The 55,711-nt window shown below is 72.9% G+C and carries 52 protein-coding genes and 1 pseudogene (2 of these 53 only partly in view); 30 read left to right on the top strand and 23 right to left on the bottom strand.

Going from position 1 to position 55,711, the window contains the following annotated elements:
* Together OG245_RS06895 and OG245_RS06890 are read left to right on the top strand one after the other, a co-directional pair.
* Positions 1-1,316 carry the 3' portion of an MFS transporter gene (locus tag OG245_RS06895; RefSeq protein WP_371627824.1) on the top strand. The gene continues 232 nt to the left of window position 1, outside the view, so 1,316 of the gene's 1,548 nt are visible here — the last part of the coding sequence; its start codon lies off the left edge, out of view; it ends in the stop codon at positions 1,314-1,316.
* Between the two features lie 258 nt (positions 1,317-1,574).
* Positions 1,575-2,468 carry an esterase/lipase family protein gene (locus OG245_RS06890; RefSeq protein ID WP_371622653.1) on the top strand — a complete coding sequence of 298 codons (894 nt, stop codon included), beginning with the start codon at positions 1,575-1,577 and terminating at the stop codon, positions 2,466-2,468.
* A gap of 131 nt (positions 2,469-2,599) precedes the next feature.
* On the opposite strand, the gene OG245_RS06885 is transcribed toward OG245_RS06890, so the two are convergent.
* Together OG245_RS06885 and OG245_RS06880 are read right to left on the bottom strand one after the other, a co-directional pair.
* Positions 2,600-3,637, bottom strand: a complete 1,038-nt coding sequence (locus OG245_RS06885; RefSeq protein WP_371622652.1) for a lytic polysaccharide monooxygenase — start codon at positions 3,635-3,637, stop codon at positions 2,600-2,602.
* Positions 3,638-3,800: 163 nt separating this feature from the next.
* Positions 3,801-4,487 carry a response regulator gene (locus OG245_RS06880; protein WP_371622651.1) on the bottom strand — a complete coding sequence of 229 codons (687 nt, stop codon included), beginning with the start codon at positions 4,485-4,487 and terminating at the stop codon, positions 3,801-3,803.
* Positions 4,488-4,603: 116 nt separating this feature from the next.
* Between OG245_RS06880 and OG245_RS06875 the strand changes: the two genes are divergently transcribed.
* Genes OG245_RS06875 through OG245_RS06860 form a run of 4 tightly spaced genes read left to right on the top strand, consistent with a single transcriptional unit; the run spans position 4,604 to position 9,193 of the window.
* Complete coding sequence (locus tag OG245_RS06875; protein ID WP_371622650.1) at positions 4,604-5,587, top strand: Bug family tripartite tricarboxylate transporter substrate binding protein; 984 nt, start codon at positions 4,604-4,606, stop codon at positions 5,585-5,587.
* On the top strand, positions 5,584-6,153 hold the full coding sequence (locus OG245_RS06870; RefSeq protein WP_371622649.1) for a tripartite tricarboxylate transporter TctB family protein: 570 nt from the start codon (positions 5,584-5,586) through the stop codon (positions 6,151-6,153). Before OG245_RS06875 ends, OG245_RS06870 begins: the two co-directional genes overlap by 4 nt.
* Positions 6,154-6,156: 3 nt before the next feature.
* On the top strand, positions 6,157-7,686 hold the full coding sequence (locus tag OG245_RS06865) for a tripartite tricarboxylate transporter permease (protein ID WP_371622648.1): 1,530 nt from the start codon (positions 6,157-6,159) through the stop codon (positions 7,684-7,686).
* A 13-nt stretch (positions 7,687-7,699) separates the two neighbouring features.
* The gene (locus OG245_RS06860; protein WP_371622647.1) at positions 7,700-9,193 is read left to right on the top strand and encodes a trifunctional class I SAM-dependent methyltransferase/NUDIX hydrolase/VOC family protein; all 1,494 of its coding nucleotides are present in this window, start codon (positions 7,700-7,702) and stop codon (positions 9,191-9,193) included.
* Positions 9,194-9,242: 49 nt separating this feature from the next.
* Here OG245_RS06860 and OG245_RS06855 read toward each other — a convergent pair whose 3' ends face one another.
* The gene (locus OG245_RS06855) at positions 9,243-9,752 is read right to left on the bottom strand and encodes a DUF402 domain-containing protein (RefSeq protein ID WP_371622646.1); all 510 of its coding nucleotides are present in this window, start codon (positions 9,750-9,752) and stop codon (positions 9,243-9,245) included.
* A complete protein-coding gene (locus OG245_RS06850; protein WP_371622645.1) occupies positions 9,736-10,653 on the bottom strand; it encodes an N-acetyltransferase family protein in 918 nt (305 codons plus the stop codon). The genes OG245_RS06855 and OG245_RS06850 overlap by 17 nt, the downstream gene beginning before the upstream one ends.
* Positions 10,654-10,723: 70 nt before the next feature.
* On the opposite strand from OG245_RS06850, the gene OG245_RS06845 reads away from it, so the two are divergent.
* Positions 10,724-11,098 (top strand): GntR family transcriptional regulator, encoded by a 375-nt coding sequence (locus OG245_RS06845; protein WP_371622644.1) that lies wholly within the window; start codon positions 10,724-10,726, stop codon positions 11,096-11,098.
* Between the two features lie 87 nt (positions 11,099-11,185).
* Here OG245_RS06845 and OG245_RS06840 read toward each other — a convergent pair whose 3' ends face one another.
* Complete coding sequence (locus OG245_RS06840) at positions 11,186-12,280, bottom strand: DUF5925 domain-containing protein (RefSeq protein ID WP_371622643.1); 1,095 nt, start codon at positions 12,278-12,280, stop codon at positions 11,186-11,188.
* 236 nt (positions 12,281-12,516) lie between these two features.
* On the opposite strand from OG245_RS06840, the gene OG245_RS06835 reads away from it, so the two are divergent.
* Both OG245_RS06835 and OG245_RS06830 read left to right on the top strand, forming a co-directional pair.
* Positions 12,517-13,320: an SGNH/GDSL hydrolase family protein gene (locus OG245_RS06835; RefSeq protein WP_371622642.1), complete on the top strand. Its 804-nt coding sequence runs from the start codon at positions 12,517-12,519 to the stop codon at positions 13,318-13,320.
* A gap of 279 nt (positions 13,321-13,599) precedes the next feature.
* Positions 13,600-13,863 (top strand): hypothetical protein, encoded by a 264-nt coding sequence (locus OG245_RS06830; protein ID WP_003970092.1) that lies wholly within the window; start codon positions 13,600-13,602, stop codon positions 13,861-13,863.
* A gap of 44 nt (positions 13,864-13,907) precedes the next feature.
* Here the strand turns inward: OG245_RS06830 and OG245_RS06825 are convergent, their stop codons facing one another.
* From OG245_RS06825 to hmgA, 4 genes are all read right to left on the bottom strand, one after another.
* Complete coding sequence (locus OG245_RS06825) at positions 13,908-15,104, bottom strand: CaiB/BaiF CoA transferase family protein (protein WP_371622641.1); 1,197 nt, start codon at positions 15,102-15,104, stop codon at positions 13,908-13,910.
* A gap of 179 nt (positions 15,105-15,283) precedes the next feature.
* Positions 15,284-16,684, bottom strand: coding sequence for a type ISP restriction/modification enzyme (locus OG245_RS06820; RefSeq protein WP_371622640.1), 1,401 nt, complete (start codon positions 16,682-16,684; stop codon positions 15,284-15,286).
* A 71-nt stretch (positions 16,685-16,755) separates the two neighbouring features.
* Entirely contained in the window at positions 16,756-17,679 is a 924-nt protein-coding gene (locus tag OG245_RS06815) for a GntR family transcriptional regulator (protein ID WP_371622639.1), read from the bottom strand.
* 61 nt (positions 17,680-17,740) lie between these two features.
* Positions 17,741-19,060 (bottom strand): homogentisate 1,2-dioxygenase, encoded by a 1,320-nt coding sequence (hmgA, locus tag OG245_RS06810; RefSeq protein WP_371622638.1) that lies wholly within the window; start codon positions 19,058-19,060, stop codon positions 17,741-17,743.
* Between the two features lie 232 nt (positions 19,061-19,292).
* Here hmgA and OG245_RS06805 point away from each other — a divergent pair, with 232 nt between their 5' ends.
* The 4 genes from OG245_RS06805 (at position 19,293) to OG245_RS06790 (ending at position 25,371) form a co-directional block, all read left to right on the top strand.
* Positions 19,293-19,913 (top strand): TetR family transcriptional regulator, encoded by a 621-nt coding sequence (locus tag OG245_RS06805; RefSeq protein ID WP_371622637.1) that lies wholly within the window; start codon positions 19,293-19,295, stop codon positions 19,911-19,913.
* Between the two features lie 323 nt (positions 19,914-20,236).
* Positions 20,237-22,441 carry a molybdopterin-dependent oxidoreductase gene (locus OG245_RS06800; protein WP_371622636.1) on the top strand — a complete coding sequence of 735 codons (2,205 nt, stop codon included), beginning with the start codon at positions 20,237-20,239 and terminating at the stop codon, positions 22,439-22,441.
* A gap of 135 nt (positions 22,442-22,576) precedes the next feature.
* Positions 22,577-24,037 carry a CitMHS family transporter gene (locus OG245_RS06795; protein ID WP_371622635.1) on the top strand — a complete coding sequence of 487 codons (1,461 nt, stop codon included), beginning with the start codon at positions 22,577-22,579 and terminating at the stop codon, positions 24,035-24,037.
* Complete coding sequence (locus tag OG245_RS06790) at positions 24,037-25,371, top strand: MFS transporter (RefSeq protein ID WP_371622634.1); 1,335 nt, start codon at positions 24,037-24,039, stop codon at positions 25,369-25,371. Before OG245_RS06795 ends, OG245_RS06790 begins: the two co-directional genes overlap by 1 nt.
* 75 nt (positions 25,372-25,446) lie before the next feature.
* On the opposite strand, the gene OG245_RS06785 is transcribed toward OG245_RS06790, so the two are convergent.
* Both OG245_RS06785 and OG245_RS06780 read right to left on the bottom strand, forming a co-directional pair.
* On the bottom strand, positions 25,447-26,127 hold the full coding sequence (locus tag OG245_RS06785; RefSeq protein WP_371622633.1) for a hypothetical protein: 681 nt from the start codon (positions 26,125-26,127) through the stop codon (positions 25,447-25,449).
* A 26-nt stretch (positions 26,128-26,153) separates the two neighbouring features.
* Positions 26,154-28,976 carry a TIR domain-containing protein gene (locus OG245_RS06780; RefSeq protein WP_371622632.1) on the bottom strand — a complete coding sequence of 941 codons (2,823 nt, stop codon included), beginning with the start codon at positions 28,974-28,976 and terminating at the stop codon, positions 26,154-26,156.
* 378 nt (positions 28,977-29,354) lie between these two features.
* Here OG245_RS06780 and OG245_RS06775 point away from each other — a divergent pair, with 378 nt between their 5' ends.
* Both OG245_RS06775 and OG245_RS06770 read left to right on the top strand, forming a co-directional pair.
* Positions 29,355-30,749, top strand: coding sequence for an aldehyde dehydrogenase family protein (locus OG245_RS06775; RefSeq protein ID WP_371622631.1), 1,395 nt, complete (start codon positions 29,355-29,357; stop codon positions 30,747-30,749).
* A 34-nt stretch (positions 30,750-30,783) separates the two neighbouring features.
* The gene (locus OG245_RS06770) at positions 30,784-31,863 is read left to right on the top strand and encodes a zinc-binding dehydrogenase (RefSeq protein WP_371622630.1); all 1,080 of its coding nucleotides are present in this window, start codon (positions 30,784-30,786) and stop codon (positions 31,861-31,863) included.
* On the opposite strand, the pseudogene OG245_RS06765 reads toward OG245_RS06770, so the two are convergent.
* From OG245_RS06765 to OG245_RS06755, 3 genes and pseudogenes are all read right to left on the bottom strand, one after another.
* Positions 31,860-32,093, bottom strand: a pseudogene (locus OG245_RS06765) (hypothetical protein); the annotation flags it as partial. The gene OG245_RS06770 and the pseudogene OG245_RS06765 sit on opposite strands and share 4 nt — an antisense overlap.
* Positions 32,094-33,074, bottom strand: coding sequence for a DMT family transporter (locus tag OG245_RS06760; RefSeq protein ID WP_371622629.1), 981 nt, complete (start codon positions 33,072-33,074; stop codon positions 32,094-32,096). It lies immediately after the preceding pseudogene.
* A gap of 98 nt (positions 33,075-33,172) precedes the next feature.
* Entirely contained in the window at positions 33,173-33,850 is a 678-nt protein-coding gene (locus OG245_RS06755) for a TetR/AcrR family transcriptional regulator (protein WP_371622628.1), read from the bottom strand.
* 91 nt (positions 33,851-33,941) lie between these two features.
* Here OG245_RS06755 and OG245_RS06750 point away from each other — a divergent pair, with 91 nt between their 5' ends.
* The 3 genes from OG245_RS06750 (at position 33,942) to OG245_RS06740 (ending at position 36,210) form a co-directional block, all read left to right on the top strand.
* Positions 33,942-35,093: an acyl-CoA dehydrogenase family protein gene (locus OG245_RS06750; RefSeq protein WP_371627823.1), complete on the top strand. Its 1,152-nt coding sequence runs from the start codon at positions 33,942-33,944 to the stop codon at positions 35,091-35,093.
* Between the two features lie 106 nt (positions 35,094-35,199).
* Entirely contained in the window at positions 35,200-35,490 is a 291-nt protein-coding gene (locus OG245_RS06745; RefSeq protein WP_069754201.1) for a YiaA/YiaB family inner membrane protein, read from the top strand.
* A gap of 87 nt (positions 35,491-35,577) precedes the next feature.
* The gene (locus tag OG245_RS06740) at positions 35,578-36,210 is read left to right on the top strand and encodes a TetR/AcrR family transcriptional regulator (RefSeq protein ID WP_371622627.1); all 633 of its coding nucleotides are present in this window, start codon (positions 35,578-35,580) and stop codon (positions 36,208-36,210) included.
* 74 nt (positions 36,211-36,284) lie between these two features.
* Here OG245_RS06740 and OG245_RS06735 read toward each other — a convergent pair whose 3' ends face one another.
* On the bottom strand, positions 36,285-36,746 hold the full coding sequence (locus OG245_RS06735) for a MaoC family dehydratase (RefSeq protein ID WP_371622626.1): 462 nt from the start codon (positions 36,744-36,746) through the stop codon (positions 36,285-36,287).
* Between the two features lie 113 nt (positions 36,747-36,859).
* Between OG245_RS06735 and soxR the strand changes: the two genes are divergently transcribed.
* On the top strand, positions 36,860-37,336 hold the full coding sequence (gene soxR, locus OG245_RS06730; protein ID WP_361868925.1) for a redox-sensitive transcriptional activator SoxR: 477 nt from the start codon (positions 36,860-36,862) through the stop codon (positions 37,334-37,336).
* 24 nt (positions 37,337-37,360) lie between these two features.
* Here the strand turns inward: soxR and OG245_RS06725 are convergent, their stop codons facing one another.
* Entirely contained in the window at positions 37,361-37,975 is a 615-nt protein-coding gene (locus OG245_RS06725) for a hypothetical protein (RefSeq protein WP_371622625.1), read from the bottom strand.
* Between the two features lie 437 nt (positions 37,976-38,412).
* On the opposite strand from OG245_RS06725, the gene OG245_RS06720 reads away from it, so the two are divergent.
* The 3 genes from OG245_RS06720 to OG245_RS06710 all read left to right on the top strand — a co-directional run bounded on the left by OG245_RS06720 (position 38,413) and on the right by OG245_RS06710 (position 40,121).
* On the top strand, positions 38,413-39,006 hold the full coding sequence (locus OG245_RS06720) for a hypothetical protein (protein WP_371622624.1): 594 nt from the start codon (positions 38,413-38,415) through the stop codon (positions 39,004-39,006).
* On the top strand, positions 39,003-39,443 hold the full coding sequence (locus tag OG245_RS06715; protein ID WP_371622623.1) for a hypothetical protein: 441 nt from the start codon (positions 39,003-39,005) through the stop codon (positions 39,441-39,443). The genes OG245_RS06720 and OG245_RS06715 overlap by 4 nt, the downstream gene beginning before the upstream one ends.
* A 195-nt stretch (positions 39,444-39,638) precedes the next feature.
* Entirely contained in the window at positions 39,639-40,121 is a 483-nt protein-coding gene (locus OG245_RS06710) for a GNAT family N-acetyltransferase (protein WP_371622622.1), read from the top strand.
* 13 nt (positions 40,122-40,134) lie between these two features.
* Here OG245_RS06710 and OG245_RS06705 read toward each other — a convergent pair whose 3' ends face one another.
* A complete protein-coding gene (locus OG245_RS06705) occupies positions 40,135-41,403 on the bottom strand; it encodes an exo-beta-N-acetylmuramidase NamZ domain-containing protein (protein ID WP_371622621.1) in 1,269 nt (422 codons plus the stop codon).
* A 200-nt stretch (positions 41,404-41,603) separates the two neighbouring features.
* On the opposite strand from OG245_RS06705, the gene OG245_RS06700 reads away from it, so the two are divergent.
* The 4 genes from OG245_RS06700 (at position 41,604) to OG245_RS06685 (ending at position 46,384) form a co-directional block, all read left to right on the top strand.
* A complete protein-coding gene (locus OG245_RS06700; protein ID WP_371622620.1) occupies positions 41,604-42,374 on the top strand; it encodes an SDR family oxidoreductase in 771 nt (256 codons plus the stop codon).
* Positions 42,371-44,068, top strand: coding sequence for a class I adenylate-forming enzyme family protein (locus OG245_RS06695; protein WP_371622619.1), 1,698 nt, complete (start codon positions 42,371-42,373; stop codon positions 44,066-44,068). The genes OG245_RS06700 and OG245_RS06695 overlap by 4 nt, the downstream gene beginning before the upstream one ends.
* Before the next feature lie 49 nt (positions 44,069-44,117).
* Positions 44,118-44,711 (top strand): TetR/AcrR family transcriptional regulator, encoded by a 594-nt coding sequence (locus tag OG245_RS06690; RefSeq protein WP_371622618.1) that lies wholly within the window; start codon positions 44,118-44,120, stop codon positions 44,709-44,711.
* A gap of 341 nt (positions 44,712-45,052) precedes the next feature.
* On the top strand, positions 45,053-46,384 hold the full coding sequence (locus tag OG245_RS06685) for a M28 family metallopeptidase (RefSeq protein ID WP_371622617.1): 1,332 nt from the start codon (positions 45,053-45,055) through the stop codon (positions 46,382-46,384).
* A gap of 71 nt (positions 46,385-46,455) precedes the next feature.
* Here OG245_RS06685 and OG245_RS06680 read toward each other — a convergent pair whose 3' ends face one another.
* Positions 46,456-47,670 carry an acyl-CoA dehydrogenase family protein gene (locus tag OG245_RS06680; protein ID WP_371622616.1) on the bottom strand — a complete coding sequence of 405 codons (1,215 nt, stop codon included), beginning with the start codon at positions 47,668-47,670 and terminating at the stop codon, positions 46,456-46,458.
* A 5-nt stretch (positions 47,671-47,675) separates the two neighbouring features.
* On the bottom strand, positions 47,676-48,698 hold the full coding sequence (locus OG245_RS06675) for a phosphotransferase family protein (RefSeq protein WP_371622615.1): 1,023 nt from the start codon (positions 48,696-48,698) through the stop codon (positions 47,676-47,678).
* Between the two features lie 155 nt (positions 48,699-48,853).
* Between OG245_RS06675 and OG245_RS06670 the strand changes: the two genes are divergently transcribed.
* Together OG245_RS06670 and OG245_RS06665 are read left to right on the top strand one after the other, a co-directional pair.
* The gene (locus OG245_RS06670; RefSeq protein ID WP_371622614.1) at positions 48,854-50,143 is read left to right on the top strand and encodes an enolase C-terminal domain-like protein; all 1,290 of its coding nucleotides are present in this window, start codon (positions 48,854-48,856) and stop codon (positions 50,141-50,143) included.
* A 64-nt stretch (positions 50,144-50,207) separates the two neighbouring features.
* The gene (locus tag OG245_RS06665) at positions 50,208-51,143 is read left to right on the top strand and encodes an NADP-dependent oxidoreductase (protein WP_371622613.1); all 936 of its coding nucleotides are present in this window, start codon (positions 50,208-50,210) and stop codon (positions 51,141-51,143) included.
* A 43-nt stretch (positions 51,144-51,186) separates the two neighbouring features.
* Here the strand turns inward: OG245_RS06665 and OG245_RS06660 are convergent, their stop codons facing one another.
* The 3 genes from OG245_RS06660 to OG245_RS06650 form a co-directional block, all read right to left on the bottom strand.
* On the bottom strand, positions 51,187-51,501 hold the full coding sequence (locus OG245_RS06660) for a DUF202 domain-containing protein (protein ID WP_371622612.1): 315 nt from the start codon (positions 51,499-51,501) through the stop codon (positions 51,187-51,189).
* The gene (locus tag OG245_RS06655) at positions 51,498-51,893 is read right to left on the bottom strand and encodes a YidH family protein (protein WP_371622611.1); all 396 of its coding nucleotides are present in this window, start codon (positions 51,891-51,893) and stop codon (positions 51,498-51,500) included. Before OG245_RS06655 ends, OG245_RS06660 begins: the two co-directional genes overlap by 4 nt.
* A gap of 117 nt (positions 51,894-52,010) precedes the next feature.
* A complete protein-coding gene (locus OG245_RS06650) occupies positions 52,011-52,526 on the bottom strand; it encodes an NUDIX domain-containing protein (RefSeq protein WP_371622610.1) in 516 nt (171 codons plus the stop codon).
* Between the two features lie 148 nt (positions 52,527-52,674).
* Here OG245_RS06650 and OG245_RS06645 point away from each other — a divergent pair, with 148 nt between their 5' ends.
* Positions 52,675-54,330 carry an FAD-binding dehydrogenase gene (locus OG245_RS06645; protein ID WP_371622609.1) on the top strand — a complete coding sequence of 552 codons (1,656 nt, stop codon included), beginning with the start codon at positions 52,675-52,677 and terminating at the stop codon, positions 54,328-54,330.
* Between the two features lie 63 nt (positions 54,331-54,393).
* Here the strand turns inward: OG245_RS06645 and OG245_RS06640 are convergent, their stop codons facing one another.
* Positions 54,394-54,819 carry an ASCH domain-containing protein gene (locus tag OG245_RS06640; protein ID WP_371622608.1) on the bottom strand — a complete coding sequence of 142 codons (426 nt, stop codon included), beginning with the start codon at positions 54,817-54,819 and terminating at the stop codon, positions 54,394-54,396.
* Positions 54,820-55,022: 203 nt separating this feature from the next.
* Between OG245_RS06640 and OG245_RS06635 the strand changes: the two genes are divergently transcribed.
* On the top strand, positions 55,023-55,711 hold the 5' portion of the coding sequence (locus OG245_RS06635) for a hypothetical protein (protein WP_371622607.1). Its footprint extends 283 nt past the window's final position; the window shows 689 of its 972 coding nt (coding positions 1-689); it begins with the start codon at positions 55,023-55,025; its stop codon lies off the right edge, out of view.

Below are 55,711 nucleotides of genomic sequence, written 5' to 3'. Positions count from 1 at the left end.
CCGCGGAGACGCTGATCGCGGCCCGCGCCCTCCTCGGCCTCGCCGGCGCGGTGCTGGGCCCGTCGACGCTGTCGCTGATCAGCGCCATGTTCCAGGACGCCGGGCAGCGCGGCTTCGCCATCACGGTGTGGATGACGAGCTTCATGCTGGGCGGTGCGGTCGGGCCGCTGGTCGGCGGCGTGCTGCTGGAGGTCTTCTGGTGGGGTTCGGTCTTCCTCGTGGCCGTGCCGGTCATGGTGTTCCTGTTGGTGGCGGGCCCACTGGTGCTTCCGGAGGTCCGTGACCCGGATGCGGGCCGACTGGACCTGACCAGCGCCGCGATGTCGACGGCCGCCGTTCTGCTGGTCGTCTTCGGTGTGAAGGGACTCGCCGAGGAGGGTGTCGCCCGGCCGCCGCTGCTGTCCCTGGTGGCGGGCCTCGTGATCGGCGGCCTCTTCGTCGTACGGCAGCGTCGGCTCACCGCCCCGCTGCTCGACCTGAAGCTCTTCGCGAACCGCGGCTTCAGTGTCTCCCTCGGAACGCTGACCCTGACCGTGGTGTTCATGCTGGGCAGTCAGTTCCTCGTCTCCCAGTACATCCAGATGGTGCTGGGCATGGAGCCGCTGGAGTCGGCGGTGTGGAGCCTGCCGATGGTGGTCGGTGGGACACTCGCGATGTTCATCGCCCAGGGTGTCGCGGACCGGGTGGGCAAGGGGTACGTCTTCGGCGCCGGCCTCACGGTCGCCGCCATCGGCTTCACCGTGCTCGCGCAGGTGGGCGGCGACTCCGGGATCGGGACCGTCGTCACGGCCGCGTCCCTGCTGTTCGCCGGCCTGATGCCGGTCTCGTCCCTCGGGATCGGGATGATCGTCGACGCCGCGCCGCCCGAGCAGGCGGGCTCGGCGGCCGCGGTGGGGGAGACGACCCAGGAACTGGGCGGCGCCCTCGGCATCGCGGTCCTCGGCAGCGTGCTGAACGTCGCGTACCACAGCGGGATGACGGGCTCGGTGCCGGACGGCCTACCGGCCTCCGCTCGCGAAACGGCCACCGACAACCTGCCCGCGGCCCTCGACGCCGCAGGCCGGCTGCCCGCGGATACGGGGGCCCAACTCGTCGCCGCGGCACGGGAATCCTTCGCCCAAGGGCTCGCGTGGATCGCGATGGGAGCCATCCCGGTCATGCTCGCGCTGGCCGTCACGGCCACGTTGCTGCTCCGGAAGGTGGGGCGCGTCGGTGGGGGCGTGGATCGCGAAGGGGGCGCGGACGAAACGGGAGGAGACACCGAAGCGGGAAACATGGACAAGTCGATGCTCACGGCTGAGGTGACGACGTCCTGACCTGGCCCCGCCCCGGCCTCGCCCGACCTGACCGCTCACCGTGCGGCCGGCCGTGGGTCGCCCCGCCGGGGGAGACGGTGGCCGGTCGCGTCGGTGGCCGGGGGCGCGCGAGCGTGGCCGCCCGCCAGTTTTTACCGACGCGTAACTTCCCTCGCCACCTTACTCGTGCGTAATTTGGCATGAGCACATAAAGCTTGTGGTCCGGGCCACAGGGCGCACCGCCATCGCACCTCCCTTGAGCCGCAAGGAGACCACACGATGCTGCCCTGGATCCGTGCTGCGCGCGTTCCCCGCACGCGCAGTCTGCTCGCCGCCCTGCTCCTCGCCCTCACCGTTCTCGTCGCCCCCACGGCGACCGCGACCGCCGCCGCCCCGGCCGCCGCCGAGGCCACTTCGCGCGGCTGGAACGACTACTCCTGCAAGCCCTCCGCAGCCCATCCCCGTCCCGTCGTCCTGGTCCACGGAACCTTCGGGAACTCGATCGACAACTGGCTGGTCCTCGCCCCCTACCTGGTCAACCGGGGCTACTGCGTCTTCTCCCTCGACTACGGCCGGCTCCCCGGCGTGCCGCTCTTCCACGGCCTCGGCCCCATCGACAAGTCCGCGGAACAGCTCGACGTGTTCGTCGACAAGGTCCTCGACGCCACCGGAGCCCCGAAGGCCGACCTCGTCGGCCACTCCCAGGGCGGCATGATGCCGAACTACTACCTGAAGTTCCTCGGCGGCGCCGACAAGGTCAACGCCCTCGTCGGCATCGCCCCGGACAACCACGGCACCACGCTGCTCGGCCTCACCAAGCTGCTGCCGTTCTTCCCCGGCGTCGAGAGGTTCATCAGCGACAAGACCCCCGGACTCGCCGACCAGATCGCCGGATCACCCTTCATCACCAAGCTCACGGCGGGCGGCGACACCGTCCCCGGCGTCCGCTACACCGTCATCGCGACCAAGTACGACCAGGTCGTGACCCCGTACCGCACGCAGTACCTGGACGGGCCGAACGTACGCAACGTGCTGCTCCAGGACCTCTGCCCGCTCGACCTGTCCGAGCACGTGGCGATCGGGACCGTCGACCGCATCGCCTTCCACGAAGTGGCCAACGCCCTCGACCCGGCACGCGCCACCCCGACCACCTGCGGCTCGGTCACCGGCTGACCCGGCACGCGAAGACGGGCCGGGGCCCCGGCGTCCGATGGGGCGGACGGCGGAACCCCGGCCCGTCACTTCCTGCCGCGCCCGACGTCCCGGAGGGGCGCGGCAGGGGTATGGGAGGGCTGCTGCGAAGGTCAGCGGCTGTGGCGGCCCGCCGCGGCGGCGGCCCGTCGGCGCTGCGTGGCGAACAGTACGGCCGCACCGGCTGCGAGCACCCCGGCGCCCCCGATCGCCAGGTAGGTGCTGCCGCCGGAGCCGCCCGTCTCGGCCAGCACCTCCTCGGCGCCCGCCGCGTTGGCCTCCGGGGCGTTGCCCTCAGACTTTGCCTCCGGGGCGGCCGGGGCGGCGGCGGTGACCTTCGCCCCGGTGCTCGCGTCGTCGTCCCCGTGGCCGCCGTGCTCGACCGACGACTTCTCGGAACCCTCGGCGATGGCGTCCTCGGACGGCGCGGAGGGGGCCGCGGCCGGAGCCTCGGCGCCGGAGTCACCACCGGAACCCTGCTGCCCTTCCTCCTTCTCCGCCCCGCCGTCCTGCGCCCCGCCGCCGAACGTCACGTCGGAGCAGGCGTAGAACGCCTCGGGGGAGTCGGAGCGCTGCCAGACCGTGTAGACCAGCTGCCGGCCCGAACGCTCGGGGATCGTCCCGTCGAAGACGTACGAACCGTTCTCCAGCTTCGGGTCGGTGGCCTCGGCGAAGGGCTTCGCCTCCAGGTCCGACCAGGCCAGCGGCTTCGTGGGGTCGTAGCCGGGCTTGGTGAGGTACAGCTCGAACGACCCCCGGTGCGGGGCCGTCGCACGGAACCGGAAGGTGTGCTCGCCCGCCGACATCGCGGTGGCCGGCCAGTCGGCGCGCGGGAGGTCCAGGCCCTTGAACTTGTCGTTGGCCGCGCTGCACAGCTTGCCGTCCGGGATCAACTCACGGTGCTTGCCCGCCGCGTCGGCGATGTTCACCCCGTTCCAGTCGTACAGCGCCTGCGTCCCGCCCGCCGCGACCGCCGCCCGGCACGCCGCCGACGTCGGGCTCTCCGGCCCCTCCGCGAAGCACGCGGACACCCGGCTCACCGGGTCGGTGAGCGAACCGTGCGCGACGGCCGGGGCGGAGGCCAGCCCGGCCAGTGCGAGCGGGGCCAGACCGAGGGCGAGGACACGTGCGGCCTTGCGGCGAGCGGTCATGGATGGATCTCCTTCGAAACGGCACGGCTGTGAGGGTGGCGATCAGCAAGCTAGCCGCTGAGAAGTTCCAAAACGCCTGATGGGAGGGGGTGGTGACGATCCTTATGGTCGCTTTAAGGCGCCGCTAAGTGGGCGCTCAGGTGGAGGGCCGGGACGTGCCACCTCACCCCGTCCACCGGTACCGCCGCTCCGGCCGCCCCGTGCCCCCGTAGCGCAGGGTCACCTCCGCCCGGCCCGTCGCGGTGAAGTGCTCCAGGTAGCGGCGCGCGCTCACCCGGGACAGTGCTCCCACCTCGGCGCACTCCGACGCGGACAGGCCCGCCGGGTGGTCGCGCAGGGTGCGTTCCACCAGGTCCGCCGTGGGGGCGGCCAGGCCCTTCGGCAGCTCGCGCGAGCCGGGCGGGCGGGTGCCGAAGATCTGGTCGACGTCCTCCTGGCGGGCCTCTCCCAGCCTGTCCAGGCGGGTGCGCAGCGAGGCGACGTGGCGCAGCTGCTCCTGGAGCGCCGAGTGGCTGAACGGCTTGATCAGATAGTGCAGGGCCCCCGCCCGCAGCGCCGCCCGGATGACCCCCGCGTCCCGGGCCGCTGTGATGAACAGGGCGTCCGCGCTGGGGCGCGAGGCGTCCTGCTCCTCCGCAGCACGCAGGGCACGCAGCACCCCGATCCCGTCCATATCGGGCAGATAGATGTCCAGTAGCACCAGATCGGGGCGCAGCCGCTCGGCCGCCCGCAAGGCGTCGGCACCGTTGTGCGCCACCCCGACGACCGCGAAGCCGTCCATAGCGGACACATAGCGGCTGTGCAGTTTCGCGACCATGAAGTCGTCGTCCACCACCAGCACAGTTGTCACGCCGCCACGCTAGGCGGCGACCGCAATGACCACAACGTCCGTTGATACCGGAAGAGAGACAGCTTCTTAACGCGCAGGCAACATGTGGGCCACTTCACAGTTGAAAGGCGGAACCCGTGCGACTGCGCACTCTCCTCGCCCTTTTGGGGGCCACGTTGCTGGTGGTGGTAGGACCACCCCTGCTGTCCACCGGTGACGGTTCCGACACCGGCACCCAGATTCCCGGGCTCCGCTTCATGGTCCCCAACACTCCCGGCGGCGGCTACGACATCACCGCGCGCACCCTGGCCAAGAACGCCGAGGACGCCGAGCTCACCCACAACATCGAGGTGTTCAACCTGCCGGGCGCCGGCGGAACGGTCGGCCTGAGCCGGCTCGTCGGCGAGCACGGCAACGGCAAGCTGGCGCTCTCCATGGGGCTCGGCGTCGTCGGAGCCGTACACACCAACAAGTCCCCGAGCACGCTCGCCGACACCACCCCGATCGCCCGGCTCACCGAGGAGCCGGACATCGTCGTCGTCTCCAAGGACTCCCCGTACCGGACCATCGCCGACCTGCTCGCCGCCTGGAAGAAGGACCCGGCCCGCGTCCCGGTCGGCGGCGGGTCCTCGCCCGGCGGCCCGGACCACCTCGCCCCGATGCTCATGGCGCAGGCGGCCGGCATCGCCCCGAGGACGGTCAACTACGTCCCGTTCGACGGCGGCGGCGAACTCCTCGCCTCGATCCTCGGCGACAAGGTCGGCTTCGGGGTCTCCGGCCTCGGCGAGTACCGCGACCAGATCGAGGCGGGCGAGCTGCGCCTCCTCGCCGTGACCGGCCCGAAGCGGGTGCCGGGCCTCGACGCCCCCACCCTGCGCGAAGCCGGACTCGACACCGAGTTCACCAACTGGCGCGGCATCGTCGCCCCGCCCGGCCTCTCGCCGGCCGAACGCGACAAGCTCACCGGCCTGATCCGCGAACTCCACGGCACGAAGCAGTGGAAGGAGTCGATGAAGAAGAACGGCTGGGACGACGCCCTCCTCATCGGTGAACCCTTCGGCGACTTCCTCGACGAGCAGAACCAGCGGGTCGCCACCGTTCTCAAGGAGCTGGGGCTGTGACCACCGAACCCACCGAACCCACCGGTTCCGCGGCGCAGCCGGGCGGCGAAGCCGCGCACGAGCCGAACACCACCCTCGCCTGGCTGCGCGAGCACTCCGAACTCGGCGTCTGCGTCCTGCTGTTCGCGCTCGGCGTGCTCGTTCTCACCGACGCGTTCACCATGAGCGTCGACATCGCCCAGCGCGGTCCCGTCGGCCCCCGGACGGTCCCCTTCGTCATCGGCGGGCTGTTCCTCCTCATCTCCGTCCTGCTCGCCGGCGACGTCCTGCGCGGCGGACGCGGCGAGGCGGAGGGCGGCGAGGACGTCGACCTCGACGAACCGGCCGACTGGCGCACCGTCCTCCTGCTCACCGGGGTCTTCCTCGGCGCCGCCGTCCTGATCGGCCCGCTGGGCTTCCCGATCGCCGGGGCGCTGCTCTTCTGGGGCTCCGCCTACGCACTCGGCAGCCGGCACCACGGCCGGGACCCGCTCATCGCGGCCGGCATCTCCCTCGCCACCTATTTCGTCTTCGACAACCTGCTCGGTGTCCCCCTTCCGGGCGGCCCGCTGATGGGGGTGCTCTGACCGATGGATTCCCTCAACTCCCTCATCGACGGCTTCGGTACCGCGCTCACCCCGATGAACCTGCTCTGGGCCGCGATCGGCGTGCTGCTCGGCACCGCGATCGGCGTGCTCCCCGGCATCGGCCCGGCGATGGCCGTGGCGCTGCTGCTCCCGGTGACGTACGGACTCGATCCGACCGGCGCGTTCATCATGTTCGCCGGGATCTACTACGGCGCGATGTTCGGCGGCTCCACCACCTCGATCCTCCTCAACACCCCCGGGGAGAGCGCGGCCGTGGTCGCCGCGATCGAGGGCAACCCGATGGCGAAGGGCGGACGCGGCGCCCAGGCGCTCGCCGCCGCCGCGATCGGTCACTTCGCGGGCGGCATGATCGGCACGATCCTGCTGGTCGTCCTCGCCCCGACCGTCGCCTCCCTCGCCATCGGCATCGGAGCCCCCGACTACTTCGCCATCATGGTGCTGGCCTTCATCGCCGTCACCTCCGTCCTCGGCGCCTCCCGCATCCGCGGCATCGCCTCGCTCCTCATCGGCCTCACCATCGGGCTGGTCGGCCTCGACCAGATGACCGGCCAGCAGCGCCTCACCTTCGGCTCGCTCCAACTGGCCGACGGCGTCGACGTGGTCATCGTCGCGGTCGGACTCTTCGCGATCGGCGAAGCGCTCTGGGTCGCCGCCCATCTGCGCCGCTCCACCGGAAAGCCGATACCCGTCGGCAGACCGTGGCTCGGCCGCGCCGACCTGAAGCGCACCTGGAAGCCCTGGCTGCGCGGTCCCGTCATCGGCTTCCCCTTCGGGGCGATCCCGGCGGGCGGTGCGGAGATCCCCACCTTCCTCAGCTACGTCACCGAGAAGCGGCTCTCCAAGCACCGCGACCAGTTCGGCAAGGGAGCCATCGAAGGCGTCGCCGGACCCGAGGCCGCCGCCTCCGCCTCCGCCGCCGGAACGCTCGTCTCGATGCTCACGCTCGGACTGCCCACCACCGCCGTCGCCGCCGTGATGCTGGCCGCCTTCCAGCAGTACGGGATCCAGCCGGGGCCCCTGCTGTTCGAACGCGAACCGGAGCTGGTCTGGGGCCTCATCGCCTCGCTCTTCGTCGGCATGGTGCTGCTGCTCGCCCTCAACCTGCCGCTCGCCCCGGTCTGGGCGAAGCTCCTGCGGATCCCGCGCCCCTATCTGTACGCGGGCATCCTCTTCTTCGCCGCGGTCGGCGCGTACGCGGTCGGCGGCGAGTCCCTCGACCTGGTGATCCTCCTGATCATCGGGCTGATCGGATTCGGCATGCGGCGCTACGGGCTGCCGGTGCTGCCCGCCGTCATCGGGGTGATCCTCGGCCCGGCCGCCGAACAGCAGTTGCGCCGAGCGCTCCAGATCAGCGACGGGAGTGTGTCCGGACTGGTCAACACCCCGTTCTCCGTCACCGTCTACGCGATCGTGGTGCTGATCGTGGCGTGGCCGCTGATCGGCCGCCTGGTCCTGCGGCGGCGCGGTGGCCGGAAAACGGCAGAGGAGTCCCGCACGGTCGGTGGCGGCTGAGAGCATCGGCTCCATGACCACGATCGACTGGGACGCGGCTGCCGGATCCTTCGACGAGGAGCCCGACCACGGGCTCCTCGACCCCGCGGTGCGCGACGCCTGGGCCGGGCGGCTGGAGAGCTGGCTGCCCGGCACCCGCGCCGAGGTGCTGGACCTGGGGTGCGGCACCGGCAGCCTCTCCCTGCTCGCCGTGGGCCAGGGCCACCGCGTCACCGCCGTCGACCGCGCGCCCCGCATGGCCGACCTGGCCCGCGCCAAGCTCGCCGGGACCGGTGCGGAGGTCCTCGTCGGGGACGCCGCCCGGCCCCCGGTCGGGGAGCGGCTGTTCGACGTCGTCGTGGCCCGGCACGTCGTCTGGCTGCTGCCCGACCCGGCGGCGGCCCTGAAGCACTGGTTCGGCCTGCTGAAGCCGGGCGGGCGGCTCGTGCTCGTCGAGGGGGTGTGGGGCGGCGCCGGCCTGTCCGCCACCACGCTCACCGCCCTGCTCTCCGCGCACACCGAGCGCATCCACCACGAGGACCTGGTCCCCGACTCCCGGCTGTGGGGCAGGCAGGTCCACGACGAGCGCTACGCACTGGTCGCCCGCGCGATGCCGACGCACCGGCACACCGAGGTCGTCGACGTCCATCTGATCCTGCGGCGCGGCCCGGACGTCCTGCTGGCCCGCCGCTCCGGAACGGGGTACGCGGACGGACTGCTCCACATGCCCTCCGGCCACGCGGAGGACGGCGAGGACGTCCGCGAGGCGATGGTCCGGGAGGCTGCCGAGGAGATCGGCCTCGATCTGGAGCCCGAGGAGCTGAAGGTGGCCCTCGTGATGCAGCACCGGGGACCCGGCGGCGGCGCGCGCATGGGCTGGTTCTTCGTCGCGGAGCACGACCCGGCCCGCCCGCCGCGCAACGCCGAGCCGGAGAAGTGCTCCGAGCTGGACTGGTTCCCGCTGGCCGCCCTGCCGGACGACATGGTCGCGTACTGCCGCGCGGGCCTGGACGGATACCGGGCGGGCGAGCACTTCATGATCCACTGGCACCGGGACGGGGAGCCGATCGCGTATGTGCCGGGAGGCCCCCGCACGGCCGTCCCGCTGCCCGCAGCCGAGGAGACCACCGGGAGGGTGCACCACATCGAGCTGTGGGTGGCTGACCTGGCGGAGGCGGAGCGCGGCTGGGGCTGGCTGCTGGGCCGGCTCGGCCATGTCCCGTACCAGCGCTGGGCCCACGGCCGCAGTTGGCGGCGCGGTGACACGTACGTCGTGGTGGAGCGGTCGCCCGACCTGGCCGCCGGCGGCCACGACCGCCGCCGCCCCGGCCTCAACCACCTGGCGTTCCACGTCGCGGACCGGGCCGCCCTCGACGCCCTGGTCGCCGGGGCCCCGGCGTACGGATGGCGGCTGCTGTTCCCCGACCGCCATCCGTACGCGGGCGGCGAGGGGCATCACGCCGCCTATCTGGAGGACCCGGCGGGGTACGAGGTGGAGCTCGTCGCCGACTCCCGGCCCCGCCCCTGAGCCGCCCGGCGGTGCGTGCGGGCCCCGGCCCCCGCGCCCGACGGGGCGTTCAGTCGAGGAGCGCGGTCAGCCCGTCCGTCCGGGCCAGGTCCTCCAGCTCGTCCAGGGCCCGGGCCGCCGCTCCGGCCGCCGCCGGATCGCGTCCGGCCAGGCCGCTCGCCGCGAACTCGTCCTCGTCCAGCCGCAGGACCGTCGCGCCGTCGGCCGACACCCACAGGTCCAGGTCCAGGTCCTCGACCCTCAGCACCCCGTCCGCGAGCACGGCGGGCCGCGTGATGTCGCAGTACCAGCCCTTGAGCCTGCCGTCCCCGGTGCGGACCTCCTTCACCGCGAACCACCGGTCCCGCCAGTAGTGCTCGGTCAGGACGTCGCCCGGCTCGAACCGGACGAAGCCGAAGTCCCGCGCCCCCGGAGCGGCCCACGGCGCCCGGACCGTGACGCGGACTCCGTCGTCCCGGACCAGCTCCGCCGGATACCTGATCTTGGTGCGGCCCGCCTTGGACAGGTCGACGACCAGGCCCTTCGTGCGGCCGGCGCGGGGCTCAGAGGGTGCGGACATGGCGGACCTCCGTCGCGCAGACCTGGTACCCGAACCACTGGTTGACGGCCAGCATCGGGCCGTTGCCGGTGTCGTTGGAGGTGTACGCGTCCGTGTATCCGGCCGCCCGCGCCCGGTGCAGCGAGTCGTTCTTCGCCAGCTTCGCCAGACCCCGCCCCCGGAAGTCCCGCAAGGTGCCGGTCATGGCGCTCAGATACGTCCGCGCGCCGTCGGTGGTGGCCGCGCTGAACGCCGCCACCTCGCCGTCGACCAGCGCCACCGAGGTGAGCCCCTGGTCGAAGGCAGGGTGCCGCCAGATGTTCGTCAGCCAGTCCTCGTAGTCGTCCAGCTCGGAGGTGATGTCGCCCGGCTCGTCGGCCGTCACCTCGACGTCAGCCTCGAACAGCGGCCGGGGATCGTCGGCGAAGTCCGAGCCGGCCCGCAGCTCGACGCCCGCCGGCGGTTCCTGACGCGGCGGCAGGGCCCCGCCCGCGAGGTCGAGGTGCTGGAAGTGCGCGGAGCGCCTGGCCCGGTAGCCCCGCTTGCGGGCGAACTCCAGGCTCTCCGGGTTGTCCAGGACCCACGCGTACAGGACCGTGGCCCCGGCCTGGGCCAGGTGCTCCTCCGCCGTGCGCAGCAGCAGCGAGCCCGCGCCGCGGTTCGTCCGGCCGGGAAGCGTCTGCGGTGTGAAGTACCCCTGCCCCGGCTCGGGACTGTCGTAGGCGATGCCCGCCTGCGCCGTGGCGATGATCTCGCCGTCCTCCTCGGCGACCAGCAGCCGGTAGTGACGGTCCGGATGGGCGTGGGCCAGATCGTGGACGACCTGTTCGGGGGTGGCCACCATCCAGGGGACCGAGGCCCTGCGGGCACGGGTCCACGCCTCCGCGTCGGACGGCCGGAAATCGCGCACGATCACAGTCATGCGGTGGACCGTATGCGCAGTCGCGTCCCGAACGCCTCTCATTTTTCCGCCGGTGGGGGAGAATCGGCCCGTGACTGACAAGATCGTCCTCGACCCGGACTCCGGCATCGCGCCGTACGAGCAACTGCGCACCCAGCTCTCCGGACTGGCCCGTTCCGGCGCGCTCCCCGTCGGCCACCGGCTCCCGACCGTACGCGGCTTCGCCGAGGAGCTGGGCCTCGCCGCCAACACCGTCGCCAAGGCCTACCGGGCCCTGGAGGCGGACGGGGTGATCGAGACCCGGGGCCGCAACGGAACCTTCGTCGCGGCCGCCGGGGGAGCGGCCGAACAGCGGGCCGCGACCGCCGCGCAGGTGTACGCGGAGACCGCCGAGCGGCTCGGCCTCACCCGGCAGCAGGCCCTGTCGCTGGCCGAGGACGCGGTGCGCGCGGCGTACGGGGACTGACGCACTGCCCGTGACACACGGGGTCGACTGGCGTACTGCCCGTGACACGCACGAGGTCAACTGGCTTGCTGCCCGTGACACACGGGGTCAGAGGTAGAGCCCGGCGTCCGGCCCCGCGTCCTGCTTCGGCACCGACGCGGGGCCGATGCCCCGGCGCAGCGCGTACAGCTCGGCGAGGGAGTTGCCCTCCCGGCTCACCCCTTCGTCCGTACCCAGCCAGGCCACCGACTCCTGACGGGTCAGCGGGCCGACCTCGATCCTGGCCAGGCAGCGGCCGGGGCGCACGACCGCCGGGTGCAGCCGCTCCAGGTCCTCATTGGTGGTGACCCCGACCAGCACGTTGCGGCCCTGCCCCAGCAGACCGTCCGTCAGGTTCAGCAGCCGGGACAGGGCCTGGCCCGCCGTGTGCTTGGCCTCGCCGCGGATCAGCTCGTCGCAGTCCTCCAGGAGCAGCAGCCGCCACCGCCCCTTCGCCGTGCCGTCGTCCTCACCGATCGCGATGTCCATCAGATAGCCGACGTCGTTGAAGAGCCGCTCGGGGTCCAGCACGCAGTCGACCTGGCACCAGTCGCGCCAGGACCGGGCCAGGGTGCGCAGCGCCGATGTCTTGCCGGTGCCGGGCGGGCCGTGCAGCAGGAGCAGCCGGCCCGCGATGTCGTCCGGCGTCACCTTCATCAGCCGGCCCATCGCCTCGGCCACCGGGGCGGTGTAGTTGGGGCGGACCTCGTCCCAGCTTCCGGCGGTGATAAGGCGGGTGGTGCGGTACGGGCCGCGGCGCGGGGAGACGTACCAGAAGCCCATGGTCACGTTGTCGGGCTGGGGCTCCGGCTCGTCCTGCGCGCCCTCGGTGGCCAGGCCGAGGACCCTCCTGGCCAGTTCCTCGCTGGTCGCGGTGACGGTGACGTCCGCGCCCCGGTTCCACCGGGAGGCCAGCAGGGTCCAGCCCTCGCCCTCCGCGAGCGTGGCGCTGCGGTCGTCGTCGCGGGCGGCCCGCAGCACCGTTGCGTCCGGCGGCAGCAGCGTCGCCCCGGCCTTGACCCGGTCGAGGGAGGAGCTGTGCGCGTACGGCTGCTCGCCCGTCGCGAAGCGGCCGAGGAAGAGAGCGTCGACGACATCGGACGGTGAATCGCTGTCGTCGACGGTGAGCCGGATCGGCAGAGCGGATTCGGGGGAGTCGGGCATGGCGCCCATGATCCGGCACCGTGTGGCCCCGTGCACCCGGGTTTCGCGGGCTCGCGGACCGGGCCGGCGGCGCTCCCGGCAGCCGACGGAGCGACAACACGGCGTCAAGGAGCGCCCGTTGAACGACCGGGGGCGGACGGAAGCACACCACGCCTATTTTTGGCATGAACACTTCCAGTGCGGTGCGAGTGCTGCTACTACGGAGTAGGCAGAAACCCCCTGCTCAAGGAGGTCCCATGAAAATGTCCAGACTCGTGGCGTTCTCGTCCTCGCTCCTGCTCGGCGCCGCCCTCGCCCTCACCGGTGCGGGGATCGCGAACGCCGACTCGTCCGCCGCGGCGGTCGACTACGTCGCCCTCGGCGACTCGTACTCCTCCGGTGTCGGAGCGGGCAGCTACGACGGCTCCAGCTGCAAGCGCAGCAGCCGCGCCTATCCCGCCCTCTGGGCGGCCGCCAACTCCCCCTCCTCGTTCGACTTCGCCGCCTGTTCCGGCGCCCGGACCGGAGACGTCACGGGCAGTCAGCTCGGCCGGCTGAACGCCTCGACCGACCTCGTCTCGATCTCCATCGGCGGCAACGACGCGGGCTTCGCCGACGTCATGACGACCTGTGTCCTGCAGTCCGAGGCCACCTGCCTCAACCGCGTCGCCACCGCCCGCTCCTACGTCGACTCCACCCTGCCCGGCAGGCTCGACTCCGTGTACTCGGCCATACGCTCCAAGGCCCCCTCCGCGCAGGTCGTCGTCCTCGGCTACCCGCGCTTCTACCAGCTCGGCGGCGGCTGCCTCGCGGGTCTGAGCGAGAAGGAGCGCTCCGCCATCAACGGGGCGTCCGACCACCTCAACACGGCCACCGCCAAGCGGGCCGCGGACCACGGCTTCACGTTCGGCGACGTCAGGCAGGCCTTCACCGGGCACGAGATCTGCTCGGGCAGCGCCTGGCTGCACAGCGTGAACTGGCTCAACATCGGCGAGTCCTACCACCCCACCGCCGCCGGACAGTCGGGCGGCTACCTCTCCGTTCTCAAGTCCGCCCTCTGACCCGGAGGGGTGGCGCTCCCGACCGGGGCGTCCACCCTTCCCGCGGTCCCTCCGCGCGGCACGCGCAGGGGGGCGGACGGGGCGGGGCCGCCGAACCGTGCGAACCGCCTGAACCGTGCGAACTGCCCGAAGTCGCCCCGAAATCGCGCGGATTCGGTAACGAGGCGTCAACCTCCGTATGTGTGTGCGTAATCCTGTGGCCGGGATACACGGGTGTCACCGCGGGACGATAGGGTTAACCTGCCCGGACCGGGTGCCCTCGTACGGGTGGGGAGTGACATGGAACAGATAACGGTGCGAAGCAGGCCGCGCGTGCCTGCCATCACATGCGGGAGCGGTGCGACCAGTACGCGCCTCGACCGCCATCTCGCGGTGCTCGGCGGCCCTGTCGTCCCGCAGCGCGAGTCGGCGGAAGCGACGCTGCTCATGCGTGAGCTGACCTCGCGTGATGCCGCGCACACCCGCAGGAGCAGGAGCGCACGTGTGTCGCTCTTCGCGCCCCTGCGGCGACTGCGGCGCTCGCTCTTCGGCAGCCGCCGCTGACCCACGGCACCGCCCGTCGGGACCGGCCCGCCGCTCGGGGCGGTTCAGGCGATCACTCCGTCCCGGCGCAGCACCGATGCCTGCTCGTCCGTCATCCCCAGGGCTCGCAGCAGCGCATCGGTGTGCTCACCCAGCGCCGGTACGGCACCCATCCGTGCTTCCTCGCTCCCCGGCAGCGTGATCGGCGGCAGCAGCGCCCGCAACGGCCCCACCGGTGTCCCCACCTCCCGCCACCGGTCCCGTGCCGCGAGCTGCGGATGCGCCGCCACATCGGCCACCGTGTTCAGCCGGGCACAGGCGATGCCCGCCGCCTCAAGACCCGCCAGCGCCTTCCGCCCCGTCAGGCCCGCCAGCGCCCGGCCCACCGCCTCGTCGGTCCGCTCCCGGTTCGCGGTCCGTGCCGCGTTCGTCGCGAAGTCCGGGTCGTCGGCCAACTCGGGCCGCCCGAGGACCTGTTCCGCCAGCCGCCGCCACTCCCTGTCGTTCTGCACCGAGAGCAGCACCTGCTCGCCGTCGGCCGTCGCGTACGCGTCGTACGGAACGATCACCGAGTGCGCGAGACCGGTACGCGCCGGGGGAGCGGAGCCGTGCGTCCCCTGGTGCAGCGGGTGGCCCATCCACTCGGCCAGCGCGTCCAGCATGGAGACCTCCACCGGGCCGCCCCGTCCGGTGGTCGCCCGCCGCAGCAGCGCCGCGAGCACCCCGGAGAACGCGTACATCGCCGCCGCGATGTCCGCCGCCGGCACGCCCGCCTTCACCGGCTGCTCGGCCGTCCCCGTCACCGAGACCAGGCCGGCCTCGCACTGCACGAGCATGTCGTAGGCCCGCTTGTGCGCGTACGGTCCCACCGCGCCGTAGCCGGAGATGTCGACCGCCACCAGGCGCGGGTGCTCCGCGCAGAGCGAGGCGGCGTCGAGGCCGAGCCGGGCCGCCGCACCCTGGGCCAGGTTCTGGACGAACACGTCTGCCCCTGCGACGAGTTCACGGACCACCGCGAGGCCGCGCGGATCCTTCAGGTCGACGGCGAGGGACTCCTTGCCGCGGTTGCACCACACGAAGTGCGAGGCGAGACCGCGCGCCGCCGTGTCGTAGCCGCGCGCGAAGTCGCCGCCGTCCGGGCGCTCCACCTTGATCACCCTCGCTCCGAGGTCGGCGAGCTGCCGGGTGGCGAAGGGGGCGGCGACCGCTTGCTCGACGGCCACCACGGTAATGCCGTCGAGGGGGAGTGGCGAGGTGTTCATGCCCCCGTGCTTACCCGCTGAGCGCCGCGCGTGCCACCTCCGGCCGCTCTGCGGACCACCTCTGGCCGCTCTGCGGACCACCTCTGGCCGCTCTGCGTGCCACTTCCGGCCGCCCTGTGGACCACCTCTGGCCGCTCTGCGGACCACCTCCGGCCGCTCTGTGGTTTGCCCGGCCGCCGCTACAGCAGCGCGAACTGCCCCTCCGGGCCCTCCTCCTGGTGCCCGAGCACCGATGCGGGACGCCGTGCCGAGGGCGGCGCCGGCAGCACCCCGGCCGCCCGCAGTTCGGCGGGCCCGATCAGCTCTCCCGCCTCCAGCGCCGCCCGCAGCTCCTTCCGGGGTCCCGCCGTGCCGTCCAGCAGGGCGAGCACGGTGATGAGTTCGAGCAGCTCCGACGTCCACTCCCGGGGCCAGCCGCGCGCACCGACCGCGTCCAGGCCGTCCGGGACGATTCCGTCCGGCCCCCGGCCCGTCGCCGCCGCGGCCCGGCGCCCGAACCAGAGCTCCAGCACCCGCACCCCGCCCACCGTGAACTCCCAGGCCGCCGCGGGCACCGGCGAGATCCGGCCATCGCCGACGACCAGTGCCTCGTCCCCGGCCTCATGGACCAGCTCCGTGGGGCGGGCCGGGAGGGCCGCCCGCACATAGGGCCTGCGTCCGCCCGGCATCCGGGGCCGCTCCCCGCCCCGGGCCCCGCGCAACTGGAGCCGCATCAGCTCCCGGCCGAGCGCCACCCCCGACGACCACACCTCCGCGTCGGCCGGCAGCGGGACCCGGGGGCCGGTTGCGGAGGGCCGGGCTGCGGCCAGGACCCAGGCCAGCACCGCCTCCGGGGTGAACGCGTCCGGCTCCGCCGCGCCGCCGAGCCGCTCGCGCAGCAGGTCCGTGAGCCCCGGAGCCAGGTTGGGCTCCGTGCCGCCCGGCCTGCGGTAGAGCGGCCTGATCCGGCCGGGCCGCCCGGCCGGGGAGTGCCCGTCGGGCAGCAGCGCGGTCACGGACAGGGCGGGCCCGGAGTCCTCGGGGGCGGAGCCGTGCTCGACGGCGAAGAGCTGCCGCCCGTCGGCGACCCGCCACAGCTCCGGACGGGCCGCGTCGATCAGCCGGTGGTCGGGGAGCAGCCACTGTTCGTCGTAGGGGCCGTGGAGGATCCGTACGGGGTCGGGGCAGGGGCCCGGGGTCCGGGCGAAGCGGCCCGTTCCTGCGGACCGGCCGGGCAGGGCCGCGACCGAGGTGTGCGGCGTACGGGAGCGGCTGGGCGCGAACAGCCGTTCCTGCTCGGCCGGGTCGGCGGCGGCCAGCCGTTCCCAGCGGGCCCGGAGCGCCTCGGGGTCGGGGCCGCGCACCCAGGCGCGGCCGGTTCGCAGCGGCCGTACGGACCACGGCATCAGCTCGTCCAGTGACAGGAGCCCGTCCGCTGACGGGTGCCTGTCGGTTGACGGGCGCTCGTCCGGAGAGGGGGACCCGTTCGGAGTCGGGGACCCGTTCGGCGAGGGAGGCCCGTCCGGCGGTCGGGGTGTCTCCGGCGGCGAGGACCGGGCGTTCCCGTCGCCGCCGGCCGCCGCAGTCCCGTGCGCTGTCACCTGCCCGTCCTCCCCTGTCCGCCGTGACCCCTGCGCATCGTAACGGCGGGCGGCGTCCCCGTGGGGCGGGGTCAGTGGGCCTCCACCGTCACGGAGAAGGAGAACCGGTCGCCCCGGTAGCGGATCCGGGCCACGTCCACCACGCGCCCGTCCTCGTCGTACGTCACGCCCGTGTAGTGCAGGATCGGGCTGAGCAGCGGGACCTGGAGCAGCTCGGCGGTGACGGGGTCGGCGAGCCGCGCCTCCACCGTGTCGGTGATCCGGGAGATCCTCACCCCGACGACGTCGCGCAGGACCTTGGTCATCGGCCAGCGTTCGAGGTCGGCCACGTCGATCCGGGCGGCGATGTCGGGAAGGACCGCGTTCTCCGCCCAGTTGGTGGGCTCGTCGCTCTGCCCGTCGCGGCGCAGCCGCCGGTAGCAGGTCACCTCGGCGCAGCCCGGGAAGAACTCGGCCAGATCACCGGGCACCGCTGTCGGGCCGTGGCCCAGAACGGTCGTCGCCTCGCCGGACTGCTGGGCCACGATCGCGTCGACCGAGCCCAGCAGCCGGACGGGGGAGACCCGCCGGGCGCGCGGCTCGATGAACGTGCCGCGTCGCCGGTGCCGGCTGATCAGCCCCTCCGCCTCCAGTTCCTTGAGCGCCTGGCGCATCGTGAGCACGCTGACCCCGTAGTGCGCGGCGAGCTGCTCCTCGGTGGGCAGCCGGGCGGAGGCGTCCCGGGGGCGGCCCAGTATGGAGGCCCGCAGGGACTGGGAGACCTGGTACCAGAGCGGCAGCTTGCGGTTCAGGACGAGGGAGTCGGGGGCGAAGGCGGGCGCGGGCGGCACCGGGGCCGCCCGGACGTCCGCGCTGGTCCCGGAGGGGGCGGCCCCGTCGTCTCCGGTCCCGGCGGGGGCGGCCCGGACGGCCCCGGCCCCGGGCCCGGTGCCGACCGTGGCGTCGCCGCCGGTCCTCCGGTCGTCCGATCCGGCTCTCTCCTGGCTCTCTGTCACGTCGTCCCCGTCCAGTCCCGTGCCCGTCCGTGCCCGTCCGTCCCCTCCGGCCTTCCGCCGTCTACGGCCGGAAGTTGCGGCTCAGACCCTGCCACACGTCGTCGTAACCGCGCTGCAGGTGTTCGGCGGAGGCTGCCTGCGCGGTCGCCGTGACCGGCCAGCGGGTCTCGAACATGAACGCCAGGCCGTCGTCGATCTTCTGCGGCTTCAGCTCCGCCGCGCTCGCCCGGTCGAAGGTCTCCCGGTCCGGTCCGTGCGCCGACATCATGTTGTGCAGGGAGCCGCCGCCCGGGACGAAGCCGTCCGCCTTCGCGTCGTACGCCCCGTCGATCAGGCCCATGTACTCGCTCATCACATTGCGGTGGAAGTACGGCGGGCGGAAGGTGTCCTCGCCGACCAGCCAGCGCGGGGCGAAGACGACGAAGTCCACCCCGGCCAGCCCCGGGGTGTCGGACGGCGAGGTCAGCACCGTGAAGATCGACGGGTCGGGGTGGTCGTAGCTGATCGTGCCGATCACATTGAACCGGCGCAGGTCGTAGACGTACGGGGTGTGGTTGCCGTGCCAGGCCACCACGTCGAGCGGCGAGTGGTCGTACGTCGCCGACCAGAGGTTCCCGCAGAACTTGTTGACCACCTCCACCGGGCCCTCGTGGTCCTCGTACGCGGCGACGGGCGCGAGGAAGTCCCGGGCGTTCGCGAGGCCGTTGGCGCCGATCGGGCCCAGGTCGGGCAGCGCGAACGGGCGGCCGTAGTTCTCGCAGACGTAGCCGCGCGCGGTCTCCTCCAGCAGCTCCACCCGGAAGCGGACCCCGCGCGGGATCAGCGCGACGTGGCCCGGCTCGGCGCGCAGCAGGCCCAGTTCGGTGCGCAGCAGCAGTCCGCCGCGCTCGGGGACGATCAGCAGCTCGCCGTCGGAGTCGCTGAACACGCGGTCCGTCATCGAGGAGTCGGCGTTGTACAGGTGGATCGCCATGCCCGCGCGCTGCGCGGCGTCGCCGTTGCCGCCGAGCGTCCACAGGCCGCTCAGGAAGTCCGTGCCGGGCGCGGGGTCGGGCAGCGGGTTCCAGCGCAGCCGGTTCGGGTCCGGCGTCGTCTCCGTGAAGGGCGCCGAGCGCAGGCCGCCGTTGTCGACGCGGGCGAACGCCGGGTGGGCGGCCGAGGGGCGGACGCGGTAGAGCCAGGAACGGCGGTTGTCCGCGCGCGGCTCGGTGAAGGCGGAGCCGCTCAGCTGTTCCGCGTAGAGCCCGAGCGGGGCGCGCTGGGGGGAGTTGCGGCCGTGCGGCAGCGCCCCGGGAACCGCCTCCGAGCTGTGCTCGTTGCCGAAGCCCGAGGAATGCGTCAGCCCCTCGGCCGTCTTCCTCGCCTGGTCGATCGCGCTCATCCCGCACTCCCGTTGCCCAAGAAAGCCATCGGATCCGCCGGACGACGAATCCTATGTACTACCGTAGGAATCGGAGTGGGGCACGTCAACGGCATACATCCCGCCATTCGTGGCCTGTCCCAACCGATGCGATGCGATGCGGTGCGTGACCGGTGCGTGAGCGCGGCGGCCGACGGCCGGCCCGGCCGCCGGGTGGTGCCGCCCGTCCGCCGGGGCGAGGGGGCACGGCATCATGGGGCCCGTGCCCCACGTCAACCCGAACCTCCGCCGCGCTCCCGTGCAGCAGCGCAGCGCCGACCGGCTGGCCCGGATACTCGACTCCTGCGCCGGGCTCCTCGACGAGACCGGCTACGAGCAGCTCACCACCCGGGCCGTCGCCGAGCGTGCCGAGGTGCCCATCGGTTCCGTCTACCGGTTCTTCCCCAACAAGCGCGCGCTGGTCGACGCCCTCGCGCTGCGCAATCTGGACACCTACGCCGACCGCATCGCCGCCCGCCTCGCGGACCTTCCGGCCGGCGACTGGCGCGCCGCCATCGACGCGGTGCTCGACGAGTACCTGGCGATGAAGCGGAGCATCCCCGGCTTCGCGCTCGTCGACTTCGGACCGCCGTCCCCGGCCGGGGACGCGGCGGACGACGCCAACCGGAGGCTGGCGGACCGGCTCGCCGTCCTGCTCGCCGGCCACCTCGGCCGACGGCCCGACGAGGCGCTGTCCCGGGCGATCCTGGTGAGCGTCGAGGCCGCCGACGCGCTCCTCCAACTGGCCTTCCGCACGGAACCGTCGGGGGACGCGGCCCTCGTGGCCGAGACGCGGACCCTGGTCAGGGCCTACCTCGCCCAGACGCTCGACTGAGTGCGGGCCCCTGGCCGGGGAGCCCCCGGCCGCGCCGCGTGCCCGGCCACGGTTGTGCCCGTCTGCCCGTCTGCCCGTCTGCCCGTCTGCCCGTCTGCGCATGGGCCCGTGTGCCTAGTTGTCGCCCTTTGACCGGGGCCCTCGGCTCCGCGCGCCCGGGCGCCTGCGCGCCCGGTCGCCGGGGTCCGCTCGCCTTCTCCTGCGCGCGACACCTCCCCCCTGTGCGTACCGGTCGGTATGCTCGCCCGTGCCGGGGCTCCCACGCCCGCCCGGCCCATGCCGTCGACGTCGTCCTGCCACCGCCGCCGCCCCGGGGAGGGCCCATGTCCCACGACACCCGCACCGCACCGCGTATCTGCCCCCTCTGCGAGGCCACCTGCGGCCTCACCCTCACCATCGAGGGCGCCACCGTCACCGGTGCGCGCGGTGACCGCGAGGACATCTTCAGCCGGGGCTTCATCTGCCCCAAGGGGGCCTCCTTCGGAGGGCTCGACGCCGACCCCGACCGGCTGCGCGTCCCCCTCGTGCGCGACGACGACGGGGAGCTGCGCGAGGCCTCCTGGAGCGAGGCGTTCGACCTGATCGCCGCCCGGATACCGGAGCTGACGGAGGCCCACGGGCCGAACGCGGTCGGCGTGGTCCTCGGCAACCCCAACGTGCACACGATGGCGGGCTCCCTCTACCCGCCCCTGCTGCTCGGGGCCCTGCGCACCCGCAACGTGTTCACCGCGAGCACCCTGGACCAGATGCCCAAGCACGTCTCCAGCGGCCTGCTCTTCGGCGACGCGCACGCCATCCCCGTACCGGACCTCGACCGCACCGACCACCTCCTCCTGATCGGCGCCAACCCGCTGGAGTCCAACGGCAGTCTCTGCACCGCCCCGGACTTCCCCGGCCGGCTCAAGGCCCTGCGCCGGCGCGGCGGCACCCTCACCGTCATCGACCCGCGCCGCACCCGCACCGCCCGTCTCGCCGACCGGCACGTCGCGATCCGGCCCGGCGCGGACGCCCTGCTGCTGGCCGCGCTCGCGCACACGCTCATCGACGAGAAGCTCGCCGACCCCGGTCCGCTCGCCGACCACCTGGAAGGGATCGACGAACTGGCCGCCGCCCTCGCCGGCTTCACCCCGGACGCCGTGGCCGCCGCCTGCGACGTGGACGCGGACACCATCACCGCCATCGCGCGCGAACTCGCCGCCGCCCCCACCGCGGCCGTCTACGGGCGCATCGGCAGCTGCACCGTCGAGCACGGCACCCTCGCCAGCTGGCTGGTGGACGTCCTCAACATCCTCACCGGCAACCTCGACCGGCCCGGCGGCGCGCTGTTCCCGCTCTCCGCGACCGCGCGCGCCCCACGGCCCGCCGAACCCGGGACGCGTAAAGCCGTCCCGGGCAAGGGCTTCGCGCTCGGCCGCTGGTCGAGCCGGGTCTCCGGGCACCCCGAGGCCAAGGGCGAACTGCCCATCGCCGCCCTCGCCGAGGAGATCGACACCCCGGGCGAGGACCGCATCCGCGCCCTGTTGGTCATCGCGGCCAACCCCGTGCTCTCCGCGCCCGACGGCGACCGCCTCGACGCGGCCCTCGCCGACGGACTCGACTTCATGGTGAGCGTCGACCCGTACCTGAACGAGACCTCCCGGCACGCCGACGTCGTCCTGCCACCGCCGCCGCCCTCGCAGAGCGCCCACTTCGACTTCGCGTTCAACGGCTTCGCCGTGCACAACCAGGTCCGCTACACCCCCGCCGCCGTGCCCCTGGAGGACGGGCGGATGGACGAGAGCGAGATCCACGCCCGCCTCGTCCTCGCGGTGGGCGGCCTGCACGGCGCGCCGCCCTCCGCCGTCGACGACCTGGCCATCACCGCCGCCCTCGCCCGCGCCGGTGCCCCGGAGGACCTGGCCGCCGGCCTCACCGGCGAGAGCGGCCCCGAACGGCGACTGGACCTCATGCTGCGCCTCGGCCCGTACGGGCTGACGCTGGAGCAGCTCCTCGCCCACCCGCACGGCATCGACCTCGGCCCGCTGAAACCCCGCGTCCCGGAGGTCCTGCGCACCCGCTCCGGCCGCATCGAACTGCTCCCGGAGCCGATCGCCGCCGATCTGCCGCGCCTGCGCCGGGCGCTGGGCGACCGGCCCGCCCCGCTCGTCCTCGTCGGCCGCCGGCATCTGCGCTCCAACAACAGCTGGATGCACAACGTGGGCTCGCTCGCCGGAGGGTCCAACGTCTGCACCCTCCAGATCCACCCCGACGACGCCGCCCGCCTCGGTCTCGTGGACGGGGCCGGCGCCCGGATCGAGTCGTCGGGCGGCGCGATCGAGGCCCCCGCCGAGATCACCGACACCGTGCGCCGCGGGGTGGTGAGCCTGCCGCACGGCTGGGGCCACAGCCGCCCCGGCACCCGTATGGCGGTCGCCGCCGCGCACCCGGGGGCGAACGTGAACCAGCTGCTCGACGGCACGCTCCTGGATCCGCTGTCCGGCACCGCCGTGCTGAACGCCGTTCCGGTCTCCGTGACCCCGGCTCTTTAACATCACCGTGTTGACCTGGGGTTTTGCTCGTATTGCTCACACGTCAACATCTTGTTAACGCCAGGAGAGCGCCCCTAACGTCATCCGGACCGCCGGGACCGGTGGGAGTTCAAGGATGAACGTTAGGTATCCCCCATGCTGACAATCCTCGGCTTCGCCATGATCGCGACCTTCCTGGTCCTGATCATGACGAAGAAGATGTCGCCGATCGCGGCGCTGGTACTGATCCCCGCACTGTTCTGTGTCGCCGTAGGACAGGGAGCGCAGCTCGGCGACTACGTCATCGAAGGCGTCGGCAACCTCGCGCCCACCGCGGCCATGCTGATGTTCGCCATCGTCTACTTCGGCGTGATGATCGACGTCGGCCTGTTCGACCCGATCGTCCGGGGCATCCTGAAGTTCTGCCAGGCCGACCCGATGCGCATCGTCGTCGGTACGGCGGTGCTCGCCGCGATCGTCTCGCTGGACGGCGACGGCTCCACCACCTTCATGATCACCGTCTCGGCGATGTATCCCCTCTACAAACGCCTGAAGATGAGCCTGGTCGTCATGACCGGTGTCGCGGCCACCGCCAACGGCGTCATGAACACCCTCCCCTGGGGCGGCCCGACCGCCCGTGCCGCCACCGCCCTCAAGCTGGACGCCTCCGAGATCTTCGTGCCGATGATCCCGGCGCTGGCCATGGGGCTGCTCGCCGTGTTCGTGCTGGCGTACGTGCTCGGTCTCCGGGAGCGCAAGCGCCTGGGCATGCTCACGCTCGACGAGGCGCTGGCCCGGGAGCCGGAGCCGGAGACCGTGTCCACCGGCGCGGGCGGCACCGGCGCGGGCCGCGCCGCCGGTGAGGACCGCCTCGTCAAGCGGACCTCCGCGGGCGGTACGGGTACGGCGGCGGGGGCCGGCACCGACGCCGACCCCGCGGACGCGGACGCGGACGGGGACGGGGACGACGACGAGTTCCAGGGCCTCGACCCGAACCGGTCCACGCTCCGCCCGAAGCTCTACTGGTTCAACGCCGGACTCACCGCCGCCCTGCTGACGGCGATGATCATGGAACTGATGCCGATCCCGGTGCTCTTCCTGCTCGGCGCGGCCCTCGCGCTCACCGTCAACTTCCCCCACATGCCCGACCAGCGGGCCCGGATCGCCGCGCACGCCGACAACGTCCTCAACGTCTCCGGCATGGTCTTCGCCGCCGCCGTCTTCACCGGAGTCCTCACCGGCACCGGCATGGTCGACAACATGGCCGACTGGGTCGTCGGCGCGGTCCCCGACGCGATGGGCCCGCACATGGCCATCGTCACCGGTCTGCTCAGCCTGCCGCTCACCTACTTCATGTCCAACGACGGCTTCTACTTCGGCGTCCTCCCCGTCCTCGCCGAGGCGGGCGCGGCCCACGGGGTCTCGCCGCTGGAGATCGCGCGCGCCTCCCTGGCCGGCCAGGCCCTGCACATGTCCTCGCCGCTCGTGCCCGCCGTGTACGTCCTCGTCGGCATGGCGAAGGTCGAGTTCGGCGACCACACCCGCTTCACCGTCAAGTGGGCCATCCTCACCTCGCTCGTGGTGCTCGCGGCGGGCGTCCTCTTCGGCATCATGTAATGACACGCGCACCGCGAACCGGGCCCGGCAGGGGCTGGCTGCTGCGCCTCGTCATCGCCTTCGCCTTCGCGCAGGGGGCGGTGTCGATGGCGCGGCCCGCCGTCTCCTACCGGGCCCTCGCGCTCGGCGCCGACGAGGCCGCCGTCGGCGTCATCGCCGGGGTCTACGCCCTGCTCCCGCTGTTCGTCGCCGTGCCGCTCGGCCGCCGTACCGACCACGGCCGCTGCGCGCCCCTGCTGCCGCTCGGCGTGCTCCTGATCTCCGGCGGCTGCGCGCTGAGCGGCATCGCCTCCTCGCTGCCCGCGATGGCCGCCTGGAGCGGGGTGATGGGCCTCGGCCACCTGTGCTTCGTGATCGGCGCGCAGTCGATCGTGGCCCGGCAGTCCGCGCCCGCCGAGCAGGACCGCAACTTCGGGCACTTCACCATCGGGGCCTCGCTCGGCCAGCTCATCGGCCCCGTCGCCGCGGGCGCGCTCATCTCCGGGCAGGGCGGGATCCTGGGCCGGACGAGCGCGCTGGCCCTCCTCGTCTCGGCCGCGGTCGCCGCCGTCGCCCTCGCCTCGCTCTGGCGCATCGAGCACCGCCGGGCGAAGGGCTCCGGCGCCGGTCCGGGCCACAAGGTCCCGGTCCGCGCGATCCTGGGCGCGCGGGGCGTTCCCGCGGGCATCTTCATCAGCATGGCGGTGCTGTCCGCCACCGACATCCTCACCGCCTACCTGCCGGTCGTCGGCGAACACCGCTCCATCGCGCCGGCCACCGTGGGGCTGCTGCTGAGCCTGCGCGCCGCCGCCACGATCGCCTGCCGGCTGGTCATGTCGCCGCTGCTGCGGCTGCTGGGCCGCAGGGCCCTGCTGACCACCAGCTGCCTGCTCGCCGGACTCCTCTGCGCGGGCGTCGCCCTCCCCGTCTCCGTCCCGGTCCTCGCCGTCATGCTCGCCGTGCTCGGCTTCTGCCTCGGCGTCGGCCAGCCGCTGTCCATGACCACCGTGGTCCGGGCCGCCCCCGACCGGGCCCGGTCCACCGCGCTCGCCCTCCGGCTGACCGGCAACCGGCTCGGCCAGGTCGCCGCACCCGCCGCGGCGGGGCTGATCGCGGGCGCGGTGGGAGTGGCGGCCCCGTTCGCGCTGCTCGGCGTCTTCCTGATCGGGGCGGCGGGCCTCGGACTGCGCGGCGAGGGGCGCCCGGACCCTGCCCCGGCACCCCCGGACCCTGCCCCGGCACCCCCGGACCCCGCCCCGGCACCCCCGGCACCTCACCGGAGCATCGCTGACGGGCGCGCCGCACGAACCGGGCGTACCGGGCCGGGGCGGGCCCTCAAGGGCCCGGAAGCCTGACGCCTCCCCGCACGCCCGCCGCCCGCACACCGCTCCCGTCACACCGCCTCCCTCGTCCCTCGCGAAGCGCCCCCCTCACGAGGTGACGCGGGGGGCGCCGGGAGTCAGCCGGTCGCCTTCACGGGTCCAGACGGTGGTCGCGTCCCCGCTCGGGCAGCAGTGCGCGTCGTTGGGGCGGAACCACTTCTCGCTCACGACGATCCGGCCCGGTGCGAACTCCACTCCCACCAGCCCGGCGTGGTAAGCGGCGGACTTCTGGCGCGGGGTGATCGAGCCGATGACGGCGAGGTCCTTTCCCGCGTGCCCGTACACCACGTACGCGACGGCGATGTCCGCGTTCTGCGTGAGGCCGTTGTCGTCGCACCCGACGAAGACGGCGGCCTCGTCGCGGCGGTCGCCGTCGGAATCGCCGTAGACGATGTTCTGGGTTCGGCTGACGCGGACCGTTCCCCAGGTCCGTGAGGTGGCCAGGGCATCGCCCGTGGCGTCGACGCGCACCAGCCCCGGCACGCCGCAGAACTCTCCCGGGACAGGGACCTCTGACCAGTCCATGTCGCGCAGGTCCGCCGGCGCGGGTCCGACGACCGAGGGGGTCTCCCGAGGGGACTCCGGCGGGGAGGCGGGGGCGGAGGAAGCCGGGCGCTGGGTCGAAGGCGTGATCCGGGGAGCGGGGTCGGAGGCGTCGCACGCGCCGGTGGCCAGCAGGGCCGTCAGGAACGCGGTGAACGGGAGGACGTGCCGTAAGCCGTTTGCCACAGTGTTCTCCGTCTCGTACTCGTGGGTCAGGAACAGGGCGGGTCGTAGGGCCGGTCCGGGAGGTACTGGGCCCACTGGTCGGGGGTGATGCGCGGGGACTCGGCGCACAGCCGCTGCAGGATGCCGGTCCGGTCCACCGTCCACAGCCGGGTGCCGGAGCCGTCGGTCACCGCCAGCAGGCGCCCGTCCGGGCTGAAGCCCACGGTCGTGTGGTGGTACAGGGCACCGGTACTCAACGTGGTCACTTCGACGGGCCGGGCCGGGTTCCTGAAGTCCCAGAGGCGGATACGGCCGTCCAGGCCCGCGGTGGCCACGAGTTCCCCGTCGGGATGGAAGGCGAGCCCGGAGACGGCGTCCGTGTGCCGGGTGGAGGCCCCCCGGCGCACCGGATGCCCGGGCCGCGACACGTCCCAGGTGCTGATCGTTCCCGTCTCGTCCCCGACGAGCAGGCTGCGGCCCCGCGGTCCGAATGCCAGCGCGCGCACGCCCTTCGCCGCCGGGAGGTCGCCCGCGGGGCCGGGCGGGGCCTGCCGGGCGACCCGCCACAGCCGTACGCCTCCCGTCCGGGTCGGCGCCGCCAGCAGCGCACCGTCCGGGCTGAAGGCGAGATCCTGGTGACCGGAGCCCGCGCTGTCGAGCGCGCCGAGCAGAACGGGTCGGGCCGGGTCACCGATGTCCCACACCTGCGCCCGGTCACCGGGACCGCCCCGCGCCGCCGCCAACGGCAGGACGGGGTTGACGGCCAGGCTCTTCGCCCCGACCGTGCGGGCCGCGCCCCGGGTCGAGAGCCGCGGGCGGGACGGGTCGGTCAGGTCCCACGCCTTCAGGGGCGTGCCGGAGACCAGGGTGCGCCCGTCCGTGCCGAAGGCCGCGGCCTGGCCGCCGGGATTGACCGTCTCCACGGTCGAGAGGAGCCGGGGCGGGGTGGCGCCGTCCACGCTCCACACGGTCGTGGGCCGGCCGCCGGCGGCCAGTACGCGGCTGTCCGGATCGAACGAGGGCGGAAAGACCCCCTCGGTCGGCAGGGTCGTGAACGTGGAGGTCCGCTCGCTTCCCGACACCGCCCACAGGCGGACGGCGTGGGGGCCCGTCCTGTCGTCGAGCAGCGTTTCGTGGGCGTCGGCCGACGCCACGGTGTGCCCGTCCGGGCTGAAGGAGAGCCTGCCCACCGTCCTGGTGTGGCCGCTCAACCGGGCGCCGGAACGGGGGCGCAAGGGGTCGGACACGTCCCAGAGGGCGACGGTGCCGTCACTGTCCCCGGTGGCGAGGGTCCTCGCGTCGGAGGAGAAGGCCACCGCGTAGACGCCGAACCTGCTCCGCGTGTACAGGTCCGCCCGGGCGACCGGCCGGGCGGGGTCCGCGACGTCCCAGAGCTTCACCCTGCTGTCCTCGGCGGCGATGGCCAGCAGCGGGCCGGTGGGGCTGAACACCGCGCGCTGCGGGGATTCGGAGTTGTCGACGGGGGGCGAGGCGATGGTGGCGACCGGGCGCGGCCCGCCGGAGCCGGACAGGGCCCACAGCCGCATGTGTCCCAAGTAACCTCCGTTCGCGGCCCGTCCCTCGGTTACGAGCAGACCGCCGTCCGGACTCGCCGCTACCGGATAGTCGGGCAACGATCCGAGAGGCTTCGGCCGGGCGGGGTCCGAGACGTCGAGGACGGCGCCGGTCTTCCACGTCATGGCGATCAGCCGCCCGTCGGAGGTGAGGACGAGGACCGCGACATCCCTGCGGTCGCCCACCCCCGTCGTCTCCGCCAGGACCCTGGGGCTGCCGGCATCCGTCACGTCCAGCAGCCGCACGGTGCCGTTCGGGCCGCCGACAGCCAGCCGTCTGCCGTCCGGGCTGAAGGCGAGCGCCGTCGTCCGGCGCTTCACGGACTCCGTGAAGACCGGCCGCGTTCCGCTCGCGGGGTCGAACAGCCGTAGCCCGTCGTCGGCCACGGCCAGCAGGCCCCGGCTGCTGTACACGGCCGCCCGCACCGGTCCGCGGCCGTGGACGACCCGAGGCATCGCGTAGCTGTCGACGAGCGCGCCGACCGCCTCGGCCGTCGGCGCGAGCCGGTACGCCTGCACCATCAACTGGCGTGCCAGGTCCGGCTGGGCGTCCCTGATCGACGAGGCCTCGGCGACCAGCTGCCTCGACTGTGCGACCAGGGTCTGGGCACGGGCCTCGTTGCGCTGGGTGTAGGCGGTGACCCCGCCGGCGACGGCCAGGAGGAACAGGACGGTGAGCGCCGCGAGCGTGGCCCGCACCACGCGGCGGGTCTGGCGGTGCCGGCGTACGTGGTCGCCGAGCACATCGTCCTTGGACCGGCCCGTCAGCGGTGCGAAGAACTCCGCGACGCATTCGACCAGCCGGGGGTCCGCGGCACTGGCCTGTTCCGGACTGCGCAGCCAGCGCAGGTCCACCCAACGGGGCTCCTCCTCGAACGCCCGCTCCATCTCCTGCTGCGGCAGGGCGTCGGTGTGCGACCAGTCGAACCCCGCCCGTGCGGAGTCCCAGAGCAGGGTGCCGTCGGTCCAGCCGATGAGCAGGGTGTCCGCGGAACGGTGGGTGAGCCACCAGCGGATCTCCTGCCGCACCCACGGGGACGCGGCGGCCGACGGACACGCCATGATCACGAGCCACCGTGACCGGGCCAGCCCCTGCTCGATCTCCCGCCACAGATGAGGACTTGCCGCGAGATTGGTCTCGTCACGGAACAGCCTCAGGCTCCTCGGCCGGTACCAGGGGCGGTCGAAACCCTGCAACGCGTCCTGGAAGGCCTTCGCCACGTCCTTGTCCCAGGCGTGGCTGTACGAGATGAACGCGTCGTACGCGCCCGGCTCGCCGCGAGAGGCGCCGCCCACGCGCCGCCACCGGCGGTCCTGCCGTGTGCCGGGACGCCGCAGAGATGAGCTCATCCGCTCGACCGCCCCCGTCGCGCGTCCGGGCACGGGACCGCCGGTCACGCGCCGCCTGCCGAATTCCTCCCGGGTGATGCCCGAAGAACATAGCGCCACCCCGGCGATCGATACAGACGGTCTCCGCCCGCGGTCCGCGGCGTCGGGGCGGGACGCCCGCGCCGGGGGCGTGCGGGCCGGGCGTGACGGGCGTCTCCGGAAGCTCCCTGGCGCCGGAAAACTAACGGCGCTAGTTTGGGCGGGTGCGACGTACTGCCCCGCGCCGCACGGCTCCGGCGCTCCGCACAGCACGGCTCCGCACCGCACGTCCGGGAGGAAACAGCCATGAAGGCCCATGACCAGATGTACATCGACGGTGCGTGGCGGCCCGCCGCCGGCCAGGACACGATCGCGGTCGTGAACCCGGCCGACGAGCAGGTCATCGCCCACGTGCCGGCGGGGACGGCCGAGGACGTCGACGCGGCGGTACGGGCCGCGCGCGCCGCCTTCCCCGCCTGGGCCGCGACCCCGCCCGCCGAGCGCGCCGCCCGGCTCACCGCGCTGGCCGACGCGCTGGCGGCCCGCAAGGACACGCTGGCCGAGACCATCACCGCCGAGCTGGGCTCGCCGCTGCCGCTTTCCCAGATGGTCCACGCGGGCGTGCCCGTGCTGGTGGCCGCCTCGTACGCCGAACTGGCCGCCCGTCACGCCTTCGAGGAGCGGATCGGCAATTCCACCGTGCTGCTGGAGCCGGTCGGCGTGGTCGGCGCGATCACCCCCTGGAACTACCCGCTCCACCAGATCGTCGCCAAGGTCGCCCCCGCGCTCGCCGCGGGCTGCACCGTCGTCCTCAAGCCCGCCGAGGACACCCCGCTCACCGCCCAGCTCTTCGCCGAGGCCACCGAGGCGGCCGGTCTGCCGCCCGGCGTCTTCAACCTCGTCACCGGTCTCGGACCGGTCGCCGGCCAGGCGCTCGCCGCCCACGAGGACGTCGACCTGGTCTCGTTCACCGGCTCAACCGCCGTGGGCCGGCAGATCGGCGCGACCGCCGGGGCCGCCGTCAAGCGGGTCGCCCTGGAGCTGGGAGGCAAGTCCGCCAACGTGATCCTGCCCGGCGCGGATCTGGCCAAGGCGGTCAACGTCGGCATCGCCAACGTGATGAGCAACTCCGGCCAGACGTGCAGCGCCTGGACCCGGATGCTGGTGGACGCCGAGCGGTACGAGGAGGCCGTGGAGCTCGCGGCGAACGCCGTCACCAAGTACGTCCCCGGCGAGCGGGTCGGCCCCCTCGTCAACGCCAAGCAGCAGGCCCGGGTGCGCGGTTACATCGCCAAGGGCGTCGAGGAGGGCGCACGGCTGATCGCGGGCGGCCCGGACGCGCCCCTGGAGACCGGCTACTACGTCAGCCCCACCGTCTTCGCCGACGTCACCCCCGACATGACGATCGCCCGCGAGGAGATCTTCGGCCCGGTGGTCTCGATCCTGCGGTACGAGGACGTGGACGACGCCCTGCGGATCGCCAACGACACCGTGTACGGGCTCGCCGGCGCCGTCTGGGCCGCCGACGACGAGGAGGCGGTGGCCTTCGCCCGCCGGATGGACACCGGGCAGGTCGACATCAACGGCGGCCGGTTCAACCCGCTGGCCCCGTTCGGCGGCTACAAGCAGTCGGGGGTGGGACGCGAGCTGGGGCCGCACGGCCTGGCGGAGTACCTCCAGACCAAGTCGCTCCAGTTCTGAAACCCGTAACCCTTCCCTCACAAGGAGCCTGTCCGTGGTCCGCGCCGCCGTACTGCCCGCCGTCGGAGCTCCGCTGGAGATCACCGACATCGTCCTGCCGGAGCCCGGCCCCGGCCAGGTGCGCGTCTCCCTCGCCGCCGCCGGCGTCTGCCACTCCGACCTGTCCCTGTCCAACGGCACCATGCGCGTCCCGGTGCCCGCCGTCCTCGGCCACGAGGGCTCCGGTACGGTCCTGGCGGTCGGCGAGGGCGTCACGCGGGTGGCCCCCGGCGACGGCGTGGTCCTCAACTGGGCCCCCTCCTGCGGGGCCTGCTTCCACTGCGGGATCGGCGAGGTGTGGCTCTGCGCCGATGCCCTGAAGGGGACCGCCAACCTCCACGCCCGTACGGCGGACGGCACCGACCTCCACCCCGGGCTCAACGTCGCGGCCTTCGCGGAGGAGACCGTCGTCGCCGCGAACTGCGTGCTCCCCGCCCCCGACGGCATCCCGCTCACCGACGCCGCCCTCCTCGGCTGCGCGGTCCTGACCGGCTACGGGGCGATCCACCACAGCGCCAAGGTCCGCGAGGGCGAGAGCGTCGTCGTCTTCGGGGTCGGCGGCGTCGGCCTCGCCGTGCTCCAGGCCGCCCGGATCGCGGGCGCCGCCCGCATCATCGCGGTCGACGTCTCCCCGGCCAAGGAGGAGCTGGCCCGGCGGGCCGGGGCCACCGACTACGTCATCGCCTCCGCCACCACCCCGCGCGAGATCCGCAAGCTGACGGGCGGCCAGGGCACGGACGTGGCCGTCGAGTGCGTCGGCCGGCCCGCGACCATCCGGGCCGCCTGGGAGTCCACCCGGCGCGGCGGGCGCACCACGGTCGTCGGGATCGGCGGCAAGGACCAGGAAGTCACCTTCAACGCCCTGGAGATCTTCCACTGGGGCAGGTCCCTGACCGGCTGCGTCTACGGCAACAGCGACCCGGCCCGCGACCTGCCCGTCCTCGCCGGACACATCCGCGCGGGCCGCTTCGACCTGTCGATGATGGTCACCGAGCACATCGCCCTGGACGCCATCCCCGCCGCCTTCGACAACATGATCGCCGGCAAGGGCGGCCGGGCACTGGTCGTCTTCTAGCCGCTCCTTCTCCGGCGGCCGTCCTCCACCTCCGGCTGAAGGCCCTGGAAGTCCGTGGTCCGGGACGTCGGCGTCACCGGGCCCAGCGGCCGGGCGTCCATCTCGCCCTCCTCGAACAGCCGGGAGGCCGGGCCCACGATCAGCGGGTCCGGCCTCCCGGCCACTTCCAGGTCCCTGCCGGGGTGGTCGAAGCGGTCCAGCACCTGCCGCATCGCCTCCGGCCGGCCCCGCTAGGTCCGTTCCGCCCGGCGCTCCTCGTCATGACGGGACCCCTCCACCGGCCGGGCCTGATCTCCGCGTGTGGCCCCAGTCCGCCGACGGCTCCGGGAGACCGCCACCCCGACCAGGCAGAGCAGCCCGCCGAGGACCCCGAGCGGCGTCGGCACCTCGTCCAGCAGCACCCACGCCATGAGCACGACGATCGCCGGGACCGCGTACGTGGTGGCGCCCATCCGTCCGGCGGTGGTCCGGGCCAGGGCGTAGCCCCAGGTGGTGAAGGCCAGCGCGGTCGGGAAGACGCCCAGATAGATCATGTTCAGCGTGGCGGACATCGGGGCGTCGGCCGCCTCGGAGACCAGCACCCCGGTGAACGGCAGGCAGGCGACGGCGCCGATCGCGCAGCCGAAGGTGTTGATCTGCAACGAGGAGCCGTACGCGAGCGCCGGCTTCTGGCTGACCACGCCCAGCGCGTAGACCACCGCGGCCAGCAGGCAGAGCGCCACGCCCAGCACGGAGGAGCTGCCGTGCCCGGACATCGCGAGGCCGACGACGACCGCGCCCGAGAACGAGATGCCCATGCCCAGCAGCAGGCGGCGCGGCAGCCCCTCGCCGAGCATGCGGGCGCCCATCAGGGCCATCAGGATCGGCCCGATGTTCACCAGCATGGCCGCCGTCCCGGCGTCGACCTCCTGCTCACCCCAGTTGAGCGCCACCATGTACAGCCCGAACCACAGCACCCCGGACGTGATGATTCCGCGCCAGGCGCCGCGCCCGGGCAGCCCCTCCCGCCGTACGAGGAGGATCGCCCCGAGCACCAGAGCGCCCGTCACCAGCCGTCCGAGGGCGAGTGCGCCGGGGGAGTAGGACTCGCCCGCGCTGCGGATGGACACGAAGGCGGAGGCCCACAGCACGACGGTGGTGCAGGCGGCGGCGGTGGCGCGCCAGCGGTGGGCCGGCGGGGAGACCGGAAGGGGTGTCGGGGTCGTCGTCATGGCCACGACCGTAGAGCCGGAACGCCGCGGACCCCACCGAATTGTCGAGGACCGTCAATCGGCGACCACCACGGGGCCTCGTCGTGCGCGGCCCGCCCTCAGGCGCCGGACGGAGTGGACAGCCGCTCGTCCGTGGGCGGCGCGTACGGCTCGTACTGGATCGCCAGCCCGTCCAGCAGGGCCCGCAGCCCGGTCTCGAAGGCCCCTTCGTCGACCTGGCGGCGGTGGTCGGCCAGCAGGTGGGCCTGGCCGAGGTGCGGGTAGTCGGCGGGGTCGTAGGCGGTCTCGTCGTCGACGAACCCCCCGGCGAAGGAGCCCAGCGCGGAACCGGTGATGAAGTAGCGCATCAGAGCCCCGATCCGGGTGGCCTGGGCGGGCGGCCAGCCCGCGCCGGTCATCGCCCCGAACACCGCGTCGGCGACCCGCAGCCCGGCCGGGCGCCGCCCGGGGCCCCGGGCGAGGACCGGGACGATGTGCGGGTGCGCGGCGAGGGCGGCCCGGTAGGACAGCGCCCAGTCGTGCAGCGCCTCGCGCCAGTCGCGCGGATCCGACTCCTCGAACATCGACAGATCGACCTGCGCGGAGACCGCGTCGGCGACGGCGTCGAGGATCTCCTCCTTGTTGCGGAAGTGGTTGTAGAGCGAGGGCCCGCTGACCCCCAGGACGGCCGCCAGCCGACGCGTGGAGACGGCGTCGAGCCCTTCGGAGTCCACGAGGGCGCTCGCCGCCCCCACGATGCGGTCTCTGCTGAGGAGGGGCTTGCGCGGTCGGGCCATGCGGCTCATAGTAGGGCCTGCGAACCAGAAACTAGCAGTGCTAATTAAAGCGCGTCCGAGCGGCGCCGGTGAGAGGCAGTGGGTGGGCACGATGGACCTGGCGCTCAGCGAGGAGCAGGAAGCCGTCCGGAAGCTGGCCGAGGATTTCGTCGCCCGCGAGGTCGCCCCCCATGCCGCCGCGTGGGACCGCGCCGAGAACGTCGACAAGTCGATCGTGAAGAAGCTCGGGGACCTCGGCTTCCTCGGTCTGACCGTCCCCGAGGAGTACGGCGGCTCCGGCGGCGACCACCTGTCCTACTGCCTGGTCACCGAGGAGCTGGGGCGCGGTGACTCCTCGGTGCGCGGCATCGTCTCCGTATCGCTCGGCCTCGTGGCCAAGACCGTCGCGGCCTGGGGGAGCGAGGAGCAGAAGCGGCGGTGGCTGCCCCGGCTGACGGCGGGCGAGGCGATCGGCTGCTTCGGCCTCACCGAGCCCGGCACCGGATCGGACGCCGGGAACCTCGCCACCCGCGCCGTGCGCGACGGCGGGGACTACGTCGTCAACGGCACCAAGATGTTCATCACCAACGGCACCTGGGCCGATGTCGTGCTGCTCTTCGCGCGGACGGACGACGCCCCCGGCCACCGCGGCGTCTCCGCCTTCCTCGTCCCCGCCGACACCCCCGGCCTCACCCGCCGCACCCTCCACGGCAAGCTCGGCCTGCGCGGCCAGGCCACCGCGGAACTGGTCCTGGAAGACGTCCGGATACCGGCCGGGTCCCTCCTCGGCCCCGAGGGCAAGGGCTTCTCCATCGCCATGTCCGCCCTGACCAAGGGGCGGATGTCCGTAGCGGCGGGCTGCGTGGGCATCGCGCAGGCCGCCCTGGACGCGGCCGTGCGCTACGCCGGCGAGCGCGAACAGTTCGGCAAGGCCATCGCCCGCCATCAACTCGTCCAGGAACTGCTCAGTGACATCGCCGTCGACGTGGACGCCGCCCGGCTGCTGACCTGGCGGGTCGCCGACCTGATCGACCGGGGCCAGGATTTCGCCACCGCCGCGTCCACGGCCAAGCTGTACGCCTCCGAGGCCGCCGTGCGCTGCGCCAACAACGCCCTCCAGGTCTTCGGCGGCTACGGCTACATCGACGAGTACCCGGTCGGCAAGCTGCTGCGGGACGCCCGCGTGATGACGCTCTACGAGGGCACCAGCCAGATCCAGAAGCTGATCATCGGCCGCGCGCTGACCGGCGTCTCCGCCTTCTGACCGGCGCCCGGGTTCGTACGGGTGTCTGAGTACGTGCCTGAGTACGGGCACGGGTCTGAGTACGGACACGGATGTGGCGTGCGCCACGTCGGCGGATGCTGAACCCATGAGTGACACGACATCCGTCAAGCAGCAGAGCACCGCCGCCTTCTACCTGCAGGCCGTCGCCTCCTTCATGGTGGCGATCGGCGCGGTCGCCTTCGGAATCTTCTTCCTCGACGCCGACGCCTGGGTGCGCGGCTTCCTCGCCATCGGCGTGCTCTACCTGGTCACGTCCTGCTTCACGCTCGCCAAGGTGATCAGGGACCGCCAGGAGGCCGGTCAGATCGTCAGCCGGGTGGACCAGGCCCGGCTGGAGAAGATCCTCGCCGAGCACGACCCCTTCCAGAAGCTCTGACCCGGCAGGATCGACCGGGCTACCCCTAAGCGCTTGCTCAGGTTCGGGGTATGGTGTGCGTCCTGTTGACGGAGAGGGGTCCTGGCGATGAGTACGGCGGAGGAGACGAGCGGCGAGGACGCGCCGTGGGGCGAGGTCACTCCGGAGGCGGCCAGGCGGCTCCTCGTCGCCGCCGTGGACGCCTTCGCCGAGCGCGGGTACCACGCGACCACCACCCGTGACATCGCCGGCCGGGCCGGGATGAGCCCGGCCGCGCTCTACATCCACTACAAGACCAAGGAAGAGCTGCTCCACCGGATCAGCACGATCGGCCACGAGCGCGCGCTGCACGTGCTCGAAGCCGAGGCCGACCGGGACGGCACCGCCGCCGACCGGCTCGCCGGGGCCGTCCGCTCCTTCGTCCGCTGGCACGCGGAGCGGCACACCACCGCCCGGGTCGTGCAGTACGAGCTCGACGCGCTGGGCGAGGAGCACCGCACCGAGATCGTCGCGCTGCGGCGCAGGAGCGACGCGGTGGTGCGCCGGATCATCGGCGAAGGGGTGCGGGACGGCGAGTTCGACGTCCCCGACGTCCCCGGCACCGCGCTCGCGGTGCTCTCCCTCTGCATCGACGTGGCCCGCTGGTTCAACACCCGGGGCAGCCGCACCCCCGACGAGGTCGGCGAACTCTACGCCGGCCTCGTCCTGCGGATGGTCGGCGCCCGGCAGGCGCGGGAGTAGCCGGCCCGGCGCTCCCGGAGCGGCCCGGCAGGCGCGGAAGCGGCCCGGCGCTCTCCGGGGCGGCCCGGCGGGTTTCAGAAGTAGTAGCGGGACACCGACTCGGCGACGCAGGCCGGCTTCTCGCCGCCCTCGCGCTCGACCGTGACGACCGCCGTGACCTGCACGCCGCCGCCCGTCTCCTCGACCTCGCGGAGCACCGCCGTCGCCCGCAGCCGCGAGCCGACCGGGACGGTCGAGGGGAAGCGGACCTTGTTGGTCCCGTAGTTGATGCCCATCTTCATGCCCTCGACCCGCATCACCTGCGGTACCAGCGCGGGCAGCAGCGAGAGCGTCAGGTAGCCGTGCGCGATGGTCGTGCCGAACGGCCCGTCCTTCGCCCGCTCCGGGTCCACGTGGATCCACTGGTGGTCGCCGGTCGCCTCGGCGAACCGGTCGACCCTCTCCTGCTCGATCTCCAGCCAGTCGCTGTGTCCCAGCTGCTCGCCCACTCCGTCCCGCAGCTCCTGCGCGGACGTGAAGATCCTCGGCTCTGCCATGTTCCCGGTTCCTGCCTTCCGGCTCGGCGCACCATCAGGCGCGATGTCTAAGCGCTTGCTCAGCATCGTTGTGCGGCGCGTTCCTGTCAACGACATGGCAGTAGATTCGAGGGGTGCCCCAGATTCCCCAGACACTCCACGAACTCTCGGTCGGCCAGCTCTCGGCGCGCAGCGGCGCGGCCGTCTCGGCCCTGCACTTCTACGAGTCCAAAGGCCTGATCAGCAGCAGCCGCACCAGCGGCAACCAGCGCCGCTACTCGCGGGACGCGCTGCGCCGGGTCGCCTTCGTGCGCGCGGCCCAGCGCGTCGGCATCCCCCTGGCCACGATCCGGGAGGCGCTCGCCGAACTGCCCGAGGAGCGCACGCCCAACCGCGAGGACTGGGCCCGCCTCTCCGAGGTCTGGCGCAAGGAACTGGACGAGCGCATCGGGCAGTTGCACCGCCTGCGCGACCACCTGGCCGACTGCATCGGATGCGGCTGTCTGTCGTTGGAGACCTGCGTGCTGTCCAACCCCGACGACGTCGTCGGGGAGCGGATCACCGGTTCCCGTCTGATGCCCGAGCGCCGGAAGCCGCCCCGGCGCGCGTAGTTCCCGAGGCGGGAGCGCGAGGCCTCACGCCGCCGCCGTGGCCGGCCTCCGGTGCCGCGGCAGCCGGGCCCTGGCCAGCGTGCGGTCGGTCAGGGCGGGCTGCGGCACCGCGATCCCGCAGCCCGTGCACACCGGCCCCGCCCACGGCGCCTCGCCCCGCTCCTGCCGCCACTCGATGCCGGTGCCCGCGCAGACCGGGCAGGCGGAGCCGGGGCCGGCGCCCAGAGCGGTGATCAGGCGGCGCAGGACCTCGGCGAGCGGCTCGGTGGGGTGGATGCCCGGGTCGGAGCAGCGGGCCACCCCGTGGCCGCCCCAGGTGCGGCGGTGCCAGTCGTCGAACGCGCCGGGCCGCCGCAGTCCCGCGTGCTTCTCGCGCCGACGCCGCTCGGCGAAACCCGCCTCGTACGCGAGCCAGACGGCCCGCGCCTCCTCCAGTTCGTCCAGCGCGCCCAGCAGACGCGCCGGATCGGGCGCCCGGTCCTCGGGGTCGATCCCGTGCCGGGCGCACAGATGGTCCCAGGTCGCCCGGTGCCCGTACGGGGCGAACCTCTCCAGACACTTGCGCAGCGAATACCGCCGCAGGGCCAGATCCCCCATCGGATCGCGGACCTGTCTCGCCATACTCCGGAAACCGGCCATGACACCGCCACCTCCGTCGCTCGTCCTTGGACGTCATGGAATGGACGTACGCCTGCCCGTTTCGGCTCCATCGAAAGATGAAATCCGTCCATTGGCCGAGACTCCCCATGTCGGAAGGGCTGCCGGGGCGGAAGCGGAGCGGCGCGCGGACGGGTGGTGCGAGGGCGTGCGGCCCTCGCGCGGGTGGCGATGGCCAAGGGCGGCGTCACGGCCCCGTCGGTGGGCCCCGGCCCCGGCCGTCGCGTTCCGGGGGGCGGTGGAATGCCAGGTCGGAGCGGTGCGGCCAGAAGGCGGCCGGTGATCGGGATCAGGTGCCGGCAGCAGGCTGATTGGCGAAATATAGGTGATCTGCGGGGTTCTGACCGGCCATCAGGCCCATGTGCGCACATCTACGATCAGCTCCGTAGGAGATCACCGCGGTCAGCGAGAACACCTTGATGATCTCCGACGCGCAGGGTGACGCGACCGCGTTCATCTCCGCCCCGCTGGCCCTGGACGCCCTGGGCAGAACCGTGCCGGTCTCCATGCGGCTCTCCGGCAACGACATCATCGTCTCCCTCGCCCCCGCGCCCGGACAGACGGTGGCCTTCCCGGTCCTGCTCGACCCGGGCGCCGGATACGGCGACCTGACCCCCGCGGAACGGCGTTACTGCTCCACCAACCCCTACGACTGCAACAAGGCCCGCAAGGACGCCGAGAAGGCTTTCGCCGAGGCCGCGAAGCGGTACTCGAAGAAGTCCCTGTACCAGGGGACCGGCGACGCGTTCCGGCACTGCTACTGGAACGCGCGCATGGAGATCAACATCGACCATGACACCGCATACGAGGTCGCGACCCGCCATGAGTCGGAGTCTCGTGGTGTCGACAAGGAGATGGATCTCCGCAACAACAAGATCGGCCGCAAGATCGGCCGGGACTACCGTGGTAAGAGCAAGGCGAACCACAAGGCCCGCGACAAGTGCATCAGTTACACGAAGAACGGAAAACTGTGGATCATCAAGAGCAAGAAGCTTGTGAGGAGCAACGCATGACCTCTCTTCTCGCGCGTCGTGTCGCGTCCGTGCTTCTGCTGCTCCAGGTCGCCTACGCGGCGCTGCTCCAGATCGCCTTTCTGACACTCGGGCCGGACACCGCGGAGATCGACCACACCGATCCCTCCGGCTTCAGCCCGCTGAACGCCGGCCTGGCGCTGTTCACCCTGGTGGGCCTGGCCGGTGGTGCGCTCCTGCTGGGCCTGGAGCGCGTACGGTCCCGGGCGCCGCGTGCGCTGACGGTGACCTGGCTGGCCCTGGTGGGCCTCGGCCAGACCGTGTTGGCAGTGGTGGCCCTGGCCACCCACGACAGCTCGGCGGGGATCGGCCTGCCGGTCGCCCTGCTGTTCGCGGCGGGCTGTGCCGTGGTGGCCGTCGCCTGTGCGCTGACCATCCGTACGGGCTCCGGCGCGCTCCGGGCGAACACGGCCGGCTGACGCGACGGGCCGATGGCCCGTACGGAGGCGGCTCCCCGGAGGACTGGGGAGCCGCCTTCCGGTGTCCCGCCCTCGCCGGGCGCGGGCGCCGCTCCCGGCGAGGGCAGGCCTCCGCGGCGGAGTGCGGGCCGTGCCGGCCACCTGACCAGGGGAATTCAGTGGTGCCACCCTGGCCCGATGAGGTTGTGTGCCCTCATGGACACAGCTTCTCCGCGCCTGGAAAAGGTCACCCCCGACAACGTGCTCGCCGCCTGTCGGCTGGAAGTCGCGCCCGAACAGCGCCGGTTCGTCGCCCCGGTCGCGCGGTCCCTGGCCGAGGCCTATGTGCATCCCGACCTGGCATGGCCCCGGCTCATCCGCGACGGCGATCGCCTCGTCGGCTTCGTGATGGCCTACTTCGACCTGCCGTTCGACTTCGACGCCGAGGTGCCGGACGCCCCGCCCCGCTCCGGGCTCTGGCGGCTCGCCGTCGCCGCCGACGAGCAGGGCCGGGGCTACGGCCGGTTCGCCGTGGGCGCGGTGAACGAGGAGATCCGCCGGCGGGGCGGGACGGTCTCGACCGTGACCTGGAAGCCCGGCGAGGGCGGCCCCGAGGAGTTCTACCTCCGCCTCGGCTACCGCAAGCGCGGCCTCACGGACGACGGCGAGTACCTCGGCGACCTGGACCTCACGGCCTGACCGGACGCGGGGCCTACCCCCCGTACCGCAGATACCTCCGCCGCTTCGCCCGGAACGCCGACAGGTCCCGCTGCCAGGCCCGTACGACCTCGTCCGTGTCCGCGCCCGCGTCGATCATCGTGCGGACCCGGGTGTTCCCGGTGAGCTTGTCGATCCAGTTGTCCGGCCGCCAGGCGAAGCCGCTCCACGTCTGCTTCGCCGTCACCAGCAGGGCGATCCCGGAGCGGACCGGGTCGAAGACCTCCCGGTCCCGGACGTGCACCTGCACCCCGCCCACCGTCTTCCCCGCGAACTTGGAGAAGGTCGGCGCGAAGTACGCCTCGCGGAAGGCCACCCCGGGCAGCTCCAGGGCGTTCGCGGCGGCCGCCCAGCGGCCGTCGACGCCCTCCGCGCCCAGCAGCTCGAAGGGGCGCGTGGTGCCGCGGCCCTCGGAGAGGTTCGTGCCCTCGAAGAGGCAGGTGCCGGAGTAGACGAGCGCCGTCTCGGGCGTCGGCATGTTCGGGCTCGGCGGCACCCACGGCAGCCCGGTCCCGTCGAAGAAGTCCGAGCGCCGCCACCCCGACATCGTCACCACGTCCAGCCGCACCGGATTCTCGTGCAGGAACTCCGCGTTGAAGAACAGCGCCAGCTCCGCCACCGTCATCCCGTGCGCCTGGGCGATCTCCCGGCGGCCGACGAACGTGCCGAACGCCGGGTCCAGCACCGGGCCCAGCGCGGCCCGCCCGGTCACCGGATTCGGCCGGTCCAGCACGACGAGGCGCTTGCCCGCGAGCGCCGCCGCCTCCATGCAGTCGTACAGCGTCCAGATGTACGTGTAGAAGCGCGCGCCCGCGTCCTGGATGTCGAAGAGGACCGTGTCCACGCCCGAGGCGGTGAAGACGTCCGCGAGCGGCTGCCCGCTCTTGAGGTACGTGTCGTAGACCGGCAGCCCGGTCGCCGGGTCGTCGTAGCGCCCCTCGGAGCCGCCCGCCTGTGCGGTGCCCCGGAACCCGTGCTCGGGCCCGAAGACGGCGGTCAGGTCCACCCGTGCGTCCGGGTGCATCACGTCGACGACGTGCCGGACGTCGGCCGTGACGCCGGTCGGGTTGGTGACGATCCCGACCTTCTGGCCCCGCAGCAGGCGGTAGCCGTCGGCCGCCAGCCGGTCGAAGCCGGTGAGCACCCGGCCCCGCCCGTGCCCGGGGCCGCGTCCGGGGGCGGGCGACGCCGCGGCGGGACCGGCGCCCGCCGCCGTCGCCGCGAGCGCTCCCACGGCCAGCACACCACGTCGGGACAGGCTCATTGGGCTACCTCCATGATCGCGCCGACTGTCATGGCCACGCACGCTAGCGCGGGCCGGGGCCGCACGGAACGACCTGGACCGCGCCGATTCCCCCAGCCGGTCCCCGGGATCCGTACGGGCCCCGCCCGACCGCTCCCGACCCTTCCCGGATCACATACCGACCGGTTAGTCTGCCGGTGCAGCCGGATGGGAAGGGCGGGATGACGATGGGTACGGTGCAGGGCGCCGGCGTAGTGGTCACAGGGGCCGGAGGCGGCATCGGCGCCGCTCTGGCCCGCAGGTTCGCCGCCGGGGGTGCGCGGGTCGTCGTCAACGACCTCGATCCCGCCCGGATCGAACCGCTCGCGAAGGAGATCGGCGGCTTCGCCGTCGCCGGGGACGCCTCGGGCATCGTGGACGCGGCCCGGGAGGCGCTGGACGGCACGGTGGACGTCTACTGCGCCAACGCGGGCCTGGCCTCGCCCGGCGACGTGTTCGCCGACGAGGAGGTCTGGGCCGCCGCCTGGGACGTCAACGTGATGGCACACGTCCGCGCGGCCAGGGCCCTCCTGCCCGACTGGCTGGAGCGCGGCAGCGGCCGTTTCGTCACCACCGCCTCCGCCGCCGGGCTGCTGACGATGATCGGCGCGGCCCCGTACAGCGTCACCAAGCACGGGGCGGTCGCCTTCGCCGAGTGGCTCTCGCTCACCTACCGCCACCGCGGGATCAAGGTCCACGCGATCTGCCCGCAGGGCGTGCGCACCGACATGCTCACCGCCGCCGGTTCGGCCGGCGAGCTGGTCCTCGCCCCCGGGGCCGTCGAGCCGGAAGCCGTCGCCGACGCACTGTTCGAGGCGATGGACGCCGACCGCTTCCTGGTCCTGCCGCACCCCGAGGTCGGCCGCTACTACCAGGCCCGCGCGGCCGACCCCGACCGGTGGATGGGCGGTATGAACCGCCTCCAGCAGAAGTGGGAGGCGAGCGAGGCATGAGCGCCCCGACCCCGGCCACCCCGGACCCCGGCGGCTCGATCTACGCGGCCCAGCCGTGGCTCGCGCTGCTCAGCGACGCCCAGCGCGCCCCCGTCGCCCCGCCCGCGACCGTGCTGCACGCCTTCCGCGCCGCGGTGGGGCGCGCACCCGAGCACCCGGCCCTGGCCTACTTCGACGGCCGCCTGGGCTACCGCGAGACCGACGAGCTGTCCGACTCGGTGGCCGGGCACCTCGCCGCCCGGGGTCTGCGCCGCGGCGACCGGGTCGCGATCATGCTCCAGAACAGCCCGCACTTCGTCCTCGCGCTGCTCGGCGCCTGGAAGGCGGGCGCGACCGTCGTCCCGCTCAACCCGATGTACAAGTCCGGCGAGGTCGGCCACGTCCTCGCGGACGCCGGGGTCACCGCGCTGATCTGCTCGGACCGGGCGTGGGAGGCGTATCTGCGGGACACCGCGGCGGCGGCCCCGGACCTCACCGTGGTGCTCACCGCCTGCGAGCTGGACCTCCAGACCGTGAACGACCCCCGTGTCCTCGGCTTCGCACGGCTCCCGGCGCCCGGCCCGGACGACCTCGCCGACGACCTGCTCACCGCGGCCCGCGCCGGGAACCCGGCCCCGGACGGCCGGGAGCTCACCGCCGCCGACACGGCACTGATCAGCTACACCTCAGGGACCAGCGGCACCCCCAAGGGCGCGTTGAACACCCACGGCAACATCATGGTCAACGCCGAACGCCAGCGCGCAGGCCACCCGATCGCCGAGGGCTCCGCCTACTTCGCGCTCGCCCCGCTCTTCCACATCACCGGCATGGTCTGCCAGTTCGCCGCCTGCGTCACCAACGCGGGCACCCTCGTCCTGGCCCACCGCTTCGAGGCGGGCGTCGTCCTGGAGGCCTTCGCCGCCCACCGCCCCGCCTACACCGTGGGCCCGTCCACCGCGTTCATGGCGCTGGCCGCGCATCCGGACGCCACCCCGGACCACTTCGCCTCGTTCCGGGTGATCTCCTCCGGCGGCGCGCCCCTGCCGCCCGCGCTCGTGGAGAAGTTCCGCGCGGGCTTCGGCCCGTACATCCGCAACGGCTACGGCCTCACCGAGTGCACCGCCCCCTGCGCCTCGGTCCCGCCCGAGCACGAGGCCCCCGTGGACCCGGTCTCGGGCACCCTCTCCGTGGGTGTGCCGGGCCCCGACACCGTCGTACGCATCCTCGACGAGACGGGCCGGGAGGTCCCCTTCGGGGAGCAGGGCGAGATCGCGGTGCGCGGGCCCCAGGTCGTCTCCGGCTACTGGAACCTCCCCGAGGCCACGGCAGCCGCCTTCCCGGACGGCGAACTGCGCACCGGCGACATCGGCTTCATGGACGCGGCGGGCTGGCTGTACGTCGTCGACCGCAAGAAGGACATGATCAACGCCTCCGGGTTCAAGGTGTGGCCGCGCGAGGTGGAGGACGTCCTCCACACCCACCCGGCGGTGCGCGAGGCGGCCGTCGTGGGCGTGCCCGACGCGTACCGGGGGGAGACGGTCCGGGCGTACGTCAGCCTGCGTCCGGGGGCCGTCGTGGAGCCGGGCGAGCTGAGCGCGTACTGCGAGGAACGGCTCGCCGCGTACAAGTATCCGCGCGAGGTGGAGATCCTGGCCGAGTTGCCGAAGACGGCGAGTGGGAAGATCCTCAGGCGGGAACTGCGTTCCCCCCGTTAGAACAGCGTCGAAACAGTGCACGCACGGTACGAAAGGAAGGTGGCGGCTCATGGCCAAGGCGACGGATCAGAACGGCACTCCCGTCCCCCAGAGGCTGCTGGCCGCCGCCACCCGGCTCTTCGCCGAGCGCGGGTACGACCGCACCTCGGTCCAGGAGATCGTCGAGGCGGCGGGCGTCACCAAAGGGGCGCTCTACCACTACTTCGGCTCCAAGGAGGACCTGCTCCAGGAGGTCTACGCCCGGGTGCTGCGGCTCCAGCAGGAGCGGCTCGACGCCTTCGCGGACGCCGAGGCGCCCGTCGAGCGGCGGTTGCGCGACGCGGCGGCCGACGTGGTCGTCACGACCATCGACAACCTGGACGACGCGGCGATCTTCTTCCGCTCCATGCACCACCTGAGCCCCGAGAAGAACAAGCAGGTGCGCGTCGAGCGCCGCCGCTACCACGAGCGCTTCCGGGCGCTGATCGAGGAGGGCCAGCGCAGTGGCGTGTTCTCCTCGGCCACCCCCGCCGACCTGGTCGTCGACTACCACTTCGGCTCGGTCCACCACCTCTCCACCTGGTACCGCCCGGACGGCCCGCTCAGCCGCCAGGAGGTCGCCGACCACCTCGCGGACCTGCTGCTGCGGGCCCTGCGGCCGTAAGGGCGGTCCGCCGGCCGACGGACCGCGCTGCCCACGGGAGCGCCGACGTAGCGCTACCCACTGGCCCGCTCCGCCGGTCGGGGTGAGTCTGGATGTATGACGTATGTCCTGCCTCCCGATGAGGCGCCAGGGTTCACGGGCACAGCGCCGTCCGTTAATAGAACGGTCCTGTCCGGTTTCCGCTCTTGACGGAGCGCGGTCATTTCCTTGAGCATCGGTCACGCATTGCGCACCTCTGGGCCGCTTGTCCGGGCCCACGCTCCAGGACCCGGCCGGATCACCACGCGGCCGGGGACCCCCCGCACGTTCCGTCAGTCCCCAACGGAATCCGGAGCCCGTGAATGAAGCCGAATCGTTTCACCCTGCGCAGATCCCCGGCGGCCGCCCTGGCCGTCGCCCTCGCCGCCGTCCTCGGAGCCGGAGCCCCGGCCGCCCAGGCCGCCGGAGCGCCGTCGCCGACCACCGCCGTCGCCGCCCCCGACATCCCTCTGGCCAACGTCAAGGCCCACCTCACCCAGCTCTCGACCATCGCCGCGAACAACGGCGGCAACCGCGCCCACGGCCGCCCCGGCTACAAGGCGTCCGTCGACTACGTGAAGGCCAAGCTCGACGCGGCCGGATACACCACCACGCTCCAGCAGTTCACCTCCAACGGCGCCACCGGCTACAACCTGATAGCCGACTGGCCCGGCGGCGACCCGAACAAGGTCCTGATGGCCGGGGCCCACCTCGACTCGGTCTCCTCCGGCGCCGGGATCAACGACAACGGATCCGGCTCGGCCGGCGTCCTGGAGACCGCCCTCGCCGTCTCCCGCGCCCAGTACCAGCCCGACAAGCACCTGCGGTTCGCCTGGTGGGGCGCCGAGGAGCTGGGCCTGATCGGCTCGAAGTACTACGTCAACAACCTGCCGTCCGCCGAGCGTTCCAAGCTCTCCGGCTATCTCAACTTCGACATGATCGGCTCGCCCAACGCCGGCTACTTCGTCTACGACGACGACCCGGTCATCGAGAAGACCTTCAAGGACTACTTCGCGGGCCTGAACGTCCCCACCGAGATCGAGACCGAGGGCGACGGCCGCTCCGACCACGCCCCGTTCAAGAACGTCGGCGTCCCCGTCGGCGGACTCTTCACCGGCGCCGGCTACACCAAGTCCGCCGCCCAGGCGCAGAAATGGGGCGGGACCGCGGGGCAGGCCTTCGACCGCTGCTACCACTCGTCCTGCGACACCACGAGCAACATCAACGACACCGCCCTGGACCGCAACAGCGACGCCGCGGCCCACGCCGTCTGGACCCTGTCCTCCGCCGGCGAACCGCCCACCGGTGAGGGCGTGTTCAGCAACACCACCGATGTCGCCATCCCGGACGGGGGAGCGGCCGTGACCTCGCCGGTCTCGGTCACCGGACGGACGGGCAACGCCCCGGCCGCCCTCCAGGTCGGCGTCGACATCAAGCACACCTGGCGCGGCGACCTGGTCGTCGACCTGCTCGCCCCGGACGGCACCGCCTACCGGCTGAAGAACTCCAGCAGCGGCGACTCGGCCGACAACGTCATCACGACGTACACCGTCAACGCCTCCACCGAGGTGGCCAACGGCTCCTGGAAGCTCCGCGTCCAGGACATCGCCCGTCAGGACACCGGCTACATCGACAGCTGGAAGCTCACCTTCTGATTCCCGCCGCACGCGTACGGCCGCGGCCCCCTCCCGACGAGCACCTCGGGAGGGGGCCGCACCGCTGTTTCTCACACGTACCGCTTGATCTCCCGCCTCGCCAGCGACCGCTGGTGCACCTCGTCCGGCCCGTCCGCCAGCCGCAGCGTCCGCGCCGAGGCCCACAGCTCCGCCAGCGGGAAGTCCTGGCTCACCCCGCCCGCGCCGTACAGCTGCACCGCCGAGTCGAGGATGTCCACCACCGCGCGCGGGGTGGCGATCTTGATGGCCTGGATCTCGGTGTGCGCGCCCTTGTTGCCCACGGTGTCCATCAGCCAGGCCGTCTTCAGCACCAGCAGCCGCAACTGCTCCACCGTGACCCGGGCGTCCGCGATCCAGTTCCGCACGACGCCCTGCTGGGCGAGCGGCTTGCCGAACGCCGTACGCGCCACCGCCCGCCGGCACATCAGCTCGATGGCCCGCTCCGCCATCCCGATCAGCCGCATGCAGTGGTGGATCCGCCCCGGACCCAGCCGCGCCTGGGCGATGGCGAAGCCGCCGCCCTCCTCCCCGATCAGGTTCGACGCGGGCACCCGGACGTCGTGGAAGACGACCTCGGCGTGACCGCCGTGCGCGTGGTCCTCGTACCCGTACACCCGCATCGCGCGCCGCACCTCGACGCCCGGGGTGTCGCGCGGCACCAGGATCATCGACTGCTGGCGGCGGAGGTCCGCGCCGTCCGGGTCGGTCTTGCCCATCACGATGAAGACCGCGCAGTCCGGGTTCATCGCCCCGGAGATGTACCACTTGCGCCCGTTGACGACGTAGTCCCCGCCGTCCCGGGCGATCCGCGTCTCGATGTTCGTCGCGTCCGAGGACGCCACGTCCGGCTCCGTCATCGCGAACGCGGAGCGGATCTCCCCGGCCAGCAGCGGCTCCAGCCACTGCTTCTTCTGCTCGTCGGTGGCGAACTGGGAGAGGACCTCCATGTTCCCGGTGTCCGGGGCCGCGCAGTTCAGCGCGGTCGGCGCGAGATGCGGGGAACGCCCGGTGATCTCCGCGAGCGGGGCGTACTGGAGGTTGGTCAGCCCGGCCCCGTACTCCGCGTCCGGCAGGAAGAGGTTCCACAGCCCCTGCCGACGCGCCTCGGCCTTCAGCTCACCCACCACCGCCGGGGTGTCCCACGGGGAGGCGAGCCGGGCCCGCTGCTCCTCCGCGACCTCCTCGGCCGGATACACGTGCTCGTCCATGAACGCGAGCAGCCGGCTCCGCAGCTCCTCGGTACGGGCGTCGAATGCGAAATCCACGGGGTTCAGCCTTCCTGGAGGGTGGTGAGGCCGTGCTCGATGAAGACGGGGACCAGATCGCCGATCCGGTCGAAGCCCGCGCCGACGGTCTGGCCGAGGGTGTAGCGGTAGTGGATGCCCTCCAGGATCACGGCGAGCTTGAACCACGCGAACGCGGTGTACCAGGAGATGGCGGAGGTGTCCCGGCCCGAGCGGGCCGCGTAGCGCTCGATCAGCTCGGCGGGCGACGGATGCCCGGCCGCGCCGCTGGTGGTGGAGACGGGGGACTCCGGCAGGTCCAGGTCGGAGCTGTACATCACGAGCAGCCCGAGGTCGGTCAGGGGATCGCCGAGCGTGGACATCTCCCAGTCGAGGACGGCCTTGATCCGGTCGTCGGAGCCGAGCAGCACGTTGTCCAGGCGGTAGTCGCCGTGGACGACGGTGGGCGCGGGGGAGGAGGGCAGCCTGCGGCCGAGGGAGGCGTGGAGCTCGTCGATGCCCGCCAGGTCGCGGTTGCGGGAGGCGTCCAGCTGCTTGCCCCAGCGCCGCAACTGCCGGTCCAGGAAGCCCTCGGGCCGCCCGAAGTCCCCGAGCCCGACCGCCTCGGGGTCCACGGCGTGCAGGTCGACCAGGGTGTCGACGAGCCCGAGGACCGCCGCCCGGGTGCGCTCGGGGCCCAGCGGGGCGAGCTGCTCGGCGGTGCGGTACGGGGTGCCCTCGACGTACTCCATCACGTAGAACGGGGCGCCGATCACGCTGTCGTCCTCGCAGAGCAGCAGCGGCTCCGGCACCGGGACGGCGGTGGGGTACAGGCCGCTGATCACCCGGTGCTCGCGCGCCATGTCGTGCGCGGTGGCCAGCACATGGCCGAGCGGAGGTCTGCGCACCACCCACTGCCCCGTCCCGTCGCCGACGACGTACGTCAGGTTCGAGCGGCCGCCCTCGATCAGCCGCGCTTCGAGGGGTCCGCTCACCAGCCCCGGCCGCTCGCGGTCGAGATGGCCGCGCAGCAGCTCCGGGTCGAGACCTGGTGGGGGGACTGAGCTCATGGTGCGTACCTCCGGGCGACGGAACGAGGCGACTGGACGATCGGGAACCATGATGCCGACCAGTCGGTATGTCGTCCAGTGCCCTTCCGTGATCCGGCGGAGCGGACGCCCGCCCGACCCTGGCGGTGAATCGCATCCCTGAATAGAGTTCACGTATGAATACAGATGATCTGGTGATCGAAGGCGTCCGGCTCACCCCGGTCCTCGTGTCCGATCCGCCCCTGCTGAACACGCAGGGCGTCCACCAGCCGTACACCCCGCGCCTGATCGTGGAGGTCGTCACCCGGGGCGGAACGACCGGCGTGGGGGAGACCTACGGCGACGGCGCCTACCTGGAGCCCGCGCGCTCCCTCGCCGAGGCGCTCCCCGGCCGGGCGGTCACCGATCTGAACGGGCTCTTCGCCCTGGCCGAGGAGGTGTGCGGTGCGTCGCGCGCAGCCGACGACCGGGTCGACGCCGGAGGACTGCGCGGAGTCCGCAACGCCGAGAAGATCCGCCTCTCGGTCGTCTCCGCCTTCGAGGTCGCCTGCCTGGACGCCCTCGGCAGGGCGCGGGGACTGCCGGTCCACGCCCTGCTCGGCGGCAAGGTCCGCGACAGCGTCGAGTACAGCGCGTACCTCTTCTACCGCTGGGCCGCCCACCCCGGCGCGGGCGAGGCCGACGACTGGGGTGCGGCGCTCGACCCGGCGGGTGTCGTCGCCCAGGCCCGCCACTTCGCCGACACCTACGGCTTCGGCTCCTTCAAGCTCAAGGGCGGCGTCTTCGAGCCCGACCGGGAGATCGCCGCGATCCACGCCCTGGCCGAGGCGTTCCCGGGCCGCCCGCTGCGCCTGGACCCGAACGGCGCCTGGTCCGTCCCCACCTCGCTGTACGTCGCCGAGCGGCTGAAGGGCGTCCTCGAATACCTGGAGGACCCCACCAGCGGCACCGACGGTATGGCAGCCGTCTCGGCCGGGACCGACGTCCCGCTCGCCACCAACATGTGCGTCACCACCCTCGCCGAGATCCCCGAAGCCTTCGCCCGCGACGCCGTCCAGATCGTCCTGAGCGACCACCACTACTGGGGCGGACTGCACCGCACCCGGGAACTGGCGGGCATCTGCCGCACATTCGGCGTCGGAATCTCCATGCACTCCAACACCCACCTCGGCATCAGCCTCGCCGCGATGACCCACGTCGCCGCCACGGTGCCGGACCTCGGTCACGCCTGCGACAGCCACTACCCCTGGCAGACCGAGGACGTCATCACCGAGCGCCACACCTTCACCGGCGGGCGGCTGACCGTCTCCGACGCCCCCGGCCTCGGCGTCGAGCTGGACCGCGAGCGCCTGTCCGCCCTGCACCGGCGCTGGCTGGCGGACGAGACCCACCGCGAGCGCGACGACGCGGCGGCGATGCGCGCGGCGGACCCGGAGTGGACCACGCCGGCGGTCCCGCGCTGGTGAGAGGGGCCGGCCCCGGCCGTCCCCCTGAGTTGCGGCGGCCCCGGCCCGCACCGAAGGTCGAGGGATGAAGGCGATCAGCTACAGCGCGTACGGTTCCGCCGACGTCATGGAGTACGGCGAGCGGCCCGACCCCAAGGTCGGCCCCGACACGGTCCTGGTGAAGGTCCGGGCAGCCGCCGTCAACCCGGTCGACTGGAAGGCCCGCGAGGGCTACCTCCAGGGTGGCCTCGAAGCCGTCTTCCCGGTGATCCCCGGCTGGGACGTCTCCGGGGTCGTCGTGCAGCCCGGCGTCGCCGTCGACGAGTTCGCGGTCGGCGACGAGGTCATCGGCTACGTACGCGAGGACTTCCTCTCGCGCGGTACGTTCGCCGAGTACGTCGCCGCACCCGTGCGCACCCTCGCCCGCAAGCCCCTGAGCCTGAGCTTCGAGGAGGCCGCGGGCCTGCCGCTGGCCGGGCTGACCGCCTACCAGGTGCTGCACCGCACCCTGAAGATCCGCGACGGTGACACCGTCCTGGTCCACGCGGCGGCCGGCGGCGTCGGATCGCTCGCCGTCCAGATCGCCCGGCACGCCGGCTGCCGGGTGATCGGCACCGCGAGCCCCCGCAACCACGAGCACCTCCGCAGCCTCGGCGCGGAGCCCGTGGAGTACGGCGAGGGCCTCGTCGACCGGCTCCGCGCACTGGTCCCGGACGGCTTCGACGCCTCCTTCGACACGGTGGGCGGCGACGCGCTGCGCGCCAGTGCCGACACCCTCGCCCCGGGCGGCCGGCTCGCCTCCATCGCGGACGGCGAGGTCTTCTCCTTCGGCGGCCGCTACGCCTTCGTGCGCCCCGACGCCGACGACCTGGCCCAGGTCGCGGAACTGGCCGAACGGGGCATCCTCACCGTCCATGTGGACCGGGTGTTCCCGCTGGAGCGGGCCGCCGACGCGTACCGGCTCAACGAGGAGGGGCGGACCCGCGGCAAGATCGTGGTGACGGTGGACTGGGACGGCTGAGGGGCCCCGCCGGAGCCGGCCGGTCGCGGGTCTCCGGCCGGGCTCAGAACAGCATCGCCGCCGCGAACACCGCCAGCGCCACCGTGCACAGCGTCGCCGCCAGCGCCCCGCGCGGGGCGAGCGGCCCCGGCCGGGCCGCCTCCATCCGCAGCATCCGGCGGTGGGCCACCACGAGGAACCCCAGCCAGGCCAGCGCGCTCAGCGCCACCGCGACCAGCGCGGCCGGCGTCGTCCCGCCGTGCAGCGCCTGCCGCACCGCGAGCAGCGCGACGACCGTGGCGGACAGCGTCGTACGCCGCCAGGCCAGCCGCGTCCGCTCGGGCTGCAACCCGGGATCCCGGTCCACCGCCGCCGTCACACGCCCTCCCAGCCGAAGAGGACCACCACCACCATCGCCACGGCGACGACGGCGACCACGAGGCTCAGCAGCGTCGGGAACCGGGACACCGGCAGGTCCTCGCCCCGCCGCATCGCCCGCTCGCACCGCACCCAGTGGTTGACCGCCCGCAGCGCGCAGAGCACCCCGGCCGCGAGCAGCCCGAGCGCGAGCCCGGCCCGCACGCCCCACACCAGCTCCGGCAGGAACTGATCGACGGCGAAACCCCCGCCGATCAGGGCCAGCGCCGTCCGGATCCACGCGAGGAACGTCCGCTCGTTGGCCAGCGAGAACCGGTAGTCGGGGGTGTCCCCCTCCTCCCGGATCCGCTGCGGCGCGAACCACAGCCGTACGCTCTGCACGATCTTGTCCACACCTGGAACCCTAGAGGCTGCCCACCGATCGGGCCCGGTCAGCCCCGGTCAGCCCCGGTCAGCCCCGGTCGGATTCGTTCAGGGGCGTTCGGAGGTGTTCAGGGCGTCCGGTCCCGGTCAGGCAGCCCGGAACTCCCGCAGCCGCCGGTACGCCTCCACCCCGTCCGGCACCCAGGGCCACGCGTCGAGCCGCCGCTCCAGCTCCGCGTCGTCCAGGAACGTGTGCCAGGCGACCTCCTCCACCTGCGGGGCCACCGGCAGCTCGCACCGCACCCGGTAGACGGCGGACCACCAGGTGTGCCCGGTGTCCGCGTCGGCGTAGAGGAACCGGAACAGCGGCTCGGGCCGCGGCAGACCCGAGACTCCCAGCTCCTCCTCCGCCTCGCGCAGCGCCGCCTCGTCGTACGACTCGCCCGCGCCCACCACCCCGCCGACGAACATGGCGTAGTGCGAGGGGAAGAGCAGCTTCGTGGGCGTACGCCGATGGACGAAGACCCGCCCGTCGGCGTCGCGCGCCTCGATGAAGACACAGCGGTGCCGCAGCCTCCGCGCGGTCGCCTCACCACGTGGAGCCTGCCCGATGACCTCGTCGTTCTCGTCGACGATGTCCAGGATCTCGTCAGAGGGCGTCATGCGTTTCATCCAACAGCACCCGGATGGTTGACGTGGCACCGGCTGGTATCCAAGATCTGACGCACGAGTAACTTGCTTGAACGTTTCGCCGACGTGGTGGACCGACCTCCCTCGCCCGCCCCCGAGCCACCCCGACAGGATGGAACCCATGGCGTACGACGCTGATGTGATCGTGATCGGGGCGGGACTCGCCGGGCTCGTGGCCACCGCCGAACTGGTCGACGCCGGCCGGTCCGTGATCCTCCTCGACCAGGAGCCCGAGCAGTCCATCGGCGGCCAGGCGCACTGGTCCTTCGGCGGCCTCTTCCTCGTCGACTCGCCCGAACAGCGCCGGCTGCGGATCAAGGACAGCCGGGAGCTGGCCCTCCAGGACTGGTACGGCACGGCGGGCTTCGACCGCGAGGAGGAGGACCGCTGGCCGCGGAAGTGGGCCGAGGCGTACGTCGACTTCGCCGCGGGCGAGAAGCGCTCCTGGCTGCACCAGCAGGGGCTGCGCATCTTCCCGGTCGTCGGCTGGGCGGAACGCGGCGGTTACGACGCGACGGGCCACGGCAACTCCGTACCCCGCTTCCACATCACCTGGGGCACCGGCCCCGGCGTCGTCGCCCCCTTCGAGCGGCGGGTCCGCGAGGGCGTCGCCAAGGGGCTCGTCCAGCTCAGGTTCCGCCACCGGGTCACCGGCCTCGCCCGTACCGCCGGGGCGCTCGACACGGTCACCGGCGAGATCCTGGAGCCCAGCGCGGCGGAGCGGGGCACCGCGAGCGGCCGGGAGGTCGCCGGCGCCTTCGAGCTGAAGGCCCAGGCGGTGATCGTCACCTCCGGCGGCATCGGCGGCAACCACGACCTGGTCCGCTCCCAGTGGCCCGAGCGCCTGGGCACCCCGCCCGAGAAGATGCTCTCCGGGGTGCCCGCGCACGTCGACGGGCTGATGCTCGGCATCGCCGAGCAGGCGGGCGCGCACCACATCAACCGCGACCGGATGTGGCACTACACCGAGGGCATCGAGAACTGGAACCCGATCTGGGCCGAGCACGGCATCCGGATCCTGCCCGGCCCCTCGTCCCTCTGGCTCGACGCGCGCGGCAAGCGGCTGCCCGTCCCGCTCTTCCCCGGCTTCGACACGCTCGGCACCCTCGAACACATCATGCGCTCCGGCCACGGCTACACCTGGTTCGTGCTCAACCAGCGCATCATCGGCAAGGAGTTCGCGCTCTCCGGCTCCGAACAGAACCCCGACCTGACCGGCAAGTCGGTCCGCGACGTGATCGGCCGGGCCCGCGCGGACGTGCCCGCACCGGTCAAGGCGTTCATGGACCACGGTGTCGACTTCGTCGTCGAGAAGGACCTCGGCGCGCTGGTCCGGGGCATGAACGCGGTCACCGGCGAGGACCTCGTCGACGAGGAGAGCCTGCGCCGCGAGATCACCGCCCGGGACCGCGAGATCGCCAACCCCTTCACCAAGGACCTCCAGGTCACCGCGATCCACGGGGCCCGCGCCTACCTCGGCGACCGCCTCATCCGCACCGCGAAGCCGCACCGCGTCCTCGACCCGGCGGCGGGCCCGCTGATCGCCGTCCGCCTCAACATCCTCACCCGCAAGTCCCTGGGCGGCCTGGAGACGGACCTGTCCTCCCGCGTCCTGACCGCGGAGGGCACCCCCCTTCCCGGCCTGTACGCGGCGGGCGAGGCCGCAGGCTTCGGCGGCGGCGGAGTCCACGGCTACCGCTCCCTGGAGGGCACGTTCCTGGGCGGCTGCATCTTCTCCGGCAGGGCGGCGGGCAGGGCGGCGGCGGAGGCACTGTAGGCGGGCCCGCGTTCGCGGCCCCTCCGGCGATCGAGGAGCGGGGGCCGGGGCGGAGCCCGGCGGTCAGACCAGCCGCTCGACCACCCGGAACCGCTCCGCGACGATCAGCGTCCCGTCGTCCACCGTGAACCCCGGATCCCCCAGCGCCTCCCGCATCTCCTCGCCGTGCCAGAACCGCTCGTGCCCCGCCCGCCACTCGGCGACCGACCGGTATCCCTCGCCCTCGTCGAGCGCGTGCTGGAGATCCACCTCCCCCAGGGGCAGCACCCGTACGTCGGTCAGCTCCAGCACCGCCACCTCCCGCCCCTCCGAGTCGATCAGCGCGGACCGTTCGCCCACGGGGGGCAGCTCCTCCCGCTCCTGTTCGTACTCGGCCAACAGCCCGGAGGTGGACACCTTTTCGCCGGCGAGGACCGCCGCCACCAACCGGTCGCGCAGCGGCCCGGGAAAGGCGAGAAGGAAGGGGCTGAGGGGTTCGCGAGGTTCCATGTCCTCAGTGTGTCAGGCGCCACTCCGCACCCGCCGACCCCGCCGCACGCTGTGCGAACACCACACCCGACGGGCTGTGTTCCAGCCAAGTAGGCTAAAAGTGAACAGAGTTGACATCAGGCGCCTCTTGACGGGGAGCATGGCCTACCGCTTTGCTGTGCGCGATCATCCGCTCGCACACCGCATCGAAAGAAGCCCGCGGCATGCCCCCGCCTCCGCCGCCCCTGGGCCGCTCCCGTCGTCGGGGCGGCCGCCCGGACCACGTCTTCGACCCGGCCCTCGACGACGACGAACTCATCGCCGCACGCGGCCGGTTCGTCCAGGGCCGATGGTCCGAGGCCCGCACCCTGCTGGTGGGCACCGGACGGGACTGGGACCGCCGCGGACATCGCTTCCTGGCCCTCGCCGAGACCTCCTCCGCCGTGGACTGGGCCGGCGACTGGCTGCTCGTCGAACCCGAGAGCGCCGACGCCGCCACCCTTCTCGGCTGCGCCCGCGTCGTCCGCGCGCTGCGGCCCAAGGCCAAGGCGAACGACGCCGCCCGCGCCCGCGAGGCGTGCCTCGCCGCCGCCCGCCTCGTCCCCGACGACCCCACCCCCTGGCTCGCGCTGCTCCTCCTGGACCGGGGCCGCGACGACGGGGCGGACGAGACCGGCAGGCTCTTCGAGGAGGTGCGCTCGCGTCACCCCGACCACCATCACGCCCACCATGTGATGACCGCTCTGCTGGCCGAGAGCAACCCCGCCAGCGGCCACGACCCTCTCCACGAGGTGTACGACTTCGCCGCCTGGGCCGCCGAACTGGCCCCTGCGGATTCCCCGTTGGCCGTTCTCCCGGTCATCGCCCACGCCGAGCGCTACCGCGTCCTGGTCGCCGCCGGCATCGAGTCCAG

The organism is Streptomyces sp. NBC_01116 (genome assembly GCF_041435495.1).
Lineage (GTDB): Bacteria > Actinomycetota > Actinomycetes > Streptomycetales > Streptomycetaceae > Streptomyces.
This window is presented reverse-complemented; position numbering and strand designations above follow the sequence as displayed.

What these genes read in the sequence shown, in the direction of transcription:
- OG245_RS06890 (WP_371622653.1), top strand. Translation starts at nt 1,575, where the DNA reads ATGCTGCCCTGGATCCGTGCTGCGCGCGTTCCCCGCACGCGCAGTCTG.
- OG245_RS06885 (WP_371622652.1), bottom strand. Translation starts at nt 3,637, where the DNA reads ATGACCGCTCGCCGCAAGGCCGCACGTGTCCTCGCCCTCGGTCTGGCC.
- OG245_RS06865 (WP_371622648.1), top strand. Translation starts at nt 6,157, where the DNA reads ATGGATTCCCTCAACTCCCTCATCGACGGCTTCGGTACCGCGCTCACC.
- OG245_RS06860 (WP_371622647.1), top strand. Translation starts at nt 7,700, where the DNA reads ATGACCACGATCGACTGGGACGCGGCTGCCGGATCCTTCGACGAGGAG.
- OG245_RS06855 (WP_371622646.1), bottom strand. Translation starts at nt 9,752, where the DNA reads ATGTCCGCACCCTCTGAGCCCCGCGCCGGCCGCACGAAGGGCCTGGTC.
- OG245_RS06850 (WP_371622645.1), bottom strand. Translation starts at nt 10,653, where the DNA reads ATGACTGTGATCGTGCGCGATTTCCGGCCGTCCGACGCGGAGGCGTGG.
- OG245_RS06840 (WP_371622643.1), bottom strand. Translation starts at nt 12,280, where the DNA reads ATGCCCGACTCCCCCGAATCCGCTCTGCCGATCCGGCTCACCGTCGAC.
- OG245_RS06835 (WP_371622642.1), top strand. Translation starts at nt 12,517, where the DNA reads ATGAAAATGTCCAGACTCGTGGCGTTCTCGTCCTCGCTCCTGCTCGGC.
- OG245_RS06830 (WP_003970092.1), top strand. Translation starts at nt 13,600, where the DNA reads ATGGAACAGATAACGGTGCGAAGCAGGCCGCGCGTGCCTGCCATCACA.
- OG245_RS06825 (WP_371622641.1), bottom strand. Translation starts at nt 15,104, where the DNA reads ATGAACACCTCGCCACTCCCCCTCGACGGCATTACCGTGGTGGCCGTC.
- hmgA (WP_371622638.1), bottom strand. Translation starts at nt 19,060, where the DNA reads ATGAGCGCGATCGACCAGGCGAGGAAGACGGCCGAGGGGCTGACGCAT.
- OG245_RS06805 (WP_371622637.1), top strand. Translation starts at nt 19,293, where the DNA reads ATGGGGCCCGTGCCCCACGTCAACCCGAACCTCCGCCGCGCTCCCGTG.
- OG245_RS06800 (WP_371622636.1), top strand. Translation starts at nt 20,237, where the DNA reads ATGTCCCACGACACCCGCACCGCACCGCGTATCTGCCCCCTCTGCGAG.
- OG245_RS06795 (WP_371622635.1), top strand. Translation starts at nt 22,577, where the DNA reads ATGCTGACAATCCTCGGCTTCGCCATGATCGCGACCTTCCTGGTCCTG.
- OG245_RS06790 (WP_371622634.1), top strand. Translation starts at nt 24,037, where the DNA reads ATGACACGCGCACCGCGAACCGGGCCCGGCAGGGGCTGGCTGCTGCGC.
- OG245_RS06775 (WP_371622631.1), top strand. Translation starts at nt 29,355, where the DNA reads ATGAAGGCCCATGACCAGATGTACATCGACGGTGCGTGGCGGCCCGCC.
- OG245_RS06760 (WP_371622629.1), bottom strand. Translation starts at nt 33,074, where the DNA reads ATGACGACGACCCCGACACCCCTTCCGGTCTCCCCGCCGGCCCACCGC.
- OG245_RS06755 (WP_371622628.1), bottom strand. Translation starts at nt 33,850, where the DNA reads ATGGCCCGACCGCGCAAGCCCCTCCTCAGCAGAGACCGCATCGTGGGG.
- OG245_RS06750 (WP_371627823.1), top strand. Translation starts at nt 33,942, where the DNA reads ATGGACCTGGCGCTCAGCGAGGAGCAGGAAGCCGTCCGGAAGCTGGCC.
- OG245_RS06745 (WP_069754201.1), top strand. Translation starts at nt 35,200, where the DNA reads ATGAGTGACACGACATCCGTCAAGCAGCAGAGCACCGCCGCCTTCTAC.
- OG245_RS06740 (WP_371622627.1), top strand. Translation starts at nt 35,578, where the DNA reads ATGAGTACGGCGGAGGAGACGAGCGGCGAGGACGCGCCGTGGGGCGAG.
- OG245_RS06735 (WP_371622626.1), bottom strand. Translation starts at nt 36,746, where the DNA reads ATGGCAGAGCCGAGGATCTTCACGTCCGCGCAGGAGCTGCGGGACGGA.
- OG245_RS06725 (WP_371622625.1), bottom strand. Translation starts at nt 37,975, where the DNA reads ATGGCCGGTTTCCGGAGTATGGCGAGACAGGTCCGCGATCCGATGGGG.
- OG245_RS06720 (WP_371622624.1), top strand. Translation starts at nt 38,413, where the DNA reads ATGATCTCCGACGCGCAGGGTGACGCGACCGCGTTCATCTCCGCCCCG.
- OG245_RS06715 (WP_371622623.1), top strand. Translation starts at nt 39,003, where the DNA reads ATGACCTCTCTTCTCGCGCGTCGTGTCGCGTCCGTGCTTCTGCTGCTC.
- OG245_RS06710 (WP_371622622.1), top strand. Translation starts at nt 39,639, where the DNA reads ATGGACACAGCTTCTCCGCGCCTGGAAAAGGTCACCCCCGACAACGTG.
- OG245_RS06705 (WP_371622621.1), bottom strand. Translation starts at nt 41,403, where the DNA reads ATGAGCCTGTCCCGACGTGGTGTGCTGGCCGTGGGAGCGCTCGCGGCG.
- OG245_RS06700 (WP_371622620.1), top strand. Translation starts at nt 41,604, where the DNA reads ATGACGATGGGTACGGTGCAGGGCGCCGGCGTAGTGGTCACAGGGGCC.
- OG245_RS06695 (WP_371622619.1), top strand. Translation starts at nt 42,371, where the DNA reads ATGAGCGCCCCGACCCCGGCCACCCCGGACCCCGGCGGCTCGATCTAC.
- OG245_RS06690 (WP_371622618.1), top strand. Translation starts at nt 44,118, where the DNA reads ATGGCCAAGGCGACGGATCAGAACGGCACTCCCGTCCCCCAGAGGCTG.
- OG245_RS06685 (WP_371622617.1), top strand. Translation starts at nt 45,053, where the DNA reads ATGAAGCCGAATCGTTTCACCCTGCGCAGATCCCCGGCGGCCGCCCTG.
- OG245_RS06675 (WP_371622615.1), bottom strand. Translation starts at nt 48,698, where the DNA reads ATGAGCTCAGTCCCCCCACCAGGTCTCGACCCGGAGCTGCTGCGCGGC.
- OG245_RS06670 (WP_371622614.1), top strand. Translation starts at nt 48,854, where the DNA reads ATGAATACAGATGATCTGGTGATCGAAGGCGTCCGGCTCACCCCGGTC.
- OG245_RS06665 (WP_371622613.1), top strand. Translation starts at nt 50,208, where the DNA reads ATGAAGGCGATCAGCTACAGCGCGTACGGTTCCGCCGACGTCATGGAG.
- OG245_RS06650 (WP_371622610.1), bottom strand. Translation starts at nt 52,526, where the DNA reads ATGACGCCCTCTGACGAGATCCTGGACATCGTCGACGAGAACGACGAG.
- OG245_RS06645 (WP_371622609.1), top strand. Translation starts at nt 52,675, where the DNA reads ATGGCGTACGACGCTGATGTGATCGTGATCGGGGCGGGACTCGCCGGG.
- OG245_RS06640 (WP_371622608.1), bottom strand. Translation starts at nt 54,819, where the DNA reads ATGGAACCTCGCGAACCCCTCAGCCCCTTCCTTCTCGCCTTTCCCGGG.